Below are 57,671 nucleotides of genomic sequence, written 5' to 3'. Positions count from 1 at the left end.
CAGGATGGCACGGTCATCGATTTGCAGCCAGGCCTGAAGCTGTTGAAAGGGGAGGACGCGCTCGATTTCGTCCGTTACCGCAAGTCGAACGACGGCCGCAACATGTCCAGCGACTTCGATCGGGGCCGACGTCAGAGCGAAGTGATCGGCGCTATCGTCGACAAGCTGACATCGCTCGGCGGAGCGACGAAGGTCGGTTCGGTTATCGAGGCGGTCGGCGACAACATGCGCATGGATATGCCAAGCAAAGAAATTAAACGGATGCTGGAGACGTACTACACCGTACGAAGCGACGATATTACGTTTATTTCGCTTGAAGGCGCATGGAAGAGCCCATACGTTTACGCGGACGAAACAAGCTTGGCGAACGCCCGTGCCGCCCTTCAGGAGAAAATGGGAGAATGAGCGTAGACTTCGCATAATAGGATAGCATATAATAGGAGCTAAGCAGCAGCTTATTCACACGCCGAGGAGGTTATGCGTATGGCCGAAGAAGGAAGAGCGGGATGCCCGCGGCTTGTCATGACTCGGCGCTTGCGCCGCTCTGCGAATGCGAACCTTAACAGAATCCATATGGACAAGGACGGCTGCTCTGCGTCCTGCCAATGTAAGAAAGCCTAGTGATAACGTCACTAGGCTTTTTGCGTCTTTTGAAGGCTTTTACAATTTCTTCACCGGCTTTTCGCGAGTTGCCGATATTAACGGTCGCCGTTCATCGTATTCGGCCGTCCCATCTGCCGCTGCGATTCCGGATCCGGATCGGCAGGCATGATGTCCCGCGGAATTTGCGGGATAATACGGCCCATGATATCGGCCAGCTCCTCGGCGAAACCCGCAACCGGACGGCCGTCGCGAATATCGCTGCCGATCTCGGCCAGCCTGCTGGCGATGTCCAGGTCTGCCGTGACGAACGCGTCCACGCCGTAAGGATCTTTGCGGAATGCTTCGGCCACCGAATACTTTATAGTCCCTACGCGCGATCGCTCGAGATTGCCCTCTACATCAATGCCGACGATAGCCGTATTCCCGATGACGACGCAATGCGCATTATTTACGCCTTCGACGCCTTTGGCCAACTCCTCCAGATGGGCTTCGACCTCGACCGGGTCCTCGATCAACTTTTTGCCGGCGTTATTCTGTTGGGCCCTAACGGACCCATTATTATAAGGAGAGGGTGATGATTCAGTCCGCATGCCGGTGCCGCAGCCTGAAACGACGATAGCCATAACTAACGCCGCTGTTATCCATTTGTACATGTTAGCCACCTCATTCTTGTGTGTACCTGCGTGGGATTCGCTCGTACTGTAGTTTGTCCGTTGCCAATTGAGGCTATGTATGCAAATGTATATCCGACGCCGGGAGGGTTCTCATGAAAAAAATATTCGTGCTCGATACCAACGTATTGCTGCATGATCCGCAGTCGCTCTTCTCGTTTCACGATAACGAGGTGATCATTCCCGCGATCGTGCTGGAGGAAATCGATTCCAAAAAAAGGCTGGCTGACGAGCTGGGCCGCAATGCCCGTTCGGTATCTAGATTGCTCGACCAAATGCGGGAGGAAGGGCATCTTCACGAAGGCATTATTTTGCCGGGCGGCGGGCTCTTGAAGGTGGAGCTTAATCATAGAAGCTTCTTGCGCGTTCAGGAGATGTTCGGGGAGATGTCGAACGACAACCGGATACTGGCCGTTGCGCTCAATTATCATATGGAGCAAGAAAAAGAGAACGATGAGGACAAACGAAGCGTCGTGCTCGTCAGCAAGGACGTGCTGGTCCGGATCAAAGCCGACGTGCTTGGGCTTCAGGCGCAGGATTACCTGTCCGACCGGAACGTCGTCGATTCCGATCTCTACACCGGCTATTTGACGCTGTACGTGCACCCTTCGGTGATCGACGAGTTTTATACGTACCGATTCTTAAGCGTGGGCCATCTGCAATTGAAGGCGAAGCTGAATCCGAACGAATTCGTCATTCTGAGGGATGAGATGGGTACTTCCAAGTCGGCGCTGCTCAAGGTAAGTTCCGACGGCGTAAGATTAGAGCCCCTATATCTCAGCAACGATCCCGTATGGGGCATAACGGCTCGCAACGCGCAGCAGCGCATGGCGCTCGAGCTTCTGCTTAACGACGACATTCCGCTCGTTACTTTATCGGGCAAGGCGGGGACGGGCAAGACGCTACTCGCGCTTGCGGCAGGACTGCTGAAGGTAGAGGATGAGCATAAATATAAGAAGCTTCTGATCGCTAGGCCCGTCGTTCCGATGGGCAAGGACATCGGTTATTTGCCGGGCGAGAAGGAGGAGAAGCTGCGACCGTGGATGCAGCCGATTTACGATAACCTCGAATATTTGTTCGATACCAAGAAAGCCGGGGACATCGACAAAATCTTGATGGGAATGGGCAGCATACAAGTGGAAGCGTTGACTTACATTCGCGGCAGATCCATACCGGGCCAATTCATCATTATCGACGAGGCGCAGAACTTAACCAAACACGAGGTGAAAACGATCGTGTCCAGGGTAGGAGAAGGCAGCAAAATCGTCCTCATGGGCGATCCGGGACAAATCGATCATCCGTACCTCGATTCGTTAAGCAACGGACTTACCCATATCGTCGAGAAGTTTAAATACGAAGGCATCAGCGGCCACATGACACTTGAGAAAGGCGAACGCTCCAAGCTCGCCCAACATGCCGCGGATTTGCTATAATTCCGTTCCGGAGCCGGTATAGGCCAAGCGAAGTGCGGGAGGATTCATTTCCTCCGCGCAAGCTTGGCTTTTTCTTTTGGTTATGCCGTAACGGATTGCTTGGACAAACTCGGGAAATGCTGGTATCCTATACGCATAATGAAGGGAAGCCGGAAAGGACGAATACTGTGACTTTTCGCAGATTTGCCCCGCTGCTGATCAGCGCGCTGATATTAACCGCATTTTTGCTGTTCCATTTTTCCCGCACGCTGAATTGGAATTGGACGAGCTCGGATCAAGGCGGCAGCTTTTCGCCAGTCCTGCCTGTCGATGCCGAGGCCTTCGATTCGAAGCCGACCGAAATTTTTGTAACCGTTTCCTTGGAAGCGTCCGGCTTTGCCAGGCTGTCCAAGCTGAACGATACGTTCATGAGCAAATATCCGCGCATCCGCGTCCAATTGAACAATGTTTTTCCGGAACGGAACGGTTATGACGATTGGCTGGACCAGAGCGAGCAAGGCAGGGCTCCGGATATTATGCTGCTGGATAATGACAAGGTGCTGCCTATGGCCGTAAAAGGCCATCTGAAGTCGCTCGATTCGTTAATGGCCGGCGATGTTTTGGCGGATCAGTTATCCGGCTTGCTGGAGCCTCTGCGATGGAACGGCTACTTGTGGGGCGTGCCCTCCGACATTGATCCTTACTTGTTGTTCTGGAACAAGGATATGCTCCGGCAGTTAGGACAACAATCGCCGATCTCGGATATGTCGGTGCTTGAAGACTCGGCAAAGGCTTTCTCCGAGCGTCCGGATGGAGATAGGGCTTTCATCGCAAACTTCAGTCCAGGGGATCTGCACCAGCTCCTCGTCTGGGAGGCGAAGTTCCATCAAGGGAAACAACCCTTCATTCGAATGGAAGGGCTTGACGACATCGACAAAACGAATCTGATTCGGTTAGATGCCCATGAAGGTTTAGTTGCGCAAATTCCGTTAGCCCAGTCGTTCCGGCTAAACGAGCTGGTGCTCGAAGATAAGCTGCTGAGCGCGGTCATGACCTGGAGCATTTACAACAAACTAAGCAAGCTGGTGCAGGACAAGCTGACGATCGATGCGGAGGGAATCGCGTACCCGTGGCTGAACGGAAGCAGTTATGTCATTGCGGCAGGCAGCAAGTTCGAGGATGAAGCGATGATATGGATCCAGGAAATGACCGGGGCGGCAAACAATTATTCGACGTACGAGGCTAGCGGCGATCTGCCCGTTCGCGCTTCGTTGTACGGCGAACAGGCGCAGCTTGTATTCAAGAGCGGCAAGATGCCCCCCGTCTGGTGGTACGAGGCGCTGAACGCGAAGCAGCCGGAAGGCGAGACGGCGCTCGCCGACCCCGAATGGCCGCTTAAGTGGCAGCAAAGGGAGTCGGACTGGCATCTCTATTCCGGCGAAGGGGCGCTGCGAATCACGGACTTTCTCTCGACTCTTCCCGGCGAGGATCAAAAGTAGCCGGCTATCGACGGTCTTGGCGGTATTCGCTAGAACGATACGCTAAGTTTGATGACAAGCTCGTCGTCCTTCACTTCCACGGCATTCGCTTTCAGGAAGGATAAAATCAGTTCCGGATAAAAACCTAAGTCGAATTCTTCTTCCAGCGAGTCTCGCGTCGTGTCTGGCAGAGCAAATCCGTTAAACAAAAGTTCGTCCACGTGGAAAATGATTCCGTTTGTCGGTTCGTCTTGGATGCTATAATGGCCTTTCACGCTAATCTCCATATTATCCCGCTTGCCGTGCGCCGTAATCGAATCGTCTTCGAACGCGAAGGCGAAGTTGTTGAACCGTTCGTCCTGCTCCCGGAGAAATTCGTTCAGCTTCGCTTCGGGCACGCGGATGGTGTAATTAAAACCTTTTACCTCGAGCATCTCTTTGTTGTCCTGCACCCACGCGGGAAGCTTTCCCATCGCAGCCGACAATGCCTTAAAATATTCGCGCACCTCGGACAGCCCTGCGGTTTCCCAGAAGCTGGTCAGCTCTTGAATCATCAGCCGGATTCGCTCGCTGTCGGATCGACCGCTTAGTTCACCGTCAACGCTTTGCTCCAGGGCGAGCACACGTTCCCGCTGCTCGATAAGCTTACGTTCCATCTCGGCAAGCTCTGCTTGCTTGCTTTCAAGCTCCTTGTAATTGTCCTGCATGCCGCGGTATTGATCGATATAACCGCTAAGCGTAGATTTGTCCTGCGAGACGATAATGTCGATATAATCGAGCACCCGGAAAAAGTTCGTCCAGGACTTCATCGTCAGCAAAGCGGAATATAAGGAATCCCGTTCTCCCATATAATAGGCTCGCAGCACCTCGCCGGCTTGTTCGCGCTTGTCCGCGATGTGAAGCTCTTGTTCGTGAAGCTCAGCCTCCGCGCCCGACATCGTTGCCAGCAGCTCCTGTTTTTTCTCCTGAATGCGAGTAATCTCTTTGTCGATCTCAACGACGGACAGGCTTTTCTCCAGCAATTCGTGTATATCGTCCGGAGGCGCCGTCGCATGCTGCTCGGCCAGAACCGGGAGCTGAAGGGCGAGCATGGTGCCGACGAACATTGCCGCGAGCATGCAGGCGACCCGTTGTCGATAACTGATAGCGGCCAACGTCATCCTCCCTCCTTACGCAACTAGTTTATGCGGCAGCCGATTCTATTATATCTCAGAATTAGAAAAGGATGAATCATCGATGCGCACCAATATTGGTCCCGCTTCTGATGCAGTGACGCGGCTAATAGCCGTTTCGTCATTGATCGGGAAGGAACTTTCCGGAGAAGGAGATGTTCCTTGCATTACGTTTGCCGACTACATGGCGATCTGTCTCTACGATCCAGCCGGGGGCTATTACCGCGCCGGTGAAGCGAGAGTAGGGAAGGCAGGCGACTTCTATACAAGCTCCGGAATCGGCGATATTATGGCGCGCGCAATTGCATATGCTGCCGCAAGCTGCCATGAGAAGCTGGGTATCCTCGATGAGCCGCTTCTGCTCGCGGAATGGGGGGCCGGAACGGGACGATTATCCGCCCAGCTGGGCGCCGTCATCGAGGAGCAAGCCGTTATTGGAGAGCGCCGATACCGGCAGCTGCTTATCGAAGATCATACCGGACATCGCGGCGTTATCCCCGAGACCTTTGCCAAACTGAGCGCCGTGCCTTTGCCGATCATATTCACTTCAAGCGAGGCATGGAGCCGCTCCTCAGAATGGCTCGGCGGGCCGCTCATGCTCATTGCCAACGAGCTGCTCGATGCGTTTCCCGTACACCGGGTTACGAATCGCGGAGGAGAGCTGCTGGAGCTTGGGGTCGCCGGTTCGCCGCATGAAGGGTTCCGGTACGTGCACATGCCGATTGCGGATCCCCGCATCAGAACGGCGATGGATCACGGTGCTCAAAAGTTGGAAGAGGGTCAGATCACGGAAATTAACTTGGCGGCGAACGATTGGATCAAGCGAATCGGAGAATCGATGCGCAGGGGGCGGGTTTTGCTTATCGATTACGGGCATGATGGCGAAGAATTGTCGGCTTCTCACCGTATGGCAGGCACGCTGATGACCTATCGTCATCATCAAGCGAACGATTCGCCATTTGTTCGGCCTGGCGAACAGGATATTACCGCGCACGTCAACTTCACGGCTATACGCCATGCCGTCGTTGAGGCAGGATTTCGGGTCGTTTATTTTGGAACTCAGAAGCAGTTCCTTGTCGATCATGGCGCGCTCGAGCTGCTGCGCGATCATGGCGGCGCTGATCCCTTCTCACCTATCGCGAGACGAAATCGGGCCATACGGCAATTGATGATCAGCGACGGCATGAGCGAATCGTTTAAAGTGATGATCCTGGAGAAGGATGCGGAGGAGTCACCTGATTAAAAAAGAGCTGTCCGGCGGCAGACGATAATCTGCGCCGAGACAGCTCTTTGTAATTCTAAGCATTGATAATTTTGCACACCTTAAAACGAGCTTAGAATTCTCGGAATAAAACGCGCCGCGCCGCCAAAGAACGGCGACAGCCGTTTTACCTTGTTGGGCGTGCTTAGAACGGCAAGCTCATCTTGAAGACGGACCAATATGTGAATCCAAGAAATGAAATCACCATATATCCCCAGAACATCATTATGTAAGTGCGTTCGGAGAAATTCAAGTAACCTAGAAATACGAACGCGACGGCTTGCGCGAAGAACAGAAGCGCAAACTCGGTCATATGGCCTGCGAAAGCCATGAGCCCGATAACTAAGCACCAGAAGCCAAGTACCCGATACATGCGTGCCATGATACATCCCCCTTCCACGTGGCCCATTTTTTCTAAACTTCATTATAACGTTTGCCTTCTGGAGTGTAAACCTGAAAGCGTGACGAATTCGCAAACTTTTGTGACATTCCAAGATGGAATACGGGCGGAATCATGCCTTCTGTTGACAGTTTGCTCAACCTTCGCCGAAATCATGTATGAGGTCGTCAAAATTTGGATATACAAATTAGTATCCAATAGATTCTATGAACTCTACCAAGGGCATAGAGATAAGTAAGCGCCTTTACGTTAGGAGGTTTTGATTGCATGACAGCAGTTAGACAAGATGCGTGGAGTCCGGACGATGATCTTATTCTCGCCGAAGTAACGCTGCGCCATATTCGAGAAGGAAGCACTCAGCTTGCGGCATTCGAAGAAGTAGGGGAAAAAATAGGCCGTACATCCGCGGCTTGCGGCTTCCGCTGGAATAGCTGTGTCCGCAAACGTTACGAGGATGCAATTCAGATCTCGAAACAGCAAAGACAAAAACGCAACTATTTGAAAAAACAGACGGTTACGGCAGCCGCAACGGCTACCTCCCAGGTATCTTCGCTTGCCGTATTCGAGACGGAGGATCGCATCTTCAAAGGCGATATCGGCGCGCTCGACGAGGGACTGTCGGTTGACGCGGTGATCCGCTTCCTGCGCAGCTGGAAGACGACTTACCAGGATCTTTCCCGTCAGATCAAGTTATTCGAGAAGGAAATGAAAGACAAGGAAGAAGAGCTGTTCCGGCTCCGGAGCGAGAATGAGAGATTGACGAAGGAAGTAAACAGCGCTCAGACGGATTACAGGACCGTAAACGACGATTACAAGACGCTCATCCAGATCATGGACCGCGCGCGAAGGCTTACCGTCCTCTCGGGCGAAGAAGAAGCGAAACCGCGTTTCAAGATGGACGCGAACGGGAATTTGGAACGTATTGAATAGGTCATAAAGGCAAACGATCATCGGAAACCCGCCGTTCTTGGAACGGCGGGTTCTCTGTTGTATAATGGCAGGAAACGGAAGGACGGGAGGACTGGAACTTGCGGATCGGGATAATCGGGGGAGGTTCCATCGGCCTATTGATCGGCGCTAAGCTAGCCGAGTCCGGGACGGATGTGACGGTCTGGACCCGCACGGAGAATCAAAGCGAGAACATCACGAAAAAAGGAATCCGGCTGCTCGCCGAGCATGGTTCGGAGAAGGTCGTGAAGGCTGCAGGCGAATGGCTATCTGAGGAACGGCTGCGGACGGCGGAGAAGGCAGGGGTGCGTTCTTGCGAATGGTATATCTTGGCGCTGAAGCAGACGGACTTGTCGGAAGAGGTCGTAGGCCGGATCATCCGTTTAATCCGCTTAACGCCTGGCGCTCCCGCCCTGGTTTGCATGCAGAACGGAACCGGGCATCTCGAGAAGCTGGCCGAGGCGGCTGCTGGCGGATTCGACCTATATAACGCGGTGACGACCGTCGGAGCCAAACGCGAGGACGAACGTTCCGTCCGGCATACCGGACACGGGCTAATACATATCGGAAGCCGGGCGGAGAATTCGATCGATGCCGGATCGGATGCAAGCCCCGAACGGGTGCCAGACATGGCCGACCAAACGAGCAATCGTCAAAAAATGTTGCTGGAATCGCTGATTCGGGCAGGATTTGACGCTTCGCTGTCGAATGACATCCATAATCGTGTTTTCCAGAAATTGCTCATGAATGCAATCATCAATCCATTAACGGCGATATTCGATATTCGGAACGGCGAACTGCCCTCTCACCCGAGAGGGTATCCGCTGATGAAGGCGCTGCATCTCGAGACGGAAGCGATTCTCCGCGCCGCAGGCATGGACGAGTGGCAGGATAGCTGGGAGGGCGTGCTTGGCGTCTGCCAACGGACAAGCCAGAACGTTTCGTCGATGCTTGCGGACGTCCGGGCAGGCAGAAGGACAGAGATCGGTTCCATTAACGGAGAAATCGTGCGGCTAGCCACGGCGCACGGCTTGCAAGCCCCGTTGAACGAGTCGGTCTTGCGTCTCGTCGAGGCATTCGGAAGCGGTCAGTAAGGAAGCGGGGGGAGTATACCGACATGAACGCAATATTGGACAGCCTTTGGAAGCTGTCTACGGCACTTGCCGTTTTTCCGATCGTGCCGTTCGCCATCGTGCTGTTCGGTTACGGGGCTTACGTGAAAGACCGGAAGAAAGCGCTTCGGATGGCAATGGACGTGTCGACGATCTTTTTTATCCTGTGCGTAGCGGGATGCTTCAAGCTGCTGTTCGACAGCACCTTCGGCTTCTACGGCATTCTGCTCGTCATGCTGCTTGCCGGCGGACTGCTCGGCAACGCGCAATTCCGAAAGCGCGGCAACGTCGACGTAAAAAGGACATTCCGGGCGATTTGGCGGCTTAGCTTTTTTGCGATGAGCTTCCTATACGTCATTTGCATGGTCGTCTTGCTCGGAAAAGTGGTTTTCTCCGTAGCTTAATGTGGCATTATATCGAGATCGCAACGTCCCCGATTTTCGCGGGGGCGTTTTTTCTTTTTGACTGCCGTACGACTATTCCTGTACAATTGGCTATGGTTTTACTATTATTTTCTCAGTAAAATAATGAGCTGACCGGAGAACTGGAGGTGCATGGCTGGGATGAATCATGATCATTATCGGCTGCCTGTCTCACAGGCGCTGACAGCAGCATATATGGAACGCAAGGACGCCGGAGTGGACGCATTGTACAGGTATCACGCCGGAACGCCGCAAGATTGGGAGACGCGCTGGCAAAGGCTTGGAGCAAGCGGAAATACGCGTGCCGCGGCGGCTGACGTCGCATCCGTGCTTCGCGGTTATAATGAACGTTTTGGCGCATCCGAAGCGACGATGAGGAATATCGCGGCGCTGGCGGAAGGAGCGCCGGTCATCGTTGGAGGCCAGCAAGCCGGGTTATGGACAGGTCCGCTTCTCGTCATACATAAGGCGGTATCCGTCATCGGGGCGGCCAAGTCGGCCGGCGAACAGCTTGGCGTCCACGTCGTGCCGGTATTCTGGATTGCCGGAGAAGACCATGATTGGGACGAAGCGAACCATGCTTATGTCATTACGGCTGAGCAGGAGCTTCGCAAGCTAATGGCCACGAAGCCGGAAGGAACGAGAACGTCGGTCAGCCGGACAACGATCGGTGCAGAGCAATGGGAGCAGCTCGCAAGCGAGCTGGAACAATCGCTTCCGCATTCCGAGTTCAAGGCCCCTATGATGGAAGAGCTTCGTCAGCTTTCGGGCGAATGTTCATCCTTAACGGAGATGTTCGCTTCGATCATGACGAAGTTATTCCGTTCGGAAGGGCTCGTGCTTCTGGACGCGGATGATCCGGCCCTTCGCAAAGTGGAAGCGCCGATGTTCCGAAGGATGCTGGAGCAGAACGAAAAGCTGGACGCGGCATACAAGGCTTCGGCCGCCCAAGTGAAAAGTCTTGGTTATCCGTTGCAGGCGGAATTGGCCGAAGGCAGCGCGAACTTGTTCCTATTCCAGTCCGACAAGCAGGATGAGCGCACGCTGCTCTATAAGAAGGATGGATTCTTCCAAGACCGGAAAGGAACCGTCACGTGGACGCAGGATGAGCTGCTGCGACTCGTCGACGAACGACCGGAGCAGTTCAGCAACAACGTAATGACGCGTCCTCTCATGCAGGACTACCTGTTTCCCGTCATTGCCGCCGTGCTCGGTCCCGGCGAAATCGCTTATTGGGCGACGACGGGCGAAGCGTTCCGTGCGCTCGGCATGGAGATGCCGATCCTCGTGCCTCGGATGTCCTACACGCTGATCGAAGGCACGATCGCCAAAAACATGGCCAAATACGAGCTCAGCTTCGCGGACGTGATGGAAAGGTTCGAGGAGAAGAAGTCGGCCTGGCTGAAGGGGCAGGACAGCTTGGATATCGAATCCAAATTCGGCGAGGCGAAAGCTTCATTCGAAAGCATGTACCTGCCGCTGCTGGAGCTTGCCGGCTCGATTCAAGCCGGGCTGACAAAGCTTGGCGAGACGAACATGGCGAAAATTTTGGAACAAATCGGCTATCTGGAATCGAAGACGATCGATGCGTACAACAAACAATTCGAAGCTTCGACCCGCCAGCTCGAACGGATCCGGTTGTCGCTGCAGCCGCTCGGCAAACCTCAGGAGCGGGTCGTCAACATGGCCGGCTACTGGAATCGGTATGGCGACGAATGGCTGAAGAAATTGCTTGAGGCGCCGTACAGCCGCACGGGCGAACATGAAATCGTTTATTTATAATGGAGGGTGCTGACATGAGTACGATTGACAAAAGCATAATCGCGGATCCATCCCTGGCTCCGGAAGGCCATCTGAAGATTGATTGGGCGAGCGCGCATATGCCTGTATTGAACCGCATTAGGGAGCAATTCGAGCAAGAGAAGCCGTTCCAAGGACTGAAAGTGACGATTTCCCTCCACTTGGAGGCGAAGACGGCCTACTTGGCTAAGGTGGTGCAAGCGGGCGGCGCGGAAGTGACGATCACGGGCAGCAATCCGCTATCGACGCAGGACGACGTCTGCGCGGCGCTCGTGGAAGACGGCATTACCGTATTCGCGAAATACAATCCGACGCCGGCCGAATTCAAGGCGCTGAACATGAAGGCGCTGGAGTGCAACCCGGATCTGCTGATCGACGATGGCGGCGACCTCGTTACGCTGCTCCATACGGACAGCAAGGAACACGCCGTCAATCTGCGCGGAGGCGCGGAAGAAACGACAACCGGCATCATCCGCCTGAGAGCGCTCGAGAAACAAGGCGAGCTGCAATTCCCGATGATCGCGGTTAACGACGCGTATTGCAAATATTTGTTCGATAACCGGTACGGCACCGGACAATCCGTCTTCGACGGCATCAACCGCACGACGAACCTGGTCGTAGCCGGCAAGACCGTCGTCGTCGTCGGTTACGGCTGGTGCGGCAAAGGCGTGGCGATGCGGGCGAAGGGACTCGGCGCGAACGTCATCGTCACGGAGATCGATTCAATCAAAGCAGTGGAAGCGTACATGGACGGGTTCGCGGTCATGCCGATGCTGGAAGCGGCGAAGCTTGGCGATATGTTCGTCACTGTAACGGGCAACCGCGACGTCATCCGCCGCGAACATTACGAAGTGATGAAGGACGGCGCGATCTTGTCCAACGCCGGCCACTTCGACGTCGAAGTGAACAAGGTCGAGCTCGAGGCGATGTCCGTATCCAAACGTACGGTGCGCCGCAATATCGAAGAATACAAGATGGAGGACGGCCGCAAGTTCTACCTGCTGGCGGAAGGACGCCTCGTCAATCTGGCTGCGGGAGACGGCCATCCGGCGGAAATCATGGATATGACGTTCGCCCTGCAGGCAATGTCGCTCAAATACGTAAACGAGCAATACAACACCATCGGGAACAAAGTGGTGAACGTGCCTTACGAGCTCGACGAGCAAGTGGCGCGCTACAAGCTGGAATCGCTTGGCTTCGCCATCGATAAGCTGACGGCCGAGCAGATCGCTTATTTGGACAGCTGGGCGGAGCACGAATAAACGGAAACGGCCGCTTCAAGCGGCCAGCCCGGCCTTTCGCGCGTACATGCGCGGAAGGTCCTTTTTTTCGTTTCCATTGGAACCTTTCTCTTCCAAAAACCGTTTAGGTTGGTGAAGCAGCCGATTATCAATTGAATAAGGGGGGTGAAGGCATGGTTCAATCGTCGGACAAAAAAAGAAGACGGCACAGCCTTATGGCCGCGCTCGCGCTCGCGTTAGCTATCTTGCTGCTGGCCGGGTGCCAAGCAGCCGATTCGAATTCGGCCGCAAACGGCGGGAATTTCACCGGCAGCGGCGAGAGTAAGTCATCTTCCGCGAATAACGGAGGAACGGATGCCTTGAAGTCGCAATCGGTCGCGGAAGCGCCATCGGAGGAAGCGGCGGAGGGCGAAGTCGCCGAGGGCGGCGGGGCGCTTGGCGGAACGGAGGCCGCGAGCGGCGAAGCCTTCCACGGCAAAATCATTTATTCCGCCAACCTGACGATGCGGGTAGAGGATCTCAAGGCGACGGCTTCGGAGCTGAAGAACGCGATCAACACCAGCGGCGGCTACATTTTGCAATTCAGCGATTCCAGGTACGACGGGGAGATCGGATCCCAATATACGATCAAAGTTCCCGCGCAGGGGTTCATGTCGTTCGTGGACCGGATATCGAACATTCCGAATCTGCAGATCGAAAAAAGCTTGTCCGGGAAAGACGTTTCGGAGGAATACGTAGACCTGGAGTCCCGGTTAAAGGCGAAGAGAGTGGTGGAGGATAGGCTTCTCGGCATGATGGAAAAGGCATCCAAAGCGGATGATCTGCTGCAATTCTCCAACCAGCTCGCCGTCGTTCAAGAGCAAATCGAACAAATCCTGGGTAGGCTCCGATACCTGGACGCGAATGTCGCCTACTCCACGATCGAGCTTAGGGTCTATCAAAAGGATCAAAAGCTGGCTTCCGCCGAACATATGAATCCCAAATCCTTCGGATCTAAGCTTTCGGACGCCTTGACAGGGAGCTCGAAAGCCGTACTCAATGGATTGCAGCTTCTCTTGATCGTTTTTGTAGGCGCATTGCCCGTAATTGCTGTGCTCGCTGTCGTCGGAATCCCGATCTATCTGTATGTCAAGTACAGAAGGACGCAAAAAGGAGCTCCCGGGACGATGTCGGATGACGGAAATTCACCGCCGGAAAGTTAATATTTAACAACCTAAAATAGTTAAACAAAATCCTGCTACTCTAGCAGGATTTTTATTTTAGGTGGCGAACTATTGTATTTAGGTGGGGAAAAGTGGGGCAAAGTGGAGTGTTTGGGGGAAGGAGTGGAGCGGAATCATGTTTATGGGTGAATATCAACATAGCATCGACGAGAAGGGGCGGATCATTATCCCTTCGAAATTCCGCGATTCGCTTGGAACGACCTTTATCGCCACCCGAGGCCTCGACAACTGTTTGTTCGTTTATCCCATGAGCGAGTGGAGCGTGCTGGAGCAGAAGCTGAAGACGCTGCCGCTTATGAAGTCGGACGCACGGGCGTTCACGAGATTTTTTTTCTCGGGGGCGACGGAATGCGAGCTGGATAAACAGGGAAGGGTAAACATACCCGCCCATCTGAGAGATTATGCCAAGCTGGATAAGGATTGTATGGTATTAGGCGTCTCGGGCCGCGTGGAAATTTGGAGCAAGCAGATTTGGGAAGGTTATTACGCGCAATCGGAGCAAGCCTTTAACGAAATCGCGGAGAAGCTGGTTGATTTCGATTTTAACTTTTAGCGCGAGAACGACATCATCTTAGAGAATAACGAACATCAGGAACGGGGGAATGACGGCGTGTTTCAGCATACGACGGTATTATTGGAGGAAGCAGTTGACGGATTGGCCATCAAGCCCGGCGGCATCTATGTGGATTGCACGCTTGGAGGGGCCGGGCATAGCGAACTCATCGCATCCAGGCTAAGTGACGGCGGAAGGTTGATTGCGTTCGACCAGGATGACTTGGCGCTAAGCAACGCACGCGAACGGTTAGCTCCCTATATGGATAAAGTAACGCTGGTCAGAAGCAACTTCCGCTACCTGGAGCAAGAATTAAGAGGCTGCGGTGTTCCGCTCGCGGATGGCATTCCGCAAGTGGACGGCATCCTGTTCGATCTAGGCGTCTCGAGCCCGCAGCTAGACGAAGCCGAGAGAGGCTTCAGCTACAACCACGACGCTCCGCTGGACATGCGAATGGACCGCGAGGAGCCGCTTACGGCGCATGAAATCGTAAACGAATGGGAAGAAAGAGAGATTGCCCGCATACTAGACCGGTACGGCGAAGAAAAATTCGCCCGCAACATCGCGCGCAACATCGTGAAAGCAAGAGCTGTCGCGCCGATCGAGAAGACCGGCGAGCTAGCGGAGCTGATCAAATCCTCCATTCCGGCCGCTACGAGACGGACGGGTCCGCATCCGGCGAAACGTTCGTTCCAGGCTTTGCGCATCGCGGTCAACGACGAGTTGGGAGCGGAAGAGGAAGCGCTGGAGCAGGCGGTACGATGTCTTGCCCCGGGAGGCAGGGCGTCGGTGATTACGTTCCATTCCTTGGAAGACCGGATATGCAAGACGATTTTTGCCAAATATGTGGAAAAATGCACTTGTCCGCCTGATTTTCCGTTATGCGTTTGCGGCAACAAAGGCACGCTTAAACTTATAAACCGAAAACCTATTCTACCGGGCGAAAGAGAGCTGGAAGACAATCCGCGCGCGCGTTCGGCCAAGCTGAGGGTCGCAGAAAAATTGTAAAAGGGGGATTTTATCGTGGCGTATGTGAATGGCAATCTGGCACTCCAACCGAAGAGAAAAACAAAGCAGGAGCCGGTAATCCGCGAAACCAAAAAACTCGTGATCAAACGCAAGTCTTTGCCGGTCCAGGAAAAGCTGCTTTATTTGTTCACCGTCCTGATCTGCGTCGTTGTCGCCGGAGTCATTATTTTCCGCTACGCGCAAATCTATGATATGAATCTCCAAATTAATAGAATGAACACGGAATATCAGACGATGAACATCGAGCTGGAAGAGCTGAAGAAGCAGGTCGAAATGCTGAGCAATCCGGAGCGTATCCGGAAGATGGCCGAGACGCAGGGCATGGTAAACAGCCTGGATGGCGGCATTACGGTGAAAACGAACGATGACGACCTGACGACAGTCATGCAAGAATAGGGTGATTCATATGGGGAAACGAATTAAGCTTCGAACGTTGTTTTTTGGAGGGATCATGACCCTCCTTTTTCTCATTTTAATCGGTCGAATCTACTTGGTCCAAGTTGTAGACGGGGCCATGTGGTATGACGAAGCGAAAAAAAGATGGGCGGCAGCGGATACGATCGCGGCGAAGAGAGGAGAGATCACGGACAGGGACGGCAATGTGCTGGCGATGGACACGATCGCATACAACGTGTCGGTAGACCCGCAGATCATTCATGAAGCGGATATTGCGGAGGAGGTAATTGACGGACTGCACGAAACGCTCGGCATCCCGAAGGACGAACTGGACAAGCAAGTCAAGGCGCAGAAGGATGACGGTACATACTACAGATCCCGCGAGCTGAGGAAGGGCGGGTGGCAGATCGATAAAACGGTGGCCGACGGCATCCGGACGTTCCGCGACGAGCTGGAGGAAAAGCTGAAGGACGACAAGAAGGCGCAAGACACCGGCATCTATCTCACCGAGACGCTCAAACGGTATTATCCGCGCGATTCGCTCGCCTCCCAGCTTGTCGGCTACGTCAGCTTGGACGGGGAGAACAAAACCGGCGTGGAAGCGTATTTCGACGATCAATTGACGGGCGTCGACGGCTTTATCAAATACGAGAAGGACGGCAAACGCGTCCAGCTCTCCAAAGGCGAGGTCGACTATCAGGCGCCGAAGGACGGCAGCAACATCAAGTTGACGATCGACAGCGACATTCAACAATACGTGGTGGAAGCGCTGCGGGACATCGTCGAGAAATACGCGCCGAAGAGCGCGACGGCGATCGCCGCCGATCCGAACACGATGGAAATCCTCGCGATGGCGAACATGCCGGAGTTTAATCCGAACGAATACGGAAAGTACGACTACGCGAGCTTCTACAACCATGCCGTCGGCTCGCTGTACGAGCCCGGCTCGACGTTCAAGATCGCTACGCTTGCGGCCGCGGTCGAGGAAGGCGTTTTTAATCCCGACGAGATCTATCAATCCGGAAGTATCGTCGTTCCGGGGGATCCGAGGCCGATAAGAGAGCATAACCGGGTGGGCTGGGGCAAGATCAGCTTCCTCGACGGGCTCAAATATTCCAGTAACGTCGCGTTTGTAAAGCTGGGCTTCGAGAGGCTCGGCGCGGATAAGCTCCGCGACTACTTCACTAAGTTCGGTTTCGGCCAGAAGACGGGCATCGAGCTGACGAACGAGCTTCCCGGCTTGATTAATTTGAAGTATAACAGGGACATCGCATCGGCTTCGTTCGGCCAAGGCCAGGTTCAGGTTACCGCGATTCAACAGGTTGCGGCAGTGGCGGCCGTCGCCAATGGCGGCAAGCTGATGGTGCCCCATATCGTGAAAAGCATTACCGATCCGTCAACCAAAACGACGACGGTCCACGAGCCGAAGTTCGTGCGCCAAGTCATCTCGGAACAAACCTCGAAGCAGGTCGGCGAATACTTGGAGCAAGTTGTCTCCGACTTGGAGAAGGGGACCGGACGGAACGCGTACATCGAAGGTTACCGCGTGGCTGGTAAGACGGGCACGGCGCAGAAGGTTATCAACGGCAAATATTCGACGGATAAATTTCTCGTATCCTTTATCGGCTACGCACCCGTGGACAACCCTCGCATCGTGCTCTACATCATGGTCGACGAACCGAACGATCCGCTCGTCGGCGGCGGCACGGTCGCGGCCCCGGCCTTCCGCGAGATCGTGCTGAAGAGCCTTCGGAAGATGGGAGTCGCGCCGAACTGGGATCTGATCGAGAAAGAGCAAGAAGAAGAGCAGAACAAAGAAATCCAGATTTCCGTACCGGATTTGAAGGGTTTGAAGGTATCCCAGGCGCAAGCCGAGCTGCAGGGCCAAGGCATGGCCTTCGAGCTCGTCGGCGGAGGCGGCACCGTGCTGAGCCAAATTCCTTCCGCGGGATCGCTCATCCATCCAACGCAGAAGGTGTATCTCGTTACGGAAACGAAGGATCAGCTAAGCGTCCCCGATTTGACCGGCGTCTCGCTGCGCGACGCGCTGGAGCTGACCTCCTTGATCGGCGCGAGGCTCGTGCCGGAAGGAACGGGTTATGTCGTTTCCCAGCAGGTTATCGAACAAAACGGGGAACGGCTGGTCAAAGTGAAGCTGTCGCCGCCGGAAGGTTCGGAAGGCTACGCCCAAGCGATGAGCGAGGGCAATGCGAACGAAACCGGCGGCGCGGACGACGATTCCGAGGACTCCGGCAGCGGCACGGGATCGGATGGCGGGGATGACGAGAACGGCGGATCGCCGGATACGGGCGGCGATTCCGGAGACTCCGGCGGTTCCGGCGGCGTTGGAACAGAAGGATCCCAAGGCGGCGAGAACTAGCCGATTTGAGACTCTAGCTGATTGCAGCCTTCGACAGCCATCGAGTAAGCCTATTGAATCGCATCGTGAGCTTTGAGCGGGATTTTTGATCTAATAAATTATACCTTCTAGGATCTAACGGATATGGGCGCTCTTATTATGCGATAATGAGCCACTATGGAAATCTAACGGACGAGAGAGAGCATATTTCATTGAAAATGGCGTTTTTCAGATTTAGAAACCGAAATAAGGCCTCATATCTCCGTTAGATTTTCAAAGCGAACAAAAAGAGCCGAATAGCGGCAGCTGCATCCGTTAGCATTCTGGAAGCCGGGAAACGAGGAGCGGAGCGTAGCTGTAAGCTACGTGAGCACCTCAAATGTTTCTGAAAGAAACATACTTCGTAAGCATAGGCTTTGACGGTTCCGTGCAACATTCGACGTCGAATAAGCTTCCTGAGTTACATCGTGATCAAAAGCGGACTTTTTGAACTTCAATTCAAATAGAGGTTCAAAAAGTCCGGTTTTCAGCACATTAGCCTATGCTTCCGATGCTGCGTTTTTTTCAAAAACGCTGTAGAAGATTGGACGAAACCGGGAAACGAGGAGCGGAGCGTAGCTGGAAGCTACGTGAGCACCGGAGTGACCGGCTGAGTACAAGATTCGACGTCGAATTAGCTTACTGAGTTACATCGTGATCAAAAGCGGGCTTTTTGAACTTCATCTAATGGGGCTTGTTCTATCCCCCTCTTGTCCTTCATAGGTTGGGAATGAGCGTCAGCGTACGCTCGCTCGCATAGCGGAGGCGCAGAGGGGGATTTCTACGATGAAAGTGTCCAATGTAACGGTCCGGCGACGGTTGTTTATTGTGCTTATTTTGGCCGGAGTGGCGTTTATCGCCTTATGTCTAAGGCTTGGCTACGTACAGCTGTACAAGGGTGCCGAGCTTGCGGAGAGGGCGGAGGATTCTTGGCGGCGCAATATCCCTTATGTCGCCAAGCGCGGCGAGATATGGGACCGTAACGGCGTTCAGCTGGCCTATAACATAAGTACGCCGACTGTGTGGGCGATCCCTGTGCAGGTGAAGGAGAAGGAACAAACGGCCGCGACGCTTGCGCCACTTCTGGATATGTCCGAGGAGGCGCTGCTGAAGAAAGTCAAGATGAAAGAACGGATCGTACAGCTCGGACCCGGTGGGAGAAAGATGACTCCGGAGAAGGCGAACGAAATCAGAGTGTTAAATTTGCCCGGCATCGTGGTGGCCGAAGACAGCAAACGTCATTATCCTTTCGGCAGCATGGCGGCGCATATGCTCGGATTTACCGGGATCGACAATCAAGGTTTAACCGGTATCGAGTCGAAATATAACGATGCCTTAACCGGCATCAAGGGCAACGTAACGTATTTGTCTGATGCCGCGGGCCGTCAAATGCCCAATTCTTCCGATACGTACATGAAGCCGCAAGAAGGGCTGACGCTGCAGCTGACGATCGACAAGGATATTCAAGCCGTCATGGAGCGAGAGCTTGACCAGGCGATGACGGGCTTGCAGGCGGACAGCGTCATCGCGATCGCGATGAATCCGAAAAACGGCGAGATTCTGGGGATGGCGAGCAGGCCGACCTACGAGCCAGACAAGTACCAGGAAGTGCCGAGCGAGGTGTACAACCGCAATCTGCCGATCTGGATGACGTACGAGCCGGGTTCCACGTTTAAGATTATTACGCTGGCGGCGGCCTTGGAAGAAAACAAGGTCAATTTGAAAAACGAACATTTCTTCGATCCGGGCGCGGTTGAGATTGGCGGCGCAAGGCTTCGATGCTGGAAGAAAGGCGGGCACGGCAGCCAAACCTTCCTCGAGGTTGTCGAAAACTCCTGCAACCCGGGTTTCGTCGCGCTGGGCAATCGACTTGGCAAGGAAACGTTGTTCCAATATATTAAAGACTTCGGCTTCGGCACGAAGACGGGTATCGACATCAACGGCGAAGAGAACGGCATTCTGTTCAAGCTAAGCCAAGTCGGTCCGGTCGAGCTTGCGACCACGGCCTTCGGCCAAGGCGTATCGGTGACGCCGATCCAACAGATCGCGGCGGTCTCTGCGGCCATTAACGGGGGGACGCTCTACAAACCGCATGTGACGAAGGCGCTCATTAACCGAGAAACAGGAGAAACGGTGCAGGAGGTTGAGCCCGAAGCGGTCCGGACGGTCATTTCCGAAGAAACGTCGAGGAAAGTGCGAGAAGCATTGGAAAGCGTCGTCGCGAAAGGTACCGGGCGCAATGCGTTTATCGACGGCTACCGCGTGGGCGGAAAAACGGGTACGGCGCAGAAAGTCATTAACGGGCGGTATTCGCCGAATGAGCATATCGTGTCGTTCATCGGATTCGCGCCGGCGGACGATCCGGAGATCGTGATTTACGTCGCCGTCGACAACCCGCAAGGTATCCAGTTCGGCGGACTGGTCGCCGCGCCGATCGTTCGCAATATTATGGAGGATGCCCTCACCATTATGGACATTCCGCCGCGCGAAAAGCAGATCGATCGCCTCTACAAGTACGGCGAGACGCCTGTCGTGACGGTTCCGAACCTGATCGGCAAGAGCGTCGCCGATCTGTACGAGGATCTGAACATGAACTTTAACCTCACCTCCGCTGGCTCCGGCAAGGTTGTCATCCGGCAAGCGCCCGCGGCGGGCGCGCGGGTCGAGCGCGGCTCGACGATCCGGATTTATCTGGGCGACGAGGACGATATCGAGCATCCCCACTAACCAAGCGGGCCATTAACGCGTTTGCTCTGGGCGGCATATAGTATTCCGTCAGAGTAATCGAGGGAGGCTTGAAAGGGATGCGTCTACGCGATCTTAAGGATTTGCTCGTTACCGCGCGGTTGATTGGAGACGGTGAGACGGAGTTTACGGGGATGGAGAAGGACTCGAGGCGGGTGGCGCCGGGTCAGCTGTTCGTGTGCGTGCCGGGATTGAAGGCCGACGGCCACGCGTATGCCGGGGAGGCGGTGAGCCGCGGCGCGGTCGCGATCGTCACCGAATGGCGATTGGAGCTGAACGTCCCGCAGCTGCTCGTCAAAGATTCGAGACTCGCGACGGCCGTCATCGCGGACTACTTGTACGGCTATCCGAGCGAAAGCGTCAGGCTCATCGGCGTAACGGGCACGAACGGCAAGACGACGACGACCTATCTCATCGAAAAAATATTGAACGACAACGGCAAGCCGGCCGGAGTAATCGGCACCATCGAACGAAGGTACGGAGGGCGCGCGTATCCGATGGGGAGCACGACGCCGGAGGCGCATGATCTTCAGCGTTATTTGGGGGAGATGCGAGATAGCGGCGTGAAGTTTTGCGCAATGGAGGTATCCTCTCACGCGCTTGAGCAAGGCAGGGTGAAGGGCTGCAAATTCCGCACGGCGATCTTCACGAACCTGACGCAGGATCATCTGGATTACCATGGAACAATGGAGCGTTATGAGGACGCCAAAGGACTGTTCTTCTCGCGTCTCGGCAATTCGTACGCCAGGCATGCGGAAGATCGGACGTTCGCCGTCCTGAACGCGGATGACGATGCGTCGGCTCGGTTCAGCATGTTAACCTCCTCCGAAGTGATCACGTACGGCATCGAGCGCGACTCAGACGTTCGGGCCAGCGATATCCGCATCACGGCCAAAGGGACGACGTTCCACGTGAGCACCTTCCGCGGTGAAGGGGATATCCGGCTGAACCTGCCTGGCAAATTTAATGTCTATAACGCGCTTGCGGCCATCGCCGCGGCGCTGCTCGAAGGCATCGGGCTCGATGCGATTACGGTCTCGCTTGCATCGATTCCCGGCGTGCCCGGCAGGGTGGAAAGCGTGGAAGCGGGACAGCCGTTCGCCGTCATCGTCGATTACGCTCACACGCCCGACGGGCTGGAGAACGTTCTCAAAGCGGTCAGAGAATTTGCGGAGAACCGCATCTTATGCGTTTTCGGCTGCGGAGGAGACCGTGATCGGAAAAAACGCCCGCTTATGGGCCGAATCGCCGCCGACTATGCGAACTATATGATCGTGACTTCCGATAATCCCAGGACGGAGGATCCACTGAGGATCATCGGCGACATCGAAGCGGGCCTCAAAGAGGCGGGCGTAGCCGCTGAACGGTATGCAATCATACCGGATCGGAGGCGCGCGATTGAAAAAGCGGTTGAAATGGCAAGCCAAGGCGATGTAGTATTGATTGCGGGGAAAGGTCATGAAACCTACCAGTTGATCGGCGGGGAGGTTCATGATTTCGACGATCGATTAACGGCAAAAGACGCGATAAGGGGATTGTTACATTGATTAAACGTACGATAGGACAAATCGCGGCCATGTGCGGCGCAGTTCGCCAAGGTGGCCATCACGATACGCTTCTGACCGGAGTGACGACCGATTCGAGGAGAACCGGCGGGGGGGAGCTGTTCGTCCCGCTCGTCGGGGAGAGGTTCGACGGCCATGATTTTGCGGCGCAGGCCGCTGCGAACGGAGCCAAGGCGATGCTATGGCAGAAAGGCCGCGACATTCCGGCGGATCTGCCGGACGTGGCCTTCCTGATCGTGAAGGATACGCTTGAAGCGCTGCAGCGGCTTGCTTCCACTTACCGGAACGAGCTGACGGTCCGCGTCGTCGGCATTACGGGCAGCAACGGCAAGACGACGACGAAGGACATGACGGCCGCCTTGTTGTCCGCCAGTTACTCGGTATTGAAGACGGAAGGAAACTTGAACAACCATATCGGCCTTCCGCTGACGCTGCTGCGGCTGGAAGAGGAAACGGAAGTCGCCGTCCTAGAGATGGGCATGAGCGGCTTCGGAGAGATTGAATTGCTTACGAAGCTGGCTTCGCCCGATCTCGCGATCATTACGAATATCGGCGACGCTCACATGCTGCAGCTCGGCTCTCGCGGCGGCATCGCGAAGGCGAAGCTCGAGATCGCGCTTGGCCTGGGCGAGAGCGGCGTATTGCTTTACAACGGCGACGAGCCGCTGCTGAGGGAAGGGCTGGCGGGCATGATGCTGCCCGAAGGGTTAACGCTTCGGACGTTCGGCCTCGGTCCGGACAATGAATGGTCGGCGGAGCAGATCGAGCTTTATCCGGATAGCAGCGCCTTTGCCGCGATGAACCGAGGTCAAGTCAGCAGCGTAGGGTCCGTTCATATTCCGGTACCCGGCCGTCATAATATTAGCAATGCGCTTGCCGCGATCGCGGCCGCCCGGTTCTTCGGCGTGCCGGCGGAGAAGATCGCGCAGAGCTTCCGGCAATTGAAGCTGACAAGCATGCGGATCGAACCGTCGAAAGCGTTCAACGGAGCGGTCATTCTGAACGACGCCTACAACGCGAATCCAACGGCCGTACGCGCCGCGATCGACTTGGTAGGCGGTTTGAAAGGGTTCCGCCGCAGATGGGTCGTGCTCGGCGATATGCTCGAGCTCGGACCGGAGGAAGCGGAGCTTCACCGCGGGATAGGTGCGTATTTAACGCCGGACTCGGCAGAAGGCGTGCTGACGTACGGTTCGTTATCGGCCAACACGTCCGAGGGCGCGAAGGCCAGCCTCCCTGAAGCGGATCAAGCAGGCAACGTGCGTCACTTCGACGACAAGGATCAGCTGGCGGAGTGGCTGAAGGATCAACTCCTTCCGGAAGACCTCGTTCTCGTGAAGGGCTCGCGAGGAATGCGGATGGAACAAGTTGTCCAAGCTTTGGAGAAGGGGTGAAGACATGGACATGATGGTCATACTTTTTTCGATCGGCACTTCATTCTTAATAGCGGTTCTGCTCGGACCATTGTTCATTCCTTTGCTCCGACGACTGAAGTTCGGCCAGCAGATTCGCACCGAGGGTCCTGAGAGTCATCTGAAGAAAAGCGGCACGCCTACGATGGGCGGCATCATTATCATGATCGCGCTCATGATCGCCTTCCTGCGATTCTCCGACAAGTCCAGCGAATTCTGGGTGCTGCTGACGGCCTCGCTCGGATTCGGCCTCGTCGGATTTTTGGACGATTATATCAAAATCGTATTTAAGCGCTCGCTCGGTCTGACGGCTAGGCAGAAGCTGTTCGGTCAGCTGCTCTTCTCGGTCGTCGTTTGCGCGTTGCTGTACAATATGGGCCACAGCACCGAAATCATGATTCCGGGTACGGACCTTGGATTCGATCTCGGTTGGTTCTACTATCCGCTTGTCGTTATCATTATGTTCGCGGCCAGCAATTCGGTCAATTTCACCGACGGCTTGGACGGACTGCTCGCAGGAACGAGCGCCATCGCGTTCGGCGCGTTCACGATCGTGGCGCTGCAAACATCCGCGTATGAATCAGCGGTGTTCTCGGCCGCGATGATCGGAGCGGTGCTTGGTTTCTTGGTCTATAACGCGCACCCGGCCAAGGTGTTCATGGGCGACATGGGCTCGCTCGGCATCGGCGGCGGCATCGCGGCCGTGGCGATCCTGACGAAGACGGAGCTGCTGCTCATCGTCATCGGCGGCGTGTTCGTCATCGAGATGCTGTCCGTTATTTTGCAAGTCAGCTCCTTCAAACTAAGAGGCAAACGAATCTTCAAGATGAGCCCGATCCACCATCACTTCGAGCTGGTCGGCTGGTCCGAATGGAAGGTCGTTACCGTGTTCTGGCTCGTCGGCCTGCTCCTTGCGGCTGTCGGCGTTCTGTTCGTTATCTAATAACCAAACGCTAGGGCGGTTCTCGCTTACGGGAGCCGCTTCCTGTGTACATAGAAAGGATTGTCGCTGCATGAACCATCCGGCAGACTACCGGGGCCGGCGCGTCGTCGTGCTCGGTCTTGCGAGAAGCGGCGTCAGCGTCGCCAAGCTATTCCATAAGCTGGGCGCCGACGTCATCGTCAATGACAAAAAAGAAAGAGCAAACAGCCCCGAAGCGGACGAACTCGACGCTTTGGGCATTTCCGTGTTATGCGGTTACCATCCGGACGACCTGATCGACGAGCGTACCGCGCTGCTGATCAAAAATCCGGGCATCCCGTACGGCGCGCCTCCCGTGCGCCAAGCGCTGGAGAAAGGCGTGGAGGTCGTGACGGAGGTGGAAGCCGCCTATCTGATCTCGCCAGCCCCGATCATCGGCATTACGGGCTCTAACGGCAAGACGACGACCACGACATTGATCGGCATGCTGCTGGATGCGGCGGGAAAGCAGCCCATCGTCGCAGGCAATATCGGCCTGCCGCTTTGCGAAGCCGTCCAGGACGCGAAGCGAGATAACTGGATCGTCGCCGAATTGAGCAGCTTCCAGTTGAAGGGAACGCAGTCGTTCCGTCCGCGCATCGCGCTTCTGCTAAACCTTGCGGAGACGCATCTCGACTACCACGGAAGCATGGAAGATTATTTGGCTTCCAAGCGGAAGCTGTTCGCGAACCAGACCGAGGCGGATACGGCCGTACTGAACTGGGATGATCCGGTCTGCCGCGAGACGGCGGAAGGATTGAAGTCCAGGCTCCTGCCGTTCTCCCTTTACGAGAAGCTGGAGGAAGGCGTGTGCATAGAGCCGCCTTTCGCGCGCGATACGGTCGAAGGCAGCGACGGATTGGCCGATACGGGTATCGAAGCTGAGCGCCGCAAGATCGTATATCGCGGCCCAGCATCCGAAGGCGGTTCGGAGACCGTCATTATGCCGGTCGACGAGCTCGGCATTCGGGGCCGGCACAACGCGGCCAACGCGATCGCCGCTATCGCGGCATGCCTTGCCGCCGGAGCCGAGCCGGCCGCTCTAGCAGAGCCGCTGCGCCTCTTCAAGGGCGTGGAGCATCGCCTCGAATACGTCTGCGAGAAAAACGGCGTGACGTTCTACAACGATTCCAAAGCGACCAATCCGACGGCGACAACGATGTCCGTCCGGTCGCTGAACAACCCGATCGTATTGGTCGCCGGAGGGCTGGACCGGGGTTCGGACTACATGGAGCTGCTGCCGCTGTTCAAGGAGCTCAAAGGGCTTGTGGCGCTAGGGGAAACCCGCTCGAAGCTGGAGCGGGTGGCGGGCCTGGCAGGTTTAACCAAAGTGGAATCGGTGAACGCTGAGAAGGACGCCGAATCCATGCTCCGCGAAGCGGTCTCGCGCGCCTTCGCGATGGCGGAGCCGGGCGATGCCGTGTTGCTTTCGCCGGCTTGCGCGAGCTGGGACATGTTCGAGTCCTACGAACAGAGAGGGAGCATGTTTAAACAATCGGCGCATACCTTGTAAGTAGGGGGCCTGTCCCTACTTTCCCATGCTAAGAGGTGTGTTCGCTATGGCTAAAGCGCGTTCTGCCCCCGATATTTGGCTATTCGCCGCCATTGGGCTTATTCTTGCAATCGGTCTCGTTATGGTATATAGCGCGAGCGCGGTGCTCGCGCTCCATGAGTTCGGGGATCGGTTTTATTATGTGAAACGCCAGCTCTTATTTGCCGGACTCGGCATCGGCGCGTTACTATTTACGATGAACGTTCATTATACTGTCTGGAAGAAGTGGGCGCCCATGGCGCTGATCGTTTGCTTCGGGCTGCTCGTCATCGTCTTGGTCCCCGGCATCGGCGTCGTCCGCGGGGGAGCGAGAAGCTGGCTCGGCATCAGTTCCTTCGGCATACAACCGTCGGAATTCATGAAGCTTGCCATGATTTTGTTCTTATCGAGGTGGCTCTCGGAGAAACAGCAGACCATTACGTTGTTCACGAAAGGTCTCATGCCGCCGCTCGGACTCGTCGGGCTCGCGTTCGGGCTGATCATGCTTCAGCCCGATCTTGGCACGGGTTCGGTCATGGTGGGCGCATCCCTTATTTTGATTTATACGGCAGGCGCGCGGATGACTCATCTCGGGGGTCTTGCGATGGTCGGCGTCGTCGGCTTCGTAGGACTGATCCTTGCGGCTCCTTACCGGTTGCAGCGCATTACGTCGTTCCTGGATCCTTGGGCGGATCCCCTCGGCGGCGGTTATCAGATCATCCAATCGCTCTTCGCGATCGGGCCAGGCGGACTTGTGGGTCTCGGCCTCGGCATGAGCAGGCAGAAGTTCAGCTACTTGCCCGAGCCGCAAACCGACTTTATCTTTTCCATTCTGGCTGAAGAGCTCGGCTTTATCGGCGGAGCGACGATCATCCTTTTGTTTCTTATTGTCGTCTGGAGAGGCATCCGGACGGCCATCGCGGCGCCGGATACGTTCGGCAGCTTCCTGGCCGTCGGTATTACCGGCATTATCGGCGTTCAGGTGCTCATCAACATCGGAGTCGTCATCGGCATGATGCCTGTCACCGGCATTACGCTGCCGCTTGTCAGCTATGGGGGCTCATCGCTCACGCTACTGCTTACGGCGCTTGGCATTTTGCTGAATATTTCGCGTTATTCGAGGTGAGGACGAAATGCGTATCGCGCTTTCCGGAGTCTCCTAGCTTAAAGCGGCGTACACTAGCCTGCTCTATAGGCGTCTGTCACACAACATGTTAGCAGGGCATAAGATACCTTATATTCGCGACCGTCACCTGCGGGAGCGGAAGATCACAATCGATTTGCGGCGAATGGCAAGATCCGCAGCAATGAAGGAGGAAGTCGTAATGGAAGCATGTATAGCGGAACTAAGGGAATCGGCAGTCGGCGAGCTGCTGCTTAACGAACCGCTTTCGAAGCACACTACTTGGAAAATCGGCGGACCGGCCGACTTGTTAATCCTTCCACGGAGCAAAGAACAACTGATTACCGCAGTCAAGCTGCTGCATAAACACGAGGTGCCTTGGACGAACCTGGGGCGCGGCTCCAATATGCTGGCTAGCGACAAAGGGATTCGCGGCGTTGTGATCAAGCCGTCCGGAGGTCTCGATTTCGTGCGTTTCGAAGGCTCGTCAGCGATCGCTGGCGCGGCCTATTCATTCATTAAGCTGTCTGTCATGGCAGGCAAGGAGGGCCTCACCGGGCTGGAATTCGCAGGGGGAATTCCCGGCACGGTCGGAGGAGCCGTCTACATGAATGCGGGAGCGCATGGATCGGATGTGTCGCGTATTTTCAAGTATGCTGACATTGTTCTGGAGACAGGGGAATTGGTTCGTTACGGCCTTGAGGATATGGGGTTCTCATACCGGCATTCTATCCTGCACGAGAAAAAAGGCTTTGTCGTGGAAGCCGGCTTCGAGCTGGCCGAAGGCGACCGGATGGAGATCGCTTCGGCGATGGCTTCATTCAAAGAACGGAGACTTAGGACGCAGCCGCTGCAGATGGCCTGCGCGGGAAGCGTATTCCGCAATCCGCCCGGCGACTATGCCGCGAGGCTCATCCAGGAGGCGGAGCTGAAGGGCTTTGCCATCGGAGGCGCGCAGGTGTCCGAGCAACACGCCAATTTTATTGTAAACACCGGGCAAGCGACAGCTAGAGATGTACTCGCCCTCATGTCCCACATCCAAGGCACCGTGGAAGCGCGCTTCGGCGTGAAGCTGGTGCCGGAAGTACTGGTGGTGGGCGAGCGGTAATTCGGAGGTGATACATTGGACAAATTGGTGATTGAAGGCGGGAAACCTCTCTCAGGATCCATAGTTATCCAAGGAGCGAAAAATGCCGCTTTGCCGATATTGGCTGCCAGCCTGCTGGCCGAAGGCACGATCACGTTGGATTCGGTGCCTCGACTGCTGGATATCGATGTCATGCTAAACATTTTACGCGAATTAGGATGCCGCGCCGAGCATATCGGAGAAACGGTCGTTCTCGATACGACCGCCATTCATACGTCCCATGTGCCGGAGACATTGATGAACAAGATGCGTTCCTCGATTTTCCTCATGGGACCGCTGCTCTCGCGCTTCGGCGAAGCGCAGGTCTACCAGCCCGGGGGCTGCGCGATCGGAGAGAGAAAGATTGACCTGCATCTGCAAGGCTTGCAAGCGTTAGGCGCCGAAATCGAGGAGATCGGCAACCGGATCGTCTGCCGCGCGGAGAAGCTGCAAGGTTCAGACATTCACTTAAGCTTCCCTAGCGTAGGCGCGACAGAAAACATTATGATGGCTGCCGTCCTCGCCGAAGGCCGCACGACCTTGACGAATGCGGCGAGGGAGCCGGAAATTCAGGATTTGCAGCGTTTCTTGAACGCCATGGGCGCCAAAATCATGGGCGCCGGCACGGACACGATTACGATTGACGGCGTTGCCGAACTTACCCCTTGCCGCTACAAGGTCATTCCCGACCGTATCGTAGCCGGCACCATCATGGTTGCCGCCGCCGCTACCCGCGGAGCGGTCACGCTGCAAAATACCCAGCCCGCCCACCTATCCTCTCTTATCCATGTTCTGCGCCGCGCAGGTGTTCAAATCGTCGTTGACGGTGATATAATAAAGGTTGATAGCGCCGCTAGGCCGAAGTCGATCGAACGGATCGTTACCTCGCCATATCCGGCATTCCCGACCGATCTGCAATCCCAGGTGATGGTTTTGCTCACGCTTGCGGAAGGGGTCAGCGTCATGAAAGAAACGATCTTCGAAGGTCGCCTCAAGCACGTCGACGAGTTGTCACGCATGGGCGCGGATATCCGCGTCGACATGAACGCGGCTTTCATCCGCGGAGTGGCGCGTCTCTACGGCGCTACCGTCGAAGCGACCGACCTTAGAGCCGGAGCCGCGCTCGTCATCGCGGGACTCGCGGCGCAGGGTCGGACGATCGTCGAGCAAGTTCATCATATCGACCGCGGCTATGACCGGATCGAGACGATGCTGACGAAGCTGGGAGCCCGGATATCCCGTTATTCACCCGTGCCTAATAAGGAAATGACTAGATGACATCATGCAGTTAGTTCGAAGCGTTCGGCTTCCTCGCGAGATCATGCCGGGGAGGCCGGCGTTTTGCAGGAAAGAGGGACAAGTCATGAGCAACGGTATGCCGGTGCTTAAAGAACCCGCTCGCAAACGCAGAGGCAACAAGAAGCTGCTTGCCGTTCTGTTTCTATTATTCGTGGCCTTGCTTGCTGTGTTGTTCTTTAACTCATCGATCAGCAAAATATCCGAAATCCAAGTGACCGGCATGGCGCATACGTCGAAAGAGCAGATCGAATCGGCGGCCGCCGTCGGAATCGGCGACGCCTTCTTCCAGACGCCTTCCGCCGAAATCGCAAGCCGCGTCGGCAAGCTGCCGGAAGTGGAATCCGCCAAGGTCATCAAAGTATTCCCCGGCGTCATCAAAATTGCGGTTCAGGAGTATCCCGTCGTCGCGTTCGAGCTAACCCCGGAAGGCGAATTGCAAGCGCTTCTCTCGAGCGGCGCAAGCGTCGAAGCCAAGCTGGAAGGCAATCAACTAATGGACAAGCCGATCCTCTCCGGCTGGAAGGCCGACGATCCAGTCAAGCGCGAGCTGACGAAGCAGTTGGCGCTCATCCCGCAGAAGCAATTGTCCGATCTGTCCGAGATCGCCCCGATTCCTTCCAAGGCCTATCCGGACCGGATTCGAATGTATACGCGCACGAAGTTCGAGGTCATAACCGCGGTGTCTGTCCTGCAAGAGAAGATAGAAGCGCTGAACGCGGTTATCGAGACGCAGGAGCCGGGCAAAATTACGATGCTGCTCGCCGATACGTATGTCCCATTCCATACAGATGATCCAGAAAATGTACAATCCGAATAAAAATAGACTACTCAATCCATTCAAAGAATGGTAGAATTTGAGGTACTAGCTTTGAGCAAGGTTCCAATAACGGCGCAGGCTCCCGGCGATATCGGCGCCTTCGCCGAGTTGCGCAAATCCATCTTTCGACAGCAAAAATAATAATTATGAAAAATTTGTTGAAAAAAGAGGGAAACCACTAAATACGTTGAATATGTAGAGAGACTTAAATCAAAATGATAAGAATTTATAAGTTTTGCACCTTATGCGATGCTTATAAACACACATATTATTATCGGAAACGGAGGTGCCGCGAGTTGAGCAGCAATGACATCATCGTCAGTTTGGACATCGGTACATCCAAGGTTCGTGCTATTATTGGCGAAATGAACAATGGAGCCATTAATATTATTGGAGTTGGATCTGCCGACTCGGAGGGTATTCGCAAAGGAGCAATCGTCGATATTGACCAGACCGTGCAGTCGATCCGCGCAGCGGTTGAACATGCGGAACGCATGGTCGGCATTCAAATATCTGATGTTTACGTCGGGATTCAAGGCAATCACATCGCGTTGCAGACGAACCATGGCGTCGTAGCTGTATCCAACGAGGACAGGGAAATCGGAGAAGAAGACATAGAGCGCGTGCTGCAGGCGGCGAAGGTTGTGGCGCTGCCGCCGGAGCGCGAAATTATTAATCTGGTGCCGAAACAATACTTGGTGGACGGGCTCGAAGGTATATCCGATCCAAGAGGGATGATCGGCGTTCGCCTAGAAGTGGAAGCGACGATCGTCACCGGAACGAAGACGGCCATACATAACTTGATGCGCTGCGTCGAGAAAGCAGGTCTTCGAATTTCCGGCGTCATTCTGTTATCCTTGGCTTCCGGCATGATGTCGCTGACGAAGGACGAGCGGATGATCGGTACCGTGCTAACGGATATCGGCGCCGGCTCTTGCACGATTGCCATCTACGATCAGGGCGGCTTGTCCGCCGTCTCGACGCTGCCGATCGGCGGGGAATTCGTGACGAACGACATCGCGTACGGACTCCGCACGCAGAGCGATCAAGCGGAGAAGTTTAAGCTGAAGTACGGCTGCGCGAATATCGCGGATGCGGCGGAAGACGTTAGGTTCAAGGTTACGCGCATGGGCAGCAATCTCGAGAAGGAATTTTCGCAGAGGGATCTTGCAAGCATCATCGAACCGCGGATGCAAGAGATTTTCCATCTGATTCGTCAAGAGGTGCGCCGTCTTGGCTACGGCGACAAGGTGAATGGTTATGTGCTGACCGGCGGCGCCGTCGCATTGCCAGGAACGCTGGCGCTCGCCCAAGCGGAACTGGAAGCTTCGGTCCGTATTGCTTTACCCGACTACATAGGCGTGAAGGATTCTGCGTTCAGCAGCGGAGTCGGCATGATACAATACGTGTCGAAATATATGGGAGTACGAGGAGCCGGCGTCGTCAAAAAGGCGGCAAGCCGCAAAGCAAGTCCCGCAGCTTCAACAAAACCCGGTATGTTTGAACGGATCAAGAATATGTTTAACGAATTTATTTGACTTTGACTGGGGGACTATGAGAAATGTTGGAATTCGACATGGAGCTTGAAACGCTCGCTCAAATAAAAGTAATCGGTGTAGGCGGCGGCGGAAGCAACGCCGTTAACCGCATGATCGAGAATGGCGTGAAAGGCGTAGAGTTCATCACGGTGAACACGGACGCGCAGGCGCTGCATCTCGCCAAATCCGAACATAAACTGCAAATCGGCGATAAGCTGACGCGCGGGCTTGGCGCGGGGGCGAATCCGGACGTAGGCAACAAGGCTGCCGAGGAATCCCGCGAAGCGATCAGTAACCAACTGAAAGGCTCCGATATGGTGTTCGTAACTGCCGGTATGGGCGGCGGCACAGGTACGGGCGCGGCTCCGGTCATCGCCGAAATCGCCCGCGAATGCGGCGCGCTTACGGTAGGCGTCGTTACCCGCCCGTTCACGTTCGAAGGACGCAAACGGTCCAGCCAAGCCGAGAACGGCATCGAAGCGCTGAAGGAAAAAGTAGACACGCTCATCGTCATCCCGAACGACCGTTTGCTCGAGATCGTCGACAAGAAGACGCCTATGCTCGAAGCGTTCCGCGAGGCGGACAACGTGCTTCGTCAAGCCGTGCAAGGCATCTCCGACCTGATCGCCGTTCCCGGCCTCATCAACCTTGACTTCGCTGACGTAAAAACGATCATGACGGAACGCGGCTCGGCCCTGATGGGGATCGGAATCGCGGCAGGCGAGAACCGCGCCGCGGAAGCCGCGCGCAAAGCCATTATGAGCCCGCTGCTGGAGACGTCGATCGACGGCGCTCGCGGCGTGATTATGAACATTACCGGCGGCAGCAACTTGTCGCTGTACGAAGTGAACGAAGCGGCGGAGATCGTCATCTCCGCGTCCGATCCGGACGTGAACATGATCTTCGGCGCGATCATCGACGAAGACCTGAAGGACGAGATTAAGGTAACTGTGATCGCGACCGGCTTCGAAGCAAAGTCCTCGCCAGCGGCACAGCGCAAAGTCGGCGCGCAGCCCGTCGAGCAAGCCGAAGCAAGACCTTCCCAAACGGCGTCCAGCGTAAAGCCGTTCGGCTCCGGCGTATCCAGCGACCAGTTGGAAATTCCGGCGTTCCTGCGCAAGCAGCCGCGCGACAGATAGTCCGTAACGTATGCAATAACGCCCTCTCGGCATGGCCGAGGGGGCGTTTTTTCTTTTGGATCTCGACAAAAAAAGATACCTGGGGTCGTCATGAATAGACAGACTTTGAAATAGGATTACCATATACTAGTCTCAATCGTTTCAGCGGGCATCCACATGCGGAGCAGCCGTTCCGATAGGGTGGAAGGGGATGGGCATGGCGGTTTACATCGATATCTTATTCCTGCGCGAACTGCTCGTTGACGGCGCAGTCCTGCTAACGACCGCTTGGGCTTGCAATATCAGGGCAAAGCCTTGGCGCGTGCTCGCGGCTTCCGCATTCGGCGCTTGTTATGTTGTGCTCATGTTATTTCCTCAGCTGTCATTCCTGTTCACGCTTATCGTCAAAATTGCGTTCTCGTTCTTCATGATATGGATCACCTTCGGATTTCATTCCCTGCAGCGATTCGTTAGGACGACCGCGGCGTTCTATGCCGTTAATTTCGTCGCCGCCGGCGCGGTGCTCGGACTCTATTATCTGTTCATGCAGGGTTCGGGGGATGTGTGGAGGACCATATCGTTTTCCGGCGGCAGCGTTCATGCGGAGCTGAAGCTGGGCATCTTCTATTTTGCCGCGGCCTTCGTTATCGGATTATATGTATACCGGTCCGTTCTGTCGCAGAAGCGCGAGAAAGAGTTGATCGGTACGCATCTCGCGGAGGTTATGATCACGATCGGCGATCAGCGGTACGGATGTATCGGCCTGATCGATACGGGCAACCAGCTGTACGACCCGCTTACCCGCACGCCCGTCATGGTAATGGAAGCGTCGAGGTGGGAGGCGGAAATTCCCGAGATCTGGATGAAGGGCATTCGCGACGCGCAAGTCGACCGGCTCATCGCCGGGGCAGATACGGAGCCGTTCCCATGGCAGGATCGGATGCGGCTCGTTCCGTTTCGCGGGGTGAACCGTGGTTCACAGTTCATGCTGGCGGTCAAACCGGATTCGGTTCAAATTACAAGAGAAGGGCAGGTGTTCGAAACAAGCAGGGTTCTAATCGGGTTAGACGGCGGCAAGCTGACAGCAGATGGGACGTATCAAGCGATTATCCATCCGTCTATGGTACAACCGTAACAAGTATCCGCATAATTCATCAGGGGAGGGATGGGCCAGATGCTCGTCAAGTACAAACTCGTTCTGCAGTTATATTATTATCGAATTTTATTTTTATTCGGACTAAAAAGCGAAGAAATCTATTATATCGGCGGAAGCGAAGCGCTACCGCCCCCGCTCACCCGCGAGGAAGAGGAGTACTTGCTCGAGAAGCTGCCATCCGGCGACTCCGCCATTCGCGCCATGCTGATCGAACGCAACCTGCGCCTTGTCGTCTACATTGCCCGCAAGTTTGAGAATACCGGCATCCACATCGAGGACTTGGTCTCCATCGGCGCGATCGGACTTATCAAGGCGGTTAATACGTTCGATCCGGAGAAAAAAATCAAGCTAGCGACATACGCTTCCCGCTGCATCGAGAACGAAATCCTGATGTATTTACGCCGCAACAGCAAGACGAGGACGGAGGTTTCGTTCGACGAACCGCTTAACATCGACTGGGACGGCAACGAGCTGCTGCTGTCGGATGTGCTCGGCACGGAGAACGACACGATCTACCGCAACATTGAAGAGCAAGTGGACCGCAAGCTGCTGCACAAAGCGCTGGACAAATTATCAGAGCGCGAGCGGATCATTATGGAGCTTCGGTTCGGCCTTGCCGACGGCGAAGAAAAAACGCAGAAGGACGTCGCCGATATGTTAGGCATCTCCCAATCGTATATTTCGCGGCTGGAGAAACGAATCATCAAACGCCTCCGCAAAGAATTCAACAAAATGGTTTAAGGAGGTAAAAAAGTCCACTTTTGATCACGAGGTTTCTCTTAGAAGCATATTCGACGTCAAATATTGAATTCAGCCGAAACTTCCGTTCCTCACGTAGCTCTGCTACGCTCCGGTACTCAGTTTCTAGCTTCATCCAATCTTCTCGGTGCTGAAAACTGAACTTTTTTACTTCTATTGGAGATCGAGAAATTCAAACAAGCTTTGTCGAAGGATGTCGGGATAAGGAATAAAATGAAGACCCAGGGAGATAATGAACATTAATGTTGCTCCTTGGGAGGTAATCACGTTGACCCGAAACAAAGTCGAGATCTGTGGAGTGGATACCGCGAAACTGCCTGTACTGACCAATGTCGAGATGCGAGAGCTGTTTACGGCGTTGCAGACCAGGAACGAGTGGGCAGCAAGAGAGAAGTTGGTTAACGGCAATTTGCGTCTCGTGCTCAGCGTTATTCAACGGTTTAACAACAGGGGAGAGTTTGTGGACGACCTATTCCAGGTTGGCTGCATCGGACTCATGAAGGCGATTGATAATTTCGACCTTAGCCAGAACGTCAAGTTCTCTACGTATGCCGTGCCGATGATCATCGGTGAAATTCGGCGATACCTGCGTGACAACAACCCGATCCGGGTATCCCGGAGCCTCAGGGACATCGCGTACAAGGCGCTTCAAGTGCGCGACAGCCTAACGAACAAAAATTCCCGGGAACCGACGATCTTCGAAATATCCGAAGCGCTTAACGTGCCGAAGGAAGATGTCGTATTCGCACTGGACGCGATTCAGGATCCGGTCTCGTTGTTCGAGCCGATCTATCATGACGGCGGCGATCCGATTTACGTCATGGACCAGATTAGCGACGACCGCAACAAGGACGTGTCCTGGATCGAAGAGATCGCCTTGCGGGAGGCGATGCACAAGCTGAATGACAGGGAGAAAATGATCTTGTCGATGCGGTTCTTCGAAGGCAAGACGCAGATGGAGGTTGCCGACGAGATCGGCATCTCGCAAGCTCAAGTGTCGAGACTGGAGAAGTCGGCCATCCAGCAGATGCAGAAACATGTCAAGACGTGAGAAAGTAAACATGAACGGCAATCGCTCGGCCATACAAGCTCATGCAAAATCCTTCGTTCCGCCTAAGCGGGACGAGGGATTTTTTGCTAGGTCCGGACATAATGGGCAATTGGCTCATATACTAAAAGAGGGACATAAAAGGACGCGGGAACCGTGACCAATTCCGCCGGAAGAGTGGTGAGCGAGGATGAAAATATCGGATTTCCAATCGAAGGACGTCATCAATATCGTGGACGGGAAAAAGCTGGGCCATATTAGCGATCTGGAACTCGATTTGCGACAAGGCAGAATCGATTCGATCGTTGTTCCCCAAGTAACGAAGGTGTTCGGGTTTTTCGGCAACGGTGGCACCGAAGTTGTGATCCCGTGGCGCAATATCGTCAAGATCGGTGCGGACGTCGTACTCGTGCGGATGGACGAATCGAAGGCGCTGCGCGGCGAAGAAGACGATTTGCATGCGCGGACCTAAGCGTATACACTTGACGTAGAGGGCCCTTGGCCGATCGGAGAGTCGGGCCTTACGATTGTTTTATTAAGAGGTGATGGGATGGAGCCGTTCAAAAAAATAGATGCCGCAGCGAAGGAACCTTCGCTTTTTTTGTTGTCCGAATGGATGAAGGACGAGGCGCGTTTGACCGCCGGCTTCTCCGGAAGAGAAGGAGGGTCAAGCTCCGCGCCATGGGCAAGCCTGAATATCGGGCTTCATGTGGGCGACGAGGAGCGCGATGTCATCGCAAACCGCCGCAAGCTGACGGAGGCGATCGGATGGCCGTTCGAGGCTTGGACATGCGCGGAGCAAGTGCACGGCAATGCCGTCTACCGAGTAAACGCGGAGGATCGGGGCCGAGGCCGGCTTTCGATGGCGGATACGATCGCGAATTACGACGCCATCATGACGAATGAGCCAGGCGTCCTGTTGACTTCTTTTTATGCGGATTGCGTGCCGCTGTACTTCTATGATCCGGAGCGCCAGGCGGTGGCGCTGGCGCATGCGGGCTGGAGAGGGACCGTGGCGGGCATTGCCTCGGAGACGATACGGGCGATGGCAGCAGACTATGGAACAAGGGCCGAGGGGCTGCTTGCCGCGATCGGTCCGTCGATCGGCGATTGTTGCTACGAGGTGGACGGGACGGTTATCGCGGAAGTTGAGCGAGTCATAAGCGAGCTGGGACTTGATGCGGCTGTTGCCGGCAACTGCATGAAATCGCGAACGAACGGGAAAGCAAGGATCAACTTGAAAGAAATAAACCGACAGATTATGATAAAAGCAGGAATTTTGCCGACTCGTATCGAAATAACCAATTGGTGTACAGGATGTGAGAGGGATTTCTTCTTCTCCCATCGTATGGAAGGCGGCAAGACGGGCCGGATGGCCAGTTGGATCGGAATCGCAGAAGGGTGATTGTTCGAAATGTCCATACAGGATCGCATACAGCAGGTCGAGCGGAGAATAGAGGCGGCATGCCTTCGTTCCGGCCGCAGAAGAGAAGACATACAGATCGTTGCCGTAACCAAATACGTGTCCCTGGAACGGACGATGGAAGCGTACGAGGGCGGCCTTAGCCATCTTGGCGAGAACCGCTGGCAGGATGCCGAGTCCAAGTGGCAGGCGCTTAGTGAAGAGCGATTGCCGGAACCGGAAGGCGGCAAACCCGTCTGGCATTTCATCGGTTCCCTGCAGAGTCGGAAAGCGAAGGACATCGTCGGCAGATTCGACTACATCCATTCGCTGGACAGGCTGTCGCTTGCGGAGGCGATTCACAAGCAAGCCGAGCGGCTGGGTACCCGCGTGCCTTGTTTCATCCAGGTGAACGTCTCCGGGGAGGCGAGCAAACACGGCATCGAGCCTGGCGAGCTGCTTCCGTTCTTGGAAGCGCTGCAGGCCTACCCGGCCATTAAGCCAATCGGCCTCATGACGATGGCGCCGTACGAGGCGGAGCCCGAAGCGACCAGACCGGTCTTCCGGGCGCTGCGCGAGCTGAGGGACGAGGCGCGAGAAACATCGGCATTCGGACAGGAATTGAATCATTTATCCATGGGGATGTCCGGCGACTTCGAGGTTGCGATCGAGGAAGGTGCGACCTGGATCCGGTTGGGCAGCATTCTGGTAGGGAAAGAGGAGGATGAACAATGAGCGTGATGAACCGATTTATGAATTTTCTTGGCTTGCAAGAGGAAGAAGAAGTCGTGGAAAGAGAACGCGTCGTGCAGTCCGAAGAGCAAGAACCTGAAACGTCTCCCTTCGAGACGCGTAGAAACAATAGGAACAGCTCGATCGGCGCAGCAACCGCAAGCAGCAATGTGGTGAGCATCCACTCCCAGAAGAACGTGCGCGTCGTGCTGAGCGAGCCTCGGAGTTACGACGAAGCGCAGGAAATCGCGGATCATCTTCGTTCCAGACGTTCGGTCATCGTCAATTTGCAGCGCGTGCGCAGCGATCTTGCCCTTCGGATTGTTGATTTCCTAAGCGGTACGGTATACGCTTTAAGCGGCAGCATCTCGAAACTTGGACCGAATATTTTTCTGTGCACGCCGGAATCGGTGGAAATTCAAGGCGCCATTACGGAAATGCTGGCCGAGGAGAACGATTACACTAGAATGAGGTGACCTTGAGTTGGAACTGTATGTCATTAATTTTATTGCGAGGGCGCTGGAAATTTACAGCTACTTAATTATCGGGTACGTGCTGCTGTCATGGTTCCCGAATGCGAGAGAGAGCTTTATCGGCCAATTCCTGGGCCGAATCGTCGAGCCGTACGTCGGCATCTTCCGCAGATTCATCCCGCCGATCGGCGGCGTGCTCGATTTGTCCCCGATCATCGCGCTGTTAGCGCTCAGATTCATTACGATGGGGTTAATCGCCGTCATCGAATTTATGTTCGGCATGGGTTAAGCGGTTATGATGAAACAATCGATATATGAACATTTCCATCCCGAAGAGAAAGTTTTCGTCGACCGGGCTGCGGAATGGGTCGAACGGTCCGCACAGCTGCACGAGCTGAAGCGGACCGATTTTTTGGACCCGAGACAAGCGCAGATCCTGACGATGCTCGCGAATCGCAACTCGGATGTTACGATCCGTCTGGTCGGAGGGTATGAAGAAGCGGAGCGCAGACGCGCGATTATTGCTCCCGATTACCGCAGCTTGGATGACGAGCCTGCGGGCATTGCTGTGCTCGCTGCGCATGCTCCGGGAAACAGCCAGCTCGAGCTCGATCACGGCGATTTTTTAGGGGCGCTGCTCGGACTCGGCATTAAGCGCGACCGGATCGGCGATATTCACGTCCATGAATCATTCGCGCATATTATCGTTACGGACGAAATTGCCGATTATCTTAATATACATCTTCGCCAGGTGCATCGATTCTCCGTGTTAACCGATTTATTGCCTATCGAACAATTGCAGGTTATGCGTTCGAAGCTTGAAGAGATCAGTTTATCCGTCGCATCCATGCGTCTCGACGGCATCGCGAGCGACGTCTACCGGGTTAGCCGTTCGAAGATCGTGGATCCGATTAAAGCGGGGCGCTGCAGGGTGAATTGGAAGACGGAGGAGAATCCGTCCGAGCCGCTTAAGGAGGGCGATGTGGTGTCGTTCAAGGGCTTAGGCAGATTCAAGTTGCTCGAAGTCGACGGCGTGACAAAAAAGGGCAGGATTCGGGTCAAAATCGGCAAATTTATTTAAAAGGTTGCAGGAAATCGGATCGGAGCTGTCGAATCATTCAGTCAAACAGCAGCGGTGGTCAGCGGTGGTCAAGTGTAAACATTCATAGGGAGGTGCGCCAATGCCGTTATCGCCATTGGACATACATAACAAAGAGTTTTCCCGCAGATTGCGCGGTTACGATGAGGACGAAGTTAACGAGTTTCTCGATCAGGTAATCAAGGACTACGAGTCGCTTATTCGCGAGAACAAAGAAATCCAGAATCAAATGTTGAATCTGCAAGAGAAGCTGAATCACTTCTCGAACATCGAGGAGACGCTCAGCAAGACGATCATCGTCGCGCAGGAAGCGGCCGACGAGGTTCGCAACAACGCGAAGAAGGAAGCCCAGCTCATCATCAAGGAAGCCGAGAAAAACGCGGACCGGATCGTCAACGACTCGCTGAACAAATCCCGCAAGGTGGCTCTGGAAGTGGAAGAGCTGAAGAAACAGGCATCGATCTACCGGGCCCGGTTCCGCACGCTGGTCGAAGCGCAGCTGGAGCTTCTGTCGCAGGATGGCTGGGATTCGCTTGATTCTTCGCGCGATTCGGAGCGGGAGCTGCTCAGAGGGTAAGCAGTCGAGGGGCGCGCCGAATTGCCGTTTGACAATCGATGAGGAATTCGTTATAACTGAACTATCGAACGAATCATATGATGGAATGAACTTCATTGACGAGAACGAGTACGTATCGGAATCATTCTCCAGAGAGCCGGCGGCTGCTGCAAGTCCGGCGTTTGAACCGTTACCGAATATCCTCTCCGAGAAGCGCCGCCTAACCCGCGCAGATCCGCGCGGCATTAAGCGTCGACGGCATGTCCTCCGTTACAGGGACCGCGAATCGAAGTCCGGTTCGCAGCTAAGGTGCCGCAAGCGGCTGTTCGTCGAACGACGAACGGGTTGCTCCTCCATGGAGCGATAACGATTGCGGAACAAGGGTGGTATCGCGAGCAAGCCTCGTCCCTTTATCGGGGGCGGGGTTTATTTTATTTTCAGGGAACGGAAGGAGCTGTTGAATGATGCAACGCGTAGACGTAAAGGAACGCGCGCGCAGCCGCGAGCTGCGGGTACTCGCGCAATGGAAAGAAGAGGACACATTCAAGAAGTCGATCGACAACCGGGAGGGTAAGCCGAACTTCGTTTTCTACGAAGGGCCGCCGACGGCAAACGGAGCTCCGCATATCGGCCACGTGCTCGGCCGCGTCATCAAGGATTTTATTTGCCGCTACAAGACGATGGCGGGTTATCGCGTCGTCCGCAAAGCCGGTTGGGATACGCACGGCCTTCCGGTCGAGCTTGGCGTCGAGAAGCAGCTCGGCATCTCCGGCAAGCAGGAGATCGAGAACTACGGCGTGGAAGCGTTCGTGAAGAAGTGCAAGGACAGCGTCTTCGAATACGAGAAGCAGTGGCGCGAACTGACGGAAGCGATCGCATACTGGACCGATCTCGATAACCCGTATATTACGCTGAAGAACGAATACATTGAAAGTGTATGGCATATTTTGTCCACGATTCACAAGAAAGGGCTTCTATACCGCGGTCACCGCGTTAGCCCGTACTGCCCTTGCTGCCAAACGACGCTGAGCTCCCACGAAGTCGCGCAAGGGTATGAGGATGTTAAAGATTTGAGCGCAACGGCGAAATTCAAGCTGCTGGATTCGGGCGAATTCGTGCTGGCTTGGACGACGACGCCTTGGACGCTGCCGGCGAACGTGGCGCTAGCCGTTCATCCGGAGCTCGATTACGTTCGGGCATCGAAAGACGGCGAGGTATATATCGTAGCTTCCGCGCTTGCGGAAACCGTGCTGAAGGACGGGTACGAGGTACTTTCTACGCTCAAGGGCTCCGAGCTTGTCGGACAGTCGTATGAACCTCCGTTCCGTTATGTGCCGATCGAGAAAGGCCATGTCGTCATTCCCGGCGATTTCGTCAGCGACGCAAGCGGTACGGGCATCGTCCATATCGCACCGGCGCATGGCGAAGACGACTACAAGGTTGCCCGCGCGAACGGCATCAGCATGCTGAGCGTCGTGAACAACGCAGGACGTTACGTTGACGAAGTGACGGATCTCGCCGGCCGGTTCGTGAAGGACTGCGACGTCGACATCGTGAAGATGCTGAGCGAGAAGGGCTTGCTTTATTCCAAAGAACGTTACGAGCATAGCTATCCGTTCTGCTGGCGTTGCAAATCGCCGCTGCTCTACTACGCGACGGAAAGCTGGTTTATCGAAACAACTGCGGTCAAGGACCAACTCATCGCCAACAACAATGGCGTGGACTGGTACCCGGGCCATATCAGGGAAGGACGCTTCGGCAAGTTCCTCGAAGATCTGGTCGACTGGAACATCAGCCGCAACCGGTATTGGGGTACGCCGCTTAACGTTTGGGTATGCGAAGCGACCGGCCAGCAATACGCGCCGGACAGCATCGCGGATCTGCGCGCTCGCGCCGTAGGCGATGTACCTGCGGACATCGAGCTTCATAAACCGTACGTAGACGAAATCCTGCTGAAGTCCCCATTCGCGGAAGGCGCCGTCATGCGCAGGACGCCTGAAGTAATCGACGTCTGGTTCGATAGCGGCTCCATGCCGTTCGCACAGCAGCATCATCCGTTCGGCGACGAGAAGACGTTCGAGGAACAATATCCCGCGGACATCATCTGCGAGGGTATCGACCAAACGCGCGGCTGGTTCTTCAGCTTGCTCGCCGTGTCGACGTTATATAACGGCAAAGCGCCGTACAAAGCTGTCATTTCGACGGGCCATATCCTTGACGAGAACGGACAGAAAATGTCCAAGTCGAAGGGCAACGTCATCGATCCTTGGGAAATCATCAACGAATACGGGACTGATGCGTTCCGCTGGGCGCTTCTGGCGGACAGTGCGCCATGGAACAGCAAACGTTTCTCGCGGGGCATCGTCGGCGAAGCGAAGTCCAAGGTGATCGATACGATCGTGAATACGCATGCTTTCTACGCGTTGTATGCTTCCATCGACGGTTATGACCCTGCCGATCATGCGTCGTCCGCATCGGACAACAAGCTGGACCGTTGGATTACGTCGAGGCTGAACAGCTTGATCGCAACGGTGACCAAAGGACTCGAAGTGAACGACTTCCTTAATCCGGCCAAATCGATCGAGAACTTCGTGGATGAGCTCAGCAACTGGTATATCCGCCGGTCGAGAGACCGGTTCTGGGGAAGCGGGCTTTCGGCGGACAAAATCGCGGCATACGGAACGCTTCGCGGCGTGCTGATGACGTTATCCCGCTTAATCGCGCCGTACGCGCCGCTGCTGGCGGACGATGTGTATCGCAACCTGGGAGGACAAGGAAGCGTTCATCTAGAGGAGTTCCCGGTCGCCGACGCATCGCTTATCGACGAGTCGCTGGAGCGCGACATGGACAGCGCCAAACAAATCGTGGAGCTTGCCCGCAACGTCCGCAACGAAACGTCGATCAAAACACGCCAACCGCTCTCCGAGCTGATCGTGTCCTTGGACCGCGACTTTGCGATTGCCGAATACGAAGAGATCATCAAGGATGAGATCAACGTCAAAGCGATTACCGTCCAAACGTCGGACAGCGGCTTCGTCGATTTCACGCTGAAGCTGAACTTGAAGGTTGCCGGCAAAAAGTACGGCAAACATGTTGGCCCGATCCAGTCGGCGCTCAAGGCGATGACCGCGGAAGATACGCGAGCGATCGTTGGCGGCGGCAGTTATTCGTTCACGACGGGAGACGGAGAGACGTTAGCGATTTCACTCGAAGAGCTGCTCGTGGAGAAACAAGCGAAGTCCGGCTTCGCATCGGCTTCGGTTAGCGGCGTCACCGTTGCGCTGAATACGGACATTACCCCTGAGCTCGAGCAGGAAGGCTGGGTACGAGAGGTTATTCGCGCCGTGCAGGATACGCGCAAAAAACAAGATCTCCCGATCGAAAAGAGGATCGAGCTCGTGCTCGACGTCGATTCGACGCTGAAAGCCGCGCTCGAAGCGTTCGAAGACGTGCTGAAGGATAACGTTCTGCTACAAGCCCTGACTTACGGGGTAATGGATGGTATGGAACGAGTTGCTCTTGGCGACAAAGAAATCGGCATTTTCATCAAGGGTTAAGGTTATAGTAAAGGAGTGAGAAGCCCGCTTGCCGCCACGCCGGCGGAGCGGGCTTTCCTTGTTCTGTAACGGAGGTGTCATGTAACCATGCGGATGAAACGCGGAGATTCGGAATGGACAGACATTAGCGGCAAAGAAAAAAACGATCGATCCGGCGATAAGGAAACCGGGCAAGACGAGAAAGACGTAACGGTGCTGCAGCGTTCTCTCGAAGCGGTAGACAAACGGCTCGAGCATATCGCATCCGAGATGGAGCGCACGCATATTGCCGAGTATGTGGATTTGCTCAATCGGCCAATGGCGCTCATCTGGCGCAATCTGCTGGCAGGATCGGCAAGAGGCGTCGGCATCGCGATCGGATTTACTTTTTTTGCCGCGACGATTTTATATGTGCTGCGTATCTTAGGTGCTTTGAACTTGCCCATCATCGGAGATTACATCGCCGATATCGTGAAGATCGTGCAAATTCAATTGGAGGGCAAATCGTACTGAACGAACGACTTCTATTGATTCCGGACCATCAATCGTCTTCGAATCGGTCATCGAATTGAAGTTCGGCATCGCCTTCGTTCGCATGCATATATCGATCATATTGGCGATTGCGGACAACGGAGACGTGGCGGCCCGTAATATCGGTGGCCAAGAAGCTTTCGATCGGTTCCACGAATCCGTCGTTTTCTTCCGCTTCTATGCCGACGTGGTCGTAGTCGGCGACATCGCGGTTCTCGGACATCGCGGGCGAATCCGAGTTACCCCAGCTCTCCACGATTTGCCAGGCGTCTTCGCCGTCGAAGCCATTGGATTTGCGTTCGTCCATGCTCGTGCGGCCGAACGGCGGCTGCAGAAAAACCTCCTCGATCGGACGATTGTCGGATATGTTATTCCGCGGCGCATGATCGATGCAGTATAAGCTGTCCGGAGCGGCTTCGAGCCGCTCGAACGGGATAATCGTGCCGCAAGCGACGCAAGTGCCGTAATTGCCCTTATCCATCGCGTCCAAGGCTGCTTCGATGCGGCTGAGATGCAGTTCCTCTTGCTCGAGCAAGGCGATATCCTTCTCGCGTTCGTATAGTTCGGATGCCATATCGCCCGGATGGTTGTCGATGGGGGAAAGCTCGCCGGATTCATCGCGCATGGAATCGGATTTACCGTAATGATCGTTCTGCTCCAAGCGAGACAGGATGTCGGCTTGTTCGTCCTCCAGCCTGCTTCTGAGCGAGGAGTATTGCGCGTTCGTTAGAGAGGTCATTGGCTAATCGCACCGTCCTTTTCGGAATAACCGTCGTTCGTTTTCTCCCGTAGTTTTAGCCGGAAGGGCCGTTTTCAGTATGGACATGCATGGAAGCCTTGCAATACATGCGCAGCCGCTTTGCCGGATTGGGCAGGATTGGCTCTGCCAACGGTCGTATGCTACACTATGTAAAGCGGTCTTAAGGCGCCGGATACTATGCCTTTCAAACTTTTTAGGAGTGATCAGATGCGTGCTTTCTATTATTATTTGCTCGCGGTAATCGTGCTTGTGCTCGACTTTGTCACCAAAAAAATCATCGCGACCCGAATGGAGCTGTACGAAGAAATCAGCGTAATCGGCAACTTCTTCTTGATTACTTCGCATCGCAATCGAGGCGCGGCATTCGGCATCCTGCAAGAACAGCGCACTTTCTTCATCATCATTACTACCGTTATCCTCATCGGGTTAATTACCTATATCCAAATGATGCGCAAAAACGGCAAGCCGATTCTGCTGACGGGCCTTGCGCTCGTGCTTGGCGGAGCGGTCGGCAATTTCGTCGATCGAATTCGGTTCGGCGAAGTCGTCGACTTCTTTAAATTCAATTTCGGCAGCTATACGTTCCCGATCTTCAACATCGCGGACTCCGGCATCGTCATCGGCGTCGGGCTAATCCTGCTAGACACCCTGCTTAGCGCGAAGGACGAAAAGAAGAAGCTGCAGCAAGGGGAAAACAAGGAGCTTAACGAGCATGAACAGCAGCCTATATCTTGATCGGGAAGATCATTACGAATGGAGCATCGAACCGGAAAAATCCGGAGAACGAATTGACAAATTCATCGTGGACCAGCTCGAGCAACTTGGCCTCGGCGGCGTGTCGCGGACGCAGGTGCAGGACTGGATCAAAGAAGGAGCCGTTTCGGTGAACGGCCGGCCCGTCAAAGCCAATTACAAGCTGAACGCGCAAGACGCGATCGTCCTGACTATTCCGGAAGCGCAGGAAGCCGATATTTTGCCCGAACAAATTCCGCTCGACATCGTGTACGAAGACAGCGACGTCATCGTCATTAACAAGCCCCGCGGAATGGTTGTCCATCCCGCACCCGGTCATTCCTCCGGAACAGTCGTCAACGCGCTTATGTATCATTGCAAGGACTTAAGCGGCATAAACGGCATGCTCCGCCCCGGCATCGTGCATCGGATCGACAAGGATACGACGGGATTGCTGATGGCGGCCAAAAACGATCTGGCCCATGTATCGCTCGCGGAGCAGCTTAAGGAGCATAGCGTGACCCGCAAATACATCGCGCTCGTCCACGGCAATCTTCCTCATGATCAAGGTACAGTTGACGCTCCGATCGGCAGGGACGCCGCGGACCGGAAGCTGTTTACCGTAACGGACCGGAACAGTAAGACGGCCGTCACCCATTTTGTCGTGCTCGAACGGATCGGCGGCGATTATACGCTGCTGGAGCTGCAGCTGGAGACCGGACGCACGCATCAAATTCGCGTGCATATGAAATACATCGGCCATCCGCTGGCCGGCGACCCCGTCTACGGCCGCAACAAAACGGTGGCGCTCGACGGGCAAGCGCTCCATGCGGGCGTGCTTGGCTTCACGCATCCGCGTACAGGTGAGCGGCTTCAGTTCGAAGCGCCGCTGCCGGCGGATTTCGAGCATGTGCTGGATAGCTTGCGCCATCGGTGATCAACCGATAAGTGCAAACTTTTGCGCACATTCTGCATTATTATGGCCTCGGAAGTGCGTTATTCTAGACATAATCGGATTAAAATTGACCTAAGGACAGGTGAACGCAAGTGACATCCATTAACCAGAACTACTTGGAGCTGCAAGGCAGCTATTTATTTTCCGAAATCGCGAAACGCCGCACGAAATTCATTCAAGAGAACCCAAATGCCGAAATCATTAGCCTTGGCATCGGCGACGTTACGCGCGGCTTGCCCGAAGCCGTCGTAAAAGCGATGCACAACGCGGTGGACGAGCTGGCGCAGCCGGGTTCGTTCCGCGGCTACGGTCCGGAGCAAGGTTACGACTTTCTGATCAACGCCATTATCGAGAACGACTACAAAGCCCGCGGCATCGATATCGCCGCGAACGAAGTATTCGTCTCCGACGGTTCCAAATGCGACGTCGGAAACATTCAGGAAATTTTCAGCGAAAACAGCATCGTTGCGGTTCAAGATCCGGTGTACCCCGTATACGTAGACACAAACGTGATGGCGGGCCGTTCCGGCAAGTACAACCAAGAGACCAAACGGTACGATAACATCGTTTATCTGGAGTGCACAGCTGAGAATAACTTCAAGCCGTCGCTGCCGGACCGCAAAGTAGACTTGATCTACCTGTGCTACCCGAACAACCCGACAGGCATGACGCTGACGAAGGAAGAGCTGAAGGTTTGGGTCGACTACGCGCGCGAGAACAACTGCCTGATTTTGTTCGATTCCGCGTACGAAGCGTTTATTCAAGAAAAAGACGTACCGCATAGCATTTACGAAGTGGAAGGCGCGAAGGAAGTCGCGATCGAATTCCGCAGCTTCTCGAAGACGGCGGGCTTTACCGGCGTTCGCTGCGCCTACACAGTCGTGCCGCGCGAGCTGAAAGGTCTGGACGCTGCTGGCAATTCCGTTATCATCAACGATCTTTGGAATCGCCGTCACACGACGAAGTTTAATGGCGTTTCCTACGTGACGCAGCGCGGAGCCGAAGCGATTTACTCGCAGGAAGGCAAACAACAAATCGGCGATTTGGTCGAGTACTACATGACGAACGCGGGCATTATCCGCGACGGACTCGCATCCATCGGCCTGGAAGTGTTCGGCGGCGTCAACGCGCCGTACATTTGGCTGAAGACCCCTCAAGGCATGGATTCGTGGAGCTTCTTCGACAAGCTGTTGTCGGAAGCGAATATCGTCGGCACCCCTGGCGTTGGTTTCGGCCAAAGCGGCCAAGGCTACTTCCGCCTTACGGCGTTCGGCAGCCGCGAGAACACGGTCAAAGCGGTTGACCGCATTCGCAAACTAAGCCTGTAATGATCGATTGCCAACGCTATCCTTGCATAGGCTTCGGAATTCAATCTACACTAGAGACAAGATAGCAAGATAAGGGCAAACGCTCTTGACAACCTTTGTCGAACGTGGGATAATTCCAATGATACAAAGCAGAACCTTTAACTCAGTCCCGAGAGGCTGGCAAGGTAGCGTGAATATTGGTCTTAACGAATGGAATTGGACATCCTCGCGTTTTTGGCGGCTCCCCGGAGCAGAGCCAACAGCAAAGAGCGACTCCTCTTCTTTTCCCGACTGGTCACAAACTCCTTGCGGACTTCTCCGCAAGGAGTTTTTTTGTAGGCCGGTGCCGGGACACGCTAGAAACGGGAACGACGACGATTGGTCGAATGAGGCACGATCAGAAAGGAGCGCGGACATGGCAGAAGAAGAACATCTGGTCATTATGGATGAAACGGCGATACGCCGTGCGCTAACACGGATTGCCCATGAAATCGTGGAGAAGAACAAGGGAATCGACGATTGCGTTATCGTCGGCATCCGGACACGGGGCGTGTACATCGCGAACCGGGTCGCCGAACGGATCGGAGAAATCGAAGGGAAACCGGTACCGGTACGCGAGCTGGACATTACGCAGTACAGGGACGATCGCCATGACGAAGCTTTGACGGCCGCAAAGATGGAATCGGCCGCGGCGCTTGGCGAGATCGACGGCATCCCGTTCCGCACGAAGGACAAACGAATCATCCTGTTCGACGACGTGCTCTACACCGGACGCACGATCCGAGCTGCCATGGACGCGCTTATGGATTGCGGCAGGCCGCGCAGCATACAGCTCGCGGTACTCGTTGACCGCGGCCATCGCGAGCTGCCGATCAGACCGGATTTTGTCGGCAAAAACGTGCCAACCTCCAAACAAGAACAAATCCAAGTATCGCTTCAAGAAATCGACTTGAAGGATCAAGTGACCATCATCCATCAAAGGGGGTAAGCGGCAATGACGCTAACGCAATTGAAACAACGCAGCATGCTCGGCTTGAAGGAGCTGGACAAAGAAGAAATCATAGCGATCCTGGATCGGGCGGCTTACTGGGAGAATCACCCTTCCAAAGTGCACAACGCCATGCAAGGCAAATTCGCCGCGAACATGTTCTTCGAGAACAGCACGCGCACGCGCTTCTCGTTCGAAGTAGCGGAGAAACGGCTGGGCGCGGAAGTCATCAACTTCTCGGCGGCGGCTTCCAGCGTACAGAAGGGCGAATCGATCTACGACACGGTAAGGACGCTCGAATCGATGGGCATCGACGTCGGCATCATCCGGCTGAAGCCGATCGGCGTGCTCGCTGAACTCGCAGAGAAAATCAAGGTGCCGCTTATTAATGCGGGCGACGGAAACAACGAGCATCCAACGCAGGCATTGCTTGATCTCTATACGATGCGCAAACAGTTCGGAAGCAGTCTCCAAGGCTTGAACGTCTCCATCGTCGGAGATATTCTGCACAGCCGGGTGGCTCGCTCCAACTTGTACGCGCTGCGCAAACTCGGCGCAAACGTAAGCTTCTGCGCGCCGGACAATATGCGGGCAACGGAGCTGGACGCGCCGTACGTCACAATCGATGAGGCGATCCAGGCCGATGTCGTGATGATGCTGAGAGTGCAGCTGGAACGCCACGAAAGCGGCATGTTAAGCTCGGCGGAAGCTTACAGGGAGCAATTCGGCATGACGGTCGAACGCGCTTCGCGCATTCAGAAACATGCCATCATCATGCATCCCGCGCCGGTGAATCGAAACGTGGAAATCGACGACGAACTGGTCGAGCATCCGCAATCGAGAATTTTCCCGCAGATGGAGAACGGCGTGCCGGTGCGCATGGCCGTGGTCGAACGGGCTCTCAACTAATAATTAATGAAGCCTCTTCCGAGGCGGACGGACATAAGACGGACTATCAATCGGAGGGTGAATCAGAATGGCTTTATGGATTAAGAACGGCAGCGTTTGGAACGAAACGACGGGAACTTTGGAGTCGAAGCACATTCGCGTTCAAGACGGCGTCATTGCCGAGCTTGTCGACGGCAATGTTGCGGTCGATACCGGCTCCGCCGAAGTGGTGGATGCGGGAGGCAAGCTGGTCTCGGCCGGATTCATCGACATGCACGTCCATCTGCGCGATCCGGGCTTCGAGCATAAGGAAGATATCATTACGGGATCGCGATCAGCGGCCAAAGGCGGTTTTACGACAATCGCTTGCATGCCTAACACGCGCCCGGTTATCGATACGCCGGAAACGGTAAAGTACGTCGTCGACAAAGCAAAAAATGCGGGCATCGTTAAGGTTCTGCCTTACGCGGCCATTACCAAAAACGAGCTGGGACGCGAGCTCACCGACTTCGCGGCGCTGAAGGAAGCGGGCGCGATCGGCTTCACGGATGACGGCGTAGGCGTGCAGAACGCGCAAATGATGAAAAACGCGATGGCGCTTGCGAAGTCGCTCGATATGCCGGTTATCGCGCATTGCGAAGACGATACGCTGGTCGAAGGCGCTTGGGCATCGGAAGGCGAGTTCTCCCGCAAGCATGGCATCAAAGGAATACCGAACGAATCGGAAGCGATCCATGTCGGCAGGGACGTCCTGCTGGCGGAAGCGACCGGCGTCCATTACCATGTATGCCACGTCAGCACCGAGCAATCGGTTAGGCTGATCAGATTGGCCAAGCAAGTCGGCATCTCGGTTACCGCGGAAGTTTGCCCGCATCACTTAATCCTTGCGGACGAAGACATTCCAGGTCTTGACGACGCCAACTGGAAGATGAACCCGCCGCTTCGCACGCCGCGCGACGTTCAAGCGGTGATCGAAGGATTGGAAGACGGCACGCTGGACATGATCGTAACGGATCATGCGCCGCACAGCGCGGAGGAGAAAGGCCGCGGCGTCGATCTGGCGCCATTCGGCATCGTCGGCTTCGAGACGGCGTTCCCGCTGCTCTATACGAAGTTCGTCGAGACCGGCAGATGGACGCTTGGATTCTTGCTTAGCCGGATGACGAAAGACCCGGCTCGCGTGTTCCGCCTGAACACGGGACGGCTGGAAGCCGGTGCTCCCGCCGACATTACGATCGTCGACCTGGAAGGGGAACGCGCCGTCGATCCGGCAACGTTCCTATCGAAGAGCAACAACACGCCGTTCGGAGGCTGGAAGCTGAAAGGCTGGCCGGTTACGACGATCGTGAACGGCAACATCGTTTGGACAGAATAAAACTATAGACGGAAATCAATAACAGCTGAGGAGTGAAACGGATGCAAGCTAGACTTTTATTGGAAGACGGAACGTTGTTCACCGGTTTGTCCTTCGGCGCGGAAGCGCAAATGATGGGCGAGGTCGTTTTCAATACGGGAATTACGGGTTACCAAGAGGTGCTCTCGGATCCTTCCTACTGCGGACAGATCGTCACGATGACTTACCCGCTCATCGGCAACTACGGCATTACGAGAGACGACTTCGAGGCGCTGCGCCCGCACATTCACGGCTTCGTCGTCCGCCGTCACGAGCCCGTGCCAAGCAACTGGCGCGCGCAATATTCGCTGGGCCAACTGCTGAAGGAATACGGCATCCCTGGCATCAGCGACATCGATACTCGCATGCTCACGCGCAAGCTTCGTCACTACGGTACAATGAAAGGCTTGATCACAACCGGCAATGAGCGCGTAGAGGAGTTGGCTGAACGTCTTGGTACATCCACGTTGCTGACGGATCAAGTGGCTCGCACATCGACCAAACACATCTTCTCGAGCCCTGGCAACCGCGAGCGCATCGTGCTCGTCGATTTCGGCGCGAAAAGCGGCATCCTGCGGGAGCTGACGCAACGAGGCTGCGACGTCGTCGTTGTCCCGCATGACACGACTGCGAACGAGATTCGCCGCCTGGCGCCGGACGGCATCCAGTTGTCCAACGGCCCTGGGGATCCGAAGGATGTTCCTCACGCGGTAAAAATGATTTCGGAGCTGCTCGGCGAATTCCCGATCTTCGGCATCTGTCTTGGACACCAGCTGTTCGCGCTTGCTTGCGGAGCCGATACGGGCAAGCTGAAATTCGGCCATCGCGGCGGCAACCATCCGGTCAAGGAGCTTGCGACGAACCGTTGCTACATTACTTCGCAGAATCACGGCTACACCGTTCTCGATCATACCGTCCACGGCACGCAGTTGACGGTGACGCATATCAACAACAACGACAAAACGATCGAAGGACTCAAACATAACACTTACCCTGCATTCTCCGTTCAATACCATCCGGAGGCAGCGCCCGGACCGTTCGATTCCAGCTACCTGTTTGACGAATTCCTGGAGATGATCCGCGAGCACAAAAAAAATAACCCGCAAAAACCTCGTCAAGCCGTCTTGTCGGAGACGTTGAAAGGAGAGCTTCAGTATGCCCAGAAATAATCAACTGAAAAAAATTCTAGTCATCGGGTCCGGCCCGATCGTCATCGGACAAGCAGCGGAGTTCGACTATGCCGGCACGCAGGCTTGCCAAGCGCTGAAAGAAGAAGGATACGAGGTTGTGCTCATTAACAGCAACCCGGCTACGATCATGACCGATACGAACATGGCGGACAAAGTATATATCGAGCCGATAACGCTTGAGTTCGTCTCCCAAATCATTCGCCAAGAGCGTCCGGACGGCTTGCTTCCGACGCTTGGCGGCCAGACGGGTCTTAACATGGCCGTCGAGCTGGCGCGCGCAGGCGTGCTGGAGCGCGAGAACGTGAAGCTGCTCGGTACCCAGCTTATCGCGATCGAGAAAGCCGAAGACCGCGACTTGTTCCGCGAGCTGATGCGCGAGCTGGAGCAGCCTGTTCCCGAGAGCGAAATCGTAACGACGGTCGAAGATGCCGTTAACTTTGCAAACGAGATCGGTTATCCGATCATCGTCCGCCCTGCCTATACACTCGGCGGCACCGGCGGCGGCATTTGCGCAAACGAAGAAGAGCTGCGCGAGATCGTTGCTTCCGGCATCCGGTACAGCCCGATCAGCCAATGTTTGATCGAGAAATCGATCGCCGGCATGAAGGAAGTCGAATACGAAGTTATGCGTGACGCGAACGATAACTGCATCGTCGTCTGCAACATGGAGAACTTTGACCCGGTCGGCGTACACACGGGTGACAGCATCGTCGTAGCGCCTTCGCAGACGCTATCGGACCGCGAGTACCAAATGCTGCGTTCCGCGTCGCTCAAGATCATCCGCGCGCTGAACATCGAAGGCGGCTGCAACGTGCAGTTCGCGCTGGATCCGCATAGCTACCAATACTACGTTATCGAAGTTAACCCGCGCGTAAGCCGTTCCTCCGCACTGGCCTCCAAAGCGACTGGTTATCCGATCGCAAAGATGGCCGCCAAAATCGCGGTCGGCTACACGCTGGATGAGCTGGTCAATCCGGTTACGGGCCAAACCTACGCTTGCTTCGAGCCTACGCTCGACTATATCGTATCGAAAATTCCGCGTTGGCCGTTCGATAAGTTCGTCAGCGCCAACCGCAAGCTCGGCACGCAAATGAAAGCGACCGGCGAAGTGATGGCCATCGGCCGCACCTTCGAGGAATCCATTCACAAGGCTGTCCGCTCGCTGGAGATCGGCGCACACCGTCTACATCTCAAGGAAGCCAGCTCGCTTGAAGAGTCGGTGCTGCGGGGCCGCCTCGAGAAGCCTGACGACGAGCGCATGTTCCTCGTAGCGGAAGCGTTCCGCCGCGGCTTCTCCTTGCAAGAGATCCAAGACATTACGAAAATCGACTGGTGGTTCCTCGACAAGATCGCATCGATCGTAACGTTCGAAGACCGTCTGCGCAAAGAAGCTACATTGTCTCAGGGCACTCTCTACGAAGCGAAACGCAAAGGATTCTCCGACCGTTCGATCGCCGAAATCCGCAAGGAAGGATTCCCGAACGGCAGCCATACGACCGAAGAAGAGGTTCGCGCGTTCCGCCTGCAGAATAACCTGAAGCCGGTTTACAAAATGGTAGACACTTGCGCGGCCGAATTCGAAGCGACGACGCCTTACTACTACTCCACGTACGAGGTGGAGAACGAAGTAACGGAAACGACTAAGCAGAAGGTGCTCGTGCTGGGCTCCGGACCGATCCGGATCGGCCAAGGCATCGAGTTCGACTACTCCACGGTTCACGCGGTATGGGCCATCCAGAAAGCGGGGTACGAAGCGGTCATCATCAACAACAACCCGGAGACGGTATCGACGGACTTCAGCACATCCGATCGCCTCTACTTCGAGCCGCTGTTCTTCGAGGATGTCATGAACGTCATCGAGCAAGAGAATCCGATCGGCGTAATCGTGCAATTCGGCGGCCAGACGGCCATTAACCTTGCCGCTCCGCTTGCCAAAGCAGGCGTGCGCATTCTGGGATCGAGCCTCGAGAGCATCGACGCGGCGGAAGACCGCAAGAAGTTCGAAGCGCTTCTTCGCAAGCTGAACATCGCGCAGCCTGAAGGCAGCACGGTGACTTCGGTCGAAGAAGCGGTCGTGACGGCGCAGAAGCTCGGTTACCCGGTTCTCGTTCGTCCTTCGTACGTCTTGGGCGGACGGGCCATGGAAATCGTCTACTCCGACGAAGAGCTGCTGAGCTATATGGAAGTAGCCGTGAAGATCAATCCGGAGCATCCGGTTCTGATCGACCGCTACATGATGGGCAAGGAAGCCGAAGTCGACGCGATCTGCGACGGCGAGACGGTTTTGATCCCGGGCATCATGGAGCATGTAGAGCGCGCAGGCGTCCATTCCGGCGACTCCATCGCGGTATACCCGCCGCAGTCGCTGTCGGACGACATCAAGAACCAAATCGTCGAAATCACGATCAAAATCGCGAAAGAGCTTGAAGTCATCGGCTTGGTCAACATCCAATACGTCATCCACAACGAGAAGGTGTACGTCATCGAGGTTAACCCTCGTTCGTCCCGTACGGTACCTTTCTTGAGCAAAGTAACGAATCTGCCGATGGCGAACCTGGCGACTCAAGCGATCTTGGGCACTAGCTTGTCCGCGCTTGGTTACCAAGACGGCCTATGGCCGGAAGACGAATACGTATCCGTGAAGGTGCCGGTATTCTCCTTCGCCAAGCTGCGCCGCGTCGACCCGACGCTTACGCCGGAGATGAAATCGACCGGCGAGGTGATGGGCCGCGACGTCCAGTACGCGAAAGCTCTGTATAAAGGCTTGATCGGCGCGGGTATGAAGATTCCGAATTCCGGAACGATCATCGCGACTGTTGCGGATAAGGATAAAGAGGAAGCGACGGAGCTGCTCCGCGGTTTCAACAATATCGGCTACAAAATCATGGCGACCGGCGGCACGGCCGACGTGCTGGAAGCGGCTGGCCTGTACGTGCAGCGCGTGAACAAGCTGAGCGAAGGCGCGCCGAACATTCTCGATATGGTTCGCGAGGGCAAAGCGCAATTCGTCGTCAACACGCTGACCAAAGGCAAAACGCCTGAGCGCGACGGCTTCCGCATTCGCCGCGAGGCGGTGGAGAACGGCGTCGTCTGCATGACGTCGCTCGATACGGTACGCGCGTTGCTTCGCATGATGGAAACGATCAACTTCTCGTCCCACTCCATGCCGGTAGCAAGTAAAACCAACAAATAAATAATACGGGGGGAATGGCAATGAAGCTGACACGCGAGCAGGCTGCGAAACGCATCATGGTTGCCCTGGACTATCCTGACGCCGGGGCTGCCGAACGACTGATCGAGGAGCTGAAAGGCATTCCCTGTTATATGAAGGTGGGTTTGCAGCTGTTTTATGCTGCAGGCCCATCCTTTGTGGAGAGCCTTAAGAAACGCGGCTATTACGTCTTCCTGGACGTAAAGATGCATGATATTCCGAATACCGTAAAAGGCGGAGCGAACAGCGTAACGAAGCTTGGCGTGGACATGTTCAACATCCACGCGGGCGGCGGTATCGCGATGATGGAGGCGGCAATGGAAGGGGTCGACGCCGCGTTGGCCGGAAGCGGAGTGACCGCGCCGTCCGTGATCGCCGTCACGCAATTGACGAGCACGAGCGAGGCGGTCATGAACGAACAGATCGGCATTCCGGGCACGGTGGAAGGCGCGGTGCTTCGCTACGCCAAGCTTGCGAAGGCAGCCGGTTTGCAAGGCGTCGTCGCTTCGCCGTCCGAAGTGATCGCCATCAAGTCGGCATGCGGCGCTTCGTTCGTGACAGTCACGCCGGGCATTCGTCCGACCGGCTCGGATGTGGCCGACCAATCAAGAATCATGACGCCCGGCGAAGCGCTTCGCCAGGGAACGGATTACATGGTGATCGGAAGGCCCATAACGGCTGCCCCGGAACCGCGCGCGGCGCTTGAATCTATTATCAAGGAGTTGATTTCAGTTGACTGAGCTGACATTATCGAATTTGCCCGGAGAAATCGCGAAGAGCTTATTGGACATCGGGGCAGTCGCCCTGCGCCCGAACGAACCGTTCACGTGGACATCGGGACTGAAGTCGCCGATCTATTGCGATAATCGTCTGACGATGACTTACCCAGACATTCGCGATATGATCGCAGAAGGGTTCGCGACGATCATCCGCGAGCGTTACCCGGATGCGGAAGTAATCGCCGGCACGTCGACGGCGGGCATTCCGCATGCCGCATGGGTAGCTCAGAAGCTGAACCTGCCGATGGCGTACATTCGCGATAAGGCGAAAGGCCACGGCAAACAAAACCAGATCGAAGGACGGATCGCGCCGGGCCAGAAGGTCGTCGTCATCGAAGACTTGATTTCGACGGGCGGCAGCTCGCTGAAGGCGGCGCAGGCCGTTCGCGAGGCGGGCGGCGAGGTTGCGGCCGTGCTTGCGATCTTCACGTACCAGTTCGACTCGGCGACGCAATCGTTCGCGGACGAAGGCTTCCAGCTGGACACGCTGTCGAACTATTCGGCGCTGATCGAGGAAGCCGCGCAGCAAGGCGTTATCGCCCAGAACGACGTTACGACGCTGCAAGCATGGCGCAAGGACCCTCAGTCGTTCGGGAAGTGACGCGTCGTTCGGATATGCGACAACTCGAATCCCATTAAACCTAACGAACGTACCGTCGTAACGACGGCACGTTCGTTTTTTGTGCGCTTGGCAGCGCACTCTACTAAGGAGTGAAAGTCTCCAGTACACCGCAGGTGGCGGAAGTACATAGCCGACACATAGTGCTTAGTCCGTGAGGATAGGTGCGGAGGATGTGAAGGCAAATCCCGGAACAGGCGGCA

Annotated in this window: 51 protein-coding genes and 1 other annotated feature (1 of these 52 running past the window's edge); of the genes, 47 read left to right on the top strand and 4 right to left on the bottom strand. The window is 55.4% G+C overall.

What is annotated here, in order from left to right:
• Window positions 1–405 carry the end of an LCP family protein gene (locus tag RB620_RS05990; RefSeq protein ID WP_308092719.1) on the top strand. It extends 654 nt beyond the left edge of the window, so the window shows 405 of its 1,059 coding nt (coding positions 655–1,059); its start codon lies beyond the left edge, outside the window; the stop codon is at window positions 403–405.
• Window positions 406–698: 293 nt separating this feature from the next.
• On the opposite strand, the gene RB620_RS05985 is transcribed toward RB620_RS05990, so the two are convergent.
• Window positions 699–1,256 (bottom strand): YhcN/YlaJ family sporulation lipoprotein, encoded by a 558-nt coding sequence (locus RB620_RS05985; protein ID WP_308092717.1) that lies wholly within the window; start codon window positions 1,254–1,256, stop codon window positions 699–701.
• 113 nt (window positions 1,257–1,369) lie between these two features.
• Between RB620_RS05985 and RB620_RS05980 the strand changes: the two genes are divergently transcribed.
• On the top strand, window positions 1,370–2,707 hold the full coding sequence (locus tag RB620_RS05980) for a PhoH family protein (protein WP_308092716.1): 1,338 nt from the start codon (window positions 1,370–1,372) through the stop codon (window positions 2,705–2,707).
• Between the two features lie 167 nt (window positions 2,708–2,874).
• Complete coding sequence (locus RB620_RS05975) at window positions 2,875–4,185, top strand: extracellular solute-binding protein (protein WP_308092715.1); 1,311 nt, start codon at window positions 2,875–2,877, stop codon at window positions 4,183–4,185.
• Window positions 4,186–4,214: 29 nt separating this feature from the next.
• Here RB620_RS05975 and RB620_RS05970 read toward each other — a convergent pair whose 3' ends face one another.
• Window positions 4,215–5,324: a hypothetical protein gene (locus RB620_RS05970; protein ID WP_308092714.1), complete on the bottom strand. Its 1,110-nt coding sequence runs from the start codon at window positions 5,322–5,324 to the stop codon at window positions 4,215–4,217.
• Between the two features lie 76 nt (window positions 5,325–5,400).
• Between RB620_RS05970 and RB620_RS05965 the strand changes: the two genes are divergently transcribed.
• On the top strand, window positions 5,401–6,579 hold the full coding sequence (locus RB620_RS05965; protein ID WP_308092713.1) for a class I SAM-dependent methyltransferase: 1,179 nt from the start codon (window positions 5,401–5,403) through the stop codon (window positions 6,577–6,579).
• Between the two features lie 163 nt (window positions 6,580–6,742).
• Here the strand turns inward: RB620_RS05965 and RB620_RS05960 are convergent, their stop codons facing one another.
• The gene (locus RB620_RS05960) at window positions 6,743–6,979 is read right to left on the bottom strand and encodes a DUF2626 domain-containing protein (protein WP_308092711.1); all 237 of its coding nucleotides are present in this window, start codon (window positions 6,977–6,979) and stop codon (window positions 6,743–6,745) included.
• A 285-nt stretch (window positions 6,980–7,264) separates the two neighbouring features.
• On the opposite strand from RB620_RS05960, the gene RB620_RS05955 reads away from it, so the two are divergent.
• The 33 genes from RB620_RS05955 to RB620_RS05795 all read left to right on the top strand — a co-directional run bounded on the left by RB620_RS05955 (window position 7,265) and on the right by RB620_RS05795 (window position 44,628).
• The gene (locus RB620_RS05955; RefSeq protein WP_308092710.1) at window positions 7,265–7,927 is read left to right on the top strand and encodes an RsfA family transcriptional regulator; all 663 of its coding nucleotides are present in this window, start codon (window positions 7,265–7,267) and stop codon (window positions 7,925–7,927) included.
• A gap of 98 nt (window positions 7,928–8,025) precedes the next feature.
• The gene (locus RB620_RS05950; RefSeq protein WP_308092708.1) at window positions 8,026–9,039 is read left to right on the top strand and encodes a ketopantoate reductase family protein; all 1,014 of its coding nucleotides are present in this window, start codon (window positions 8,026–8,028) and stop codon (window positions 9,037–9,039) included.
• A gap of 23 nt (window positions 9,040–9,062) precedes the next feature.
• A complete protein-coding gene (locus tag RB620_RS05945) occupies window positions 9,063–9,461 on the top strand; it encodes a DUF3397 domain-containing protein (RefSeq protein WP_308092706.1) in 399 nt (132 codons plus the stop codon).
• 159 nt (window positions 9,462–9,620) lie between these two features.
• Window positions 9,621–11,261 carry a bacillithiol biosynthesis cysteine-adding enzyme BshC gene (gene bshC, locus RB620_RS05940; RefSeq protein ID WP_308092704.1) on the top strand — a complete coding sequence of 547 codons (1,641 nt, stop codon included), beginning with the start codon at window positions 9,621–9,623 and terminating at the stop codon, window positions 11,259–11,261.
• 14 nt (window positions 11,262–11,275) lie between these two features.
• Window positions 11,276–12,541: an adenosylhomocysteinase gene (locus RB620_RS05935; protein WP_308092702.1), complete on the top strand. Its 1,266-nt coding sequence runs from the start codon at window positions 11,276–11,278 to the stop codon at window positions 12,539–12,541.
• 152 nt (window positions 12,542–12,693) lie between these two features.
• The gene (locus RB620_RS05930) at window positions 12,694–13,722 is read left to right on the top strand and encodes a DUF4349 domain-containing protein (RefSeq protein WP_308092700.1); all 1,029 of its coding nucleotides are present in this window, start codon (window positions 12,694–12,696) and stop codon (window positions 13,720–13,722) included.
• A gap of 136 nt (window positions 13,723–13,858) precedes the next feature.
• Window positions 13,859–14,296, top strand: a complete 438-nt coding sequence (mraZ, locus tag RB620_RS05925; protein ID WP_308092698.1) for a division/cell wall cluster transcriptional repressor MraZ — start codon at window positions 13,859–13,861, stop codon at window positions 14,294–14,296.
• 57 nt (window positions 14,297–14,353) lie between these two features.
• Window positions 14,354–15,304: a 16S rRNA (cytosine(1402)-N(4))-methyltransferase RsmH gene (gene rsmH, locus RB620_RS05920; protein ID WP_308092696.1), complete on the top strand. Its 951-nt coding sequence runs from the start codon at window positions 14,354–14,356 to the stop codon at window positions 15,302–15,304.
• Between the two features lie 15 nt (window positions 15,305–15,319).
• A complete protein-coding gene (gene ftsL / locus RB620_RS05915) occupies window positions 15,320–15,721 on the top strand; it encodes a cell division protein FtsL (protein WP_308092694.1) in 402 nt (133 codons plus the stop codon).
• 10 nt (window positions 15,722–15,731) lie between these two features.
• Window positions 15,732–18,101 (top strand): penicillin-binding protein, encoded by a 2,370-nt coding sequence (locus tag RB620_RS05910; RefSeq protein WP_308092693.1) that lies wholly within the window; start codon window positions 15,732–15,734, stop codon window positions 18,099–18,101.
• Between the two features lie 804 nt (window positions 18,102–18,905).
• Window positions 18,906–20,846 (top strand): stage V sporulation protein D, encoded by a 1,941-nt coding sequence (locus RB620_RS05905; RefSeq protein WP_308092692.1) that lies wholly within the window; start codon window positions 18,906–18,908, stop codon window positions 20,844–20,846.
• 77 nt (window positions 20,847–20,923) lie between these two features.
• Window positions 20,924–22,411, top strand: a complete 1,488-nt coding sequence (locus RB620_RS05900; RefSeq protein ID WP_308092690.1) for a UDP-N-acetylmuramoyl-L-alanyl-D-glutamate--2,6-diaminopimelate ligase — start codon at window positions 20,924–20,926, stop codon at window positions 22,409–22,411.
• Window positions 22,408–23,823, top strand: a complete 1,416-nt coding sequence (locus tag RB620_RS05895; RefSeq protein ID WP_308092688.1) for a UDP-N-acetylmuramoyl-tripeptide--D-alanyl-D-alanine ligase — start codon at window positions 22,408–22,410, stop codon at window positions 23,821–23,823. The genes RB620_RS05900 and RB620_RS05895 overlap by 4 nt, the downstream gene beginning before the upstream one ends.
• Window positions 23,824–23,827: 4 nt before the next feature.
• Window positions 23,828–24,784 carry a phospho-N-acetylmuramoyl-pentapeptide-transferase gene (gene mraY, locus RB620_RS05890; RefSeq protein ID WP_308092686.1) on the top strand — a complete coding sequence of 319 codons (957 nt, stop codon included), beginning with the start codon at window positions 23,828–23,830 and terminating at the stop codon, window positions 24,782–24,784.
• Between the two features lie 70 nt (window positions 24,785–24,854).
• A complete protein-coding gene (gene murD / locus RB620_RS05885) occupies window positions 24,855–26,315 on the top strand; it encodes a UDP-N-acetylmuramoyl-L-alanine--D-glutamate ligase (RefSeq protein ID WP_308092685.1) in 1,461 nt (486 codons plus the stop codon).
• A gap of 46 nt (window positions 26,316–26,361) precedes the next feature.
• Window positions 26,362–27,459, top strand: coding sequence for a stage V sporulation protein E (spoVE, locus tag RB620_RS05880; protein WP_308092684.1), 1,098 nt, complete (start codon window positions 26,362–26,364; stop codon window positions 27,457–27,459).
• Between the two features lie 199 nt (window positions 27,460–27,658).
• Window positions 27,659–28,564, top strand: a complete 906-nt coding sequence (gene murB / locus RB620_RS05875; protein WP_308092683.1) for a UDP-N-acetylmuramate dehydrogenase — start codon at window positions 27,659–27,661, stop codon at window positions 28,562–28,564.
• Between the two features lie 15 nt (window positions 28,565–28,579).
• Window positions 28,580–29,860: a UDP-N-acetylglucosamine 1-carboxyvinyltransferase gene (gene murA / locus RB620_RS05870; RefSeq protein ID WP_308092681.1), complete on the top strand. Its 1,281-nt coding sequence runs from the start codon at window positions 28,580–28,582 to the stop codon at window positions 29,858–29,860.
• 85 nt (window positions 29,861–29,945) lie between these two features.
• Complete coding sequence (locus tag RB620_RS05865; protein WP_308092679.1) at window positions 29,946–30,698, top strand: cell division protein FtsQ/DivIB; 753 nt, start codon at window positions 29,946–29,948, stop codon at window positions 30,696–30,698.
• Between the two features lie 296 nt (window positions 30,699–30,994).
• The gene (gene ftsA / locus RB620_RS05860; protein WP_308092678.1) at window positions 30,995–32,236 is read left to right on the top strand and encodes a cell division protein FtsA; all 1,242 of its coding nucleotides are present in this window, start codon (window positions 30,995–30,997) and stop codon (window positions 32,234–32,236) included.
• A 23-nt stretch (window positions 32,237–32,259) separates the two neighbouring features.
• Window positions 32,260–33,375, top strand: coding sequence for a cell division protein FtsZ (gene ftsZ / locus RB620_RS05855; RefSeq protein WP_308092676.1), 1,116 nt, complete (start codon window positions 32,260–32,262; stop codon window positions 33,373–33,375).
• 190 nt (window positions 33,376–33,565) lie between these two features.
• Window positions 33,566–34,489 carry a sigma-E processing peptidase SpoIIGA gene (gene spoIIGA / locus RB620_RS05850; RefSeq protein ID WP_308092674.1) on the top strand — a complete coding sequence of 308 codons (924 nt, stop codon included), beginning with the start codon at window positions 33,566–33,568 and terminating at the stop codon, window positions 34,487–34,489.
• 39 nt (window positions 34,490–34,528) lie between these two features.
• Window positions 34,529–35,251, top strand: a complete 723-nt coding sequence (gene sigE / locus RB620_RS05845) for an RNA polymerase sporulation sigma factor SigE (protein ID WP_308092673.1) — start codon at window positions 34,529–34,531, stop codon at window positions 35,249–35,251.
• Window positions 35,252–35,537: 286 nt separating this feature from the next.
• Window positions 35,538–36,320, top strand: coding sequence for an RNA polymerase sporulation sigma factor SigG (gene sigG / locus RB620_RS05840; protein WP_087567858.1), 783 nt, complete (start codon window positions 35,538–35,540; stop codon window positions 36,318–36,320).
• Window positions 36,321–36,507: 187 nt separating this feature from the next.
• Window positions 36,508–36,789 (top strand): YlmC/YmxH family sporulation protein, encoded by a 282-nt coding sequence (locus tag RB620_RS05835; protein WP_308092671.1) that lies wholly within the window; start codon window positions 36,508–36,510, stop codon window positions 36,787–36,789.
• A 78-nt stretch (window positions 36,790–36,867) separates the two neighbouring features.
• Entirely contained in the window at window positions 36,868–37,722 is an 855-nt protein-coding gene (gene pgeF / locus RB620_RS05830) for a peptidoglycan editing factor PgeF (RefSeq protein WP_308092670.1), read from the top strand.
• Window positions 37,723–37,731: 9 nt separating this feature from the next.
• Window positions 37,732–38,454 (top strand): YggS family pyridoxal phosphate-dependent enzyme, encoded by a 723-nt coding sequence (locus RB620_RS05825; protein WP_308092669.1) that lies wholly within the window; start codon window positions 37,732–37,734, stop codon window positions 38,452–38,454.
• Window positions 38,451–38,927 carry a cell division protein SepF gene (locus RB620_RS05820; protein WP_308092667.1) on the top strand — a complete coding sequence of 159 codons (477 nt, stop codon included), beginning with the start codon at window positions 38,451–38,453 and terminating at the stop codon, window positions 38,925–38,927. Before RB620_RS05825 ends, RB620_RS05820 begins: the two co-directional genes overlap by 4 nt.
• A gap of 7 nt (window positions 38,928–38,934) precedes the next feature.
• Window positions 38,935–39,213, top strand: a complete 279-nt coding sequence (locus RB620_RS05815) for a YggT family protein (RefSeq protein WP_308092666.1) — start codon at window positions 38,935–38,937, stop codon at window positions 39,211–39,213.
• 9 nt (window positions 39,214–39,222) lie between these two features.
• Window positions 39,223–40,005: a YlmH family RNA-binding protein gene (locus RB620_RS05810; RefSeq protein ID WP_308092911.1), complete on the top strand. Its 783-nt coding sequence runs from the start codon at window positions 39,223–39,225 to the stop codon at window positions 40,003–40,005.
• A 100-nt stretch (window positions 40,006–40,105) separates the two neighbouring features.
• Window positions 40,106–40,600: a DivIVA domain-containing protein gene (locus tag RB620_RS05805; RefSeq protein WP_308092665.1), complete on the top strand. Its 495-nt coding sequence runs from the start codon at window positions 40,106–40,108 to the stop codon at window positions 40,598–40,600.
• An 86-nt stretch (window positions 40,601–40,686) separates the two neighbouring features.
• Window positions 40,687–40,992 (top strand) — a binding site (T-box leader).
• A 51-nt stretch (window positions 40,993–41,043) separates the two neighbouring features.
• A complete protein-coding gene (gene ileS, locus RB620_RS05800; protein WP_308092909.1) occupies window positions 41,044–44,136 on the top strand; it encodes an isoleucine--tRNA ligase in 3,093 nt (1,030 codons plus the stop codon).
• An 87-nt stretch (window positions 44,137–44,223) separates the two neighbouring features.
• Window positions 44,224–44,628 carry a DUF5665 domain-containing protein gene (locus tag RB620_RS05795; RefSeq protein ID WP_308092664.1) on the top strand — a complete coding sequence of 135 codons (405 nt, stop codon included), beginning with the start codon at window positions 44,224–44,226 and terminating at the stop codon, window positions 44,626–44,628.
• 28 nt (window positions 44,629–44,656) lie between these two features.
• Here RB620_RS05795 and RB620_RS05790 read toward each other — a convergent pair whose 3' ends face one another.
• Window positions 44,657–45,385 carry a TraR/DksA C4-type zinc finger protein gene (locus RB620_RS05790; protein WP_308092662.1) on the bottom strand — a complete coding sequence of 243 codons (729 nt, stop codon included), beginning with the start codon at window positions 45,383–45,385 and terminating at the stop codon, window positions 44,657–44,659.
• Between the two features lie 228 nt (window positions 45,386–45,613).
• Here RB620_RS05790 and lspA point away from each other — a divergent pair, with 228 nt between their 5' ends.
• From lspA to pyrE, 10 genes are all read left to right on the top strand, one after another.
• Window positions 45,614–46,141, top strand: a complete 528-nt coding sequence (lspA, locus tag RB620_RS05785; protein ID WP_308092661.1) for a signal peptidase II — start codon at window positions 45,614–45,616, stop codon at window positions 46,139–46,141.
• Window positions 46,119–47,075, top strand: a complete 957-nt coding sequence (locus tag RB620_RS05780; RefSeq protein ID WP_308092660.1) for an RluA family pseudouridine synthase — start codon at window positions 46,119–46,121, stop codon at window positions 47,073–47,075. The genes lspA and RB620_RS05780 overlap by 23 nt, the downstream gene beginning before the upstream one ends.
• A 110-nt stretch (window positions 47,076–47,185) precedes the next feature.
• Entirely contained in the window at window positions 47,186–48,421 is a 1,236-nt protein-coding gene (locus RB620_RS05775) for an LL-diaminopimelate aminotransferase (protein ID WP_308092659.1), read from the top strand.
• Window positions 48,422–48,815: 394 nt separating this feature from the next.
• Complete coding sequence (gene pyrR / locus RB620_RS05770) at window positions 48,816–49,388, top strand: bifunctional pyr operon transcriptional regulator/uracil phosphoribosyltransferase PyrR (RefSeq protein WP_308092658.1); 573 nt, start codon at window positions 48,816–48,818, stop codon at window positions 49,386–49,388.
• A 6-nt stretch (window positions 49,389–49,394) separates the two neighbouring features.
• Complete coding sequence (locus tag RB620_RS05765) at window positions 49,395–50,297, top strand: aspartate carbamoyltransferase catalytic subunit (protein WP_308092657.1); 903 nt, start codon at window positions 49,395–49,397, stop codon at window positions 50,295–50,297.
• A 67-nt stretch (window positions 50,298–50,364) separates the two neighbouring features.
• On the top strand, window positions 50,365–51,651 hold the full coding sequence (locus RB620_RS05760; RefSeq protein WP_308092656.1) for a dihydroorotase: 1,287 nt from the start codon (window positions 50,365–50,367) through the stop codon (window positions 51,649–51,651).
• Window positions 51,652–51,692: 41 nt separating this feature from the next.
• Window positions 51,693–52,838 carry a carbamoyl phosphate synthase small subunit gene (locus RB620_RS05755; protein WP_308092655.1) on the top strand — a complete coding sequence of 382 codons (1,146 nt, stop codon included), beginning with the start codon at window positions 51,693–51,695 and terminating at the stop codon, window positions 52,836–52,838.
• Window positions 52,825–56,052 (top strand): carbamoyl-phosphate synthase large subunit, encoded by a 3,228-nt coding sequence (gene carB / locus RB620_RS05750; RefSeq protein WP_308092654.1) that lies wholly within the window; start codon window positions 52,825–52,827, stop codon window positions 56,050–56,052. The genes RB620_RS05755 and carB overlap by 14 nt, the downstream gene beginning before the upstream one ends.
• 20 nt (window positions 56,053–56,072) lie before the next feature.
• On the top strand, window positions 56,073–56,810 hold the full coding sequence (gene pyrF / locus RB620_RS05745) for an orotidine-5'-phosphate decarboxylase (RefSeq protein ID WP_308092652.1): 738 nt from the start codon (window positions 56,073–56,075) through the stop codon (window positions 56,808–56,810).
• Window positions 56,803–57,450 carry an orotate phosphoribosyltransferase gene (pyrE, locus tag RB620_RS05740; RefSeq protein WP_308092651.1) on the top strand — a complete coding sequence of 216 codons (648 nt, stop codon included), beginning with the start codon at window positions 56,803–56,805 and terminating at the stop codon, window positions 57,448–57,450. Before pyrF ends, pyrE begins: the two co-directional genes overlap by 8 nt.
• The last annotated feature ends 221 nt before the right edge of the window (window positions 57,451–57,671 follow it).

Source organism: Paenibacillus sp. LHD-117 (assembly GCF_030929555.1).
In the GTDB taxonomy this organism is placed as follows: Bacteria; Bacillota; Bacilli; order Paenibacillales; family Paenibacillaceae; genus Pristimantibacillus.
This window is presented reverse-complemented; position numbering and strand designations above follow the sequence as displayed.

What these genes read in the sequence shown, in the direction of transcription:
- RB620_RS05985 (WP_308092717.1), bottom strand. Translation starts at nt 1,256, where the DNA reads ATGTACAAATGGATAACAGCGGCGTTAGTTATGGCTATCGTCGTTTCA.
- RB620_RS05980 (WP_308092716.1), top strand. Translation starts at nt 1,370, where the DNA reads ATGAAAAAAATATTCGTGCTCGATACCAACGTATTGCTGCATGATCCG.
- RB620_RS05970 (WP_308092714.1), bottom strand. Translation starts at nt 5,324, where the DNA reads ATGACGTTGGCCGCTATCAGTTATCGACAACGGGTCGCCTGCATGCTC.
- RB620_RS05965 (WP_308092713.1), top strand. Translation starts at nt 5,401, where the DNA reads ATGCGCACCAATATTGGTCCCGCTTCTGATGCAGTGACGCGGCTAATA.
- RB620_RS05960 (WP_308092711.1), bottom strand. Translation starts at nt 6,979, where the DNA reads ATGGCACGCATGTATCGGGTACTTGGCTTCTGGTGCTTAGTTATCGGG.
- RB620_RS05955 (WP_308092710.1), top strand. Translation starts at nt 7,265, where the DNA reads ATGACAGCAGTTAGACAAGATGCGTGGAGTCCGGACGATGATCTTATT.
- RB620_RS05945 (WP_308092706.1), top strand. Translation starts at nt 9,063, where the DNA reads ATGAACGCAATATTGGACAGCCTTTGGAAGCTGTCTACGGCACTTGCC.
- bshC (WP_308092704.1), top strand. Translation starts at nt 9,621, where the DNA reads ATGAATCATGATCATTATCGGCTGCCTGTCTCACAGGCGCTGACAGCA.
- RB620_RS05935 (WP_308092702.1), top strand. Translation starts at nt 11,276, where the DNA reads ATGAGTACGATTGACAAAAGCATAATCGCGGATCCATCCCTGGCTCCG.
- RB620_RS05930 (WP_308092700.1), top strand. Translation starts at nt 12,694, where the DNA reads ATGGTTCAATCGTCGGACAAAAAAAGAAGACGGCACAGCCTTATGGCC.
- mraZ (WP_308092698.1), top strand. Translation starts at nt 13,859, where the DNA reads ATGTTTATGGGTGAATATCAACATAGCATCGACGAGAAGGGGCGGATC.
- RB620_RS05910 (WP_308092693.1), top strand. Translation starts at nt 15,732, where the DNA reads ATGGGGAAACGAATTAAGCTTCGAACGTTGTTTTTTGGAGGGATCATG.
- RB620_RS05905 (WP_308092692.1), top strand. Translation starts at nt 18,906, where the DNA reads ATGAAAGTGTCCAATGTAACGGTCCGGCGACGGTTGTTTATTGTGCTT.
- RB620_RS05900 (WP_308092690.1), top strand. Translation starts at nt 20,924, where the DNA reads ATGCGTCTACGCGATCTTAAGGATTTGCTCGTTACCGCGCGGTTGATT.
- mraY (WP_308092686.1), top strand. Translation starts at nt 23,828, where the DNA reads ATGGACATGATGGTCATACTTTTTTCGATCGGCACTTCATTCTTAATA.
- murD (WP_308092685.1), top strand. Translation starts at nt 24,855, where the DNA reads ATGAACCATCCGGCAGACTACCGGGGCCGGCGCGTCGTCGTGCTCGGT.
- spoVE (WP_308092684.1), top strand. Translation starts at nt 26,362, where the DNA reads ATGGCTAAAGCGCGTTCTGCCCCCGATATTTGGCTATTCGCCGCCATT.
- murB (WP_308092683.1), top strand. Translation starts at nt 27,659, where the DNA reads ATGGAAGCATGTATAGCGGAACTAAGGGAATCGGCAGTCGGCGAGCTG.
- RB620_RS05865 (WP_308092679.1), top strand. Translation starts at nt 29,946, where the DNA reads ATGAGCAACGGTATGCCGGTGCTTAAAGAACCCGCTCGCAAACGCAGA.
- ftsZ (WP_308092676.1), top strand. Translation starts at nt 32,260, where the DNA reads ATGTTGGAATTCGACATGGAGCTTGAAACGCTCGCTCAAATAAAAGTA.
- spoIIGA (WP_308092674.1), top strand. Translation starts at nt 33,566, where the DNA reads ATGGGCATGGCGGTTTACATCGATATCTTATTCCTGCGCGAACTGCTC.
- sigE (WP_308092673.1), top strand. Translation starts at nt 34,529, where the DNA reads ATGCTCGTCAAGTACAAACTCGTTCTGCAGTTATATTATTATCGAATT.
- RB620_RS05835 (WP_308092671.1), top strand. Translation starts at nt 36,508, where the DNA reads ATGAAAATATCGGATTTCCAATCGAAGGACGTCATCAATATCGTGGAC.
- pgeF (WP_308092670.1), top strand. Translation starts at nt 36,868, where the DNA reads ATGGAGCCGTTCAAAAAAATAGATGCCGCAGCGAAGGAACCTTCGCTT.
- RB620_RS05825 (WP_308092669.1), top strand. Translation starts at nt 37,732, where the DNA reads ATGTCCATACAGGATCGCATACAGCAGGTCGAGCGGAGAATAGAGGCG.
- RB620_RS05820 (WP_308092667.1), top strand. Translation starts at nt 38,451, where the DNA reads ATGAGCGTGATGAACCGATTTATGAATTTTCTTGGCTTGCAAGAGGAA.
- RB620_RS05810 (WP_308092911.1), top strand. Translation starts at nt 39,223, where the DNA reads ATGAAACAATCGATATATGAACATTTCCATCCCGAAGAGAAAGTTTTC.
- RB620_RS05805 (WP_308092665.1), top strand. Translation starts at nt 40,106, where the DNA reads ATGCCGTTATCGCCATTGGACATACATAACAAAGAGTTTTCCCGCAGA.
- ileS (WP_308092909.1), top strand. Translation starts at nt 41,044, where the DNA reads ATGCAACGCGTAGACGTAAAGGAACGCGCGCGCAGCCGCGAGCTGCGG.
- RB620_RS05795 (WP_308092664.1), top strand. Translation starts at nt 44,224, where the DNA reads ATGCGGATGAAACGCGGAGATTCGGAATGGACAGACATTAGCGGCAAA.
- RB620_RS05790 (WP_308092662.1), bottom strand. Translation starts at nt 45,385, where the DNA reads ATGACCTCTCTAACGAACGCGCAATACTCCTCGCTCAGAAGCAGGCTG.
- lspA (WP_308092661.1), top strand. Translation starts at nt 45,614, where the DNA reads ATGCGTGCTTTCTATTATTATTTGCTCGCGGTAATCGTGCTTGTGCTC.
- RB620_RS05780 (WP_308092660.1), top strand. Translation starts at nt 46,119, where the DNA reads ATGAACAGCAGCCTATATCTTGATCGGGAAGATCATTACGAATGGAGC.
- pyrR (WP_308092658.1), top strand. Translation starts at nt 48,816, where the DNA reads ATGGCAGAAGAAGAACATCTGGTCATTATGGATGAAACGGCGATACGC.
- RB620_RS05765 (WP_308092657.1), top strand. Translation starts at nt 49,395, where the DNA reads ATGACGCTAACGCAATTGAAACAACGCAGCATGCTCGGCTTGAAGGAG.
- RB620_RS05760 (WP_308092656.1), top strand. Translation starts at nt 50,365, where the DNA reads ATGGCTTTATGGATTAAGAACGGCAGCGTTTGGAACGAAACGACGGGA.
- RB620_RS05755 (WP_308092655.1), top strand. Translation starts at nt 51,693, where the DNA reads ATGCAAGCTAGACTTTTATTGGAAGACGGAACGTTGTTCACCGGTTTG.
- carB (WP_308092654.1), top strand. Translation starts at nt 52,825, where the DNA reads ATGCCCAGAAATAATCAACTGAAAAAAATTCTAGTCATCGGGTCCGGC.
- pyrF (WP_308092652.1), top strand. Translation starts at nt 56,073, where the DNA reads ATGAAGCTGACACGCGAGCAGGCTGCGAAACGCATCATGGTTGCCCTG.